Raw genomic sequence first — 57,671 nt, 5'->3', positions numbered from 1 at the left:
GGGATGAGCAGTCGATCGAGCAGAGCCTGTCTACCTTCTCTAGTCACATGACCAATATTGTCTCTATTTTGGAGCAGGTCGATGAGGAATCCTTGGTCTTGCTGGATGAGTTGGGAGCTGGAACGGATCCTCAGGAAGGGGCTTCACTGGCGATCGCCATCCTAGAAGATCTCCGCTTACGAGGGATCAAGACCATGGCAACCACCCACTATCCAGAACTTAAGGCCTATGGGATTGAGACCCTGGGTGTTCAAAATGCCAGCATGGAATTTGATACGGACAGCCTGCGTCCGACCTATCGGTTTATGCAGGGGGTACCAGGACGTTCTAATGCCTTTGAAATCGCGCGTCGTCTAGGCTTGTCAGAAGTGATTGTTCGTCAAGCGCAGGGGTTGACCAATCAGGATCGGGATGTCAACCGCATCATTGAAAAGTTGGAAGCTCAGACCCTAGAAAGTCGCAAACGCCTCGACTCCATCCGAGATGTCGAACAGGAAAATCTAAAATTCAACCGTGTCCTCAAGAAATTGTATAATGAGTTGACCAGGGAGCGGGAGACAGAGCTTAACAAGGCGCGTAAAGAAGCGCAAGAAATTGTAGATCTGGCTCTAGCAGAAAGCGACCAGATCTTACAAGGTCTCCATGCCAAATCACAACTCAAGCCCCATGAAATTATTGAGGCTAAGTCTCAGTTGAAGAAATTAGCTCCAGAAACGGTCGACCTATCAAAAAACAAGGTCTTGAAACAGGCCAAAAAAGCCCGAGCTCCAAAAGTAGGAGACGAGATCTTGGTCATCAGCTATGGGCAAAGAGGAAGTCTTACTAAGCAGCTCAAGGATGGTCGTTGGGAAGCCCAAGTGGGACTAATCAAGATGACCTTGGAAGAAAAAGAATTTAATCTTCTAAAAGCTGAAAAAGATGCTTCCCAACCGAAAAAGCGCCAGGTTCACGTGGTCAAACGCTCCAACGTCAACGGGCCTCGGGCTCGCTTGGACCTTCGTGGTAAACGGTATGAGGAAGCCATGGAAGAATTAGACAGCTTTATCGACCAAGCTCTTCTCAACAATATGGCCCAAGTCGATATCATCCACGGCATTGGAACAGGGGTCATCCGGGAAGGGGTCACCAAGTACCTTCGTCGCAATAAGCATGTCAAAAGCTTTGAATACGCTCCTCAAAATGCAGGAGGAAGCGGAGCAACAATTGTTACCTTTAAATAAGCAAAGAGTCAGTCGTGCCTTTTAATCAGGCACGCTTTTTGCTATAATACAGTCAGTTTAAACGGAAAGAAGGAAAGTTTATGACCCCTAATCGTTCGTCCGATTCTTGCACTACCATACTCGTCGGAAAAGGTGCTAGCTATGATGGTTCAACCATTGTAGCTCGCACGGAAGACTCTCAAAACGGAGTGTTTACCCCTAAGAAATTTATCGTTGTTCAGCCAGAGGATCAACCCCGTCATTATCGTTCAGTCCTATCTCCTTTTGAGATAGATCTGCCTGATAACCCTGTTCGTTACACAGCTGTTCCAGATGCTATTCCTAAGGATGGTATCTGGGGAGAAGCGGGTATCAATCACTATAATGTGGCTATGAGTGAAACAGAAACCATTACGACCAATAGCCGGGTCTTGGGTGCGGATCCTCTGGTGGAAAGTGGCATTGGGGAGGAAGACATGCTGACCTTGGTTCTTCCTTATGTCCAGACTGCCCGAGAAGGAGTGCTTCGCTTGGGGAAACTCCTAGAAGAATACGGAACCTATGAGTCTAATGGAGTGGCTATCAGCGATGTCAATGAGATCTGGTGGTTGGAAACCATCGGAGGTCATCACTGGATGGCCCGCCGTGTGCCAGACGATGCCTATGTGACCAATCCCAATCAATTGGGAAGTGATCGCTTTGAGTTTGATCGCCCAGAAGAATTCTTGTGTGACCCAGACTTGAAAGATTTTGTGGAACGCCATCACCTGGCCTTGGATTTTGACGGTTCGTCCTTTAACCCTCGTTATGCTTTTGGGAGCCAACGAGACAAGGATCGTCATTACAATACACCACGTGCTTGGGATATTCAACGATTCCTCACCCCAGAAGTGGAGCAAGATCCTCGTTCCTTCTTCCTTCCTTGGTGTCAAAAACCTTACCGCAAGATTACGATTGAAGATGTCAAATATGTCCTCAGCAGTCACTACCAGGATTCAGCCTATGATCCTTACGGTTTAGAAGGGGATAGTCATAGTCGTCGGACCTTCCGTACCATTGGCATTAACCGGACCAGCCAGACGGCCATTCTCCAATTGCGGCCAAATCGTCCTCAAGAGACAACCGGGATTCAATGGCTTTGCTATGGGTCTATGCCCTTCAATACGGCGGTTCCATTCTTTACCCAGGTCGATACGACACCGGATTATTTTGCCAACACGACAGAAAAAGTGACGACAGATTCCTTCTATTGGACCAATCGGATTATTGCTGGTCTGGCAGATGCCCACTATAGTCATCATGTTGGAGATTTAGAAGATTACCAAGAAAGCACTATGGCCCTTGGCCATGCCCGGATTGGACGAGTGGATCAAGCCTTGGCAGCAGGACAAACCGTTGATTTTGAAAGAGAAAATCAGGAAATGAGTGATCAGATTCAAGAAGCGACGGATCGCTTATTGGATAAGGTCTTGTTGGATGCTAGCAACCTGATGACCAACCATTTTTCTTTGAGTGATTAGTTGGGCTAAGTTGTGCTATTTCATGATGGTTTCTGAAAATATTGACCTGTTTTTCAAATTATGCTAAAATAGAACAAATTGAACATCATACCGGATGAAGTTTTTCAGAAGTAGGGCCTTCCTATGACTGTGAAATGGACGGAACTCTGGAGAGACCGTAAAGGCACCGAAGGGGCAAGGTAGAGCATTCTACTCAAACTCTCAGGTAAAAGGACAGAGCAAAAGATAGAAGCCTTTTTGGTTTTTATTTGGAGCACCAGAGTACATGTTTTGACATGTGCTCTTTCTTTTTCTCCTTGGATGATTGGATAGATGATGTGGAGGAAGTGGATGGCTATCCCTTTCTAAAGCTAGACAAATAATAAAAGGAGAAATAGATAAGGATGACAAATTGGTTGGCGTTTTTTAAACAAGTAGATAATGTGGTCTGGGGAGCTCCCCTTTTGATCCTCTTGGTGGGGACTGGGATTTATCTGAGCTTCCGCTTGGGCTTGTTGCAAGTTTTTCGTTTACCCCAAGCTTTTCGGCTCATTTTTACAGAAGATCAAGGAGAAGGGGATATCTCTAGCTTCGGAGCCTTGGCAACAGCCTTGGCAGCGACAGTTGGGACAGGAAATATTGTCGGAGTAGCGACAGCTATTCAGACAGGAGGTCCAGGTGCCCTCTTTTGGATGTGGATGGCAGCCTTCTTTGGGATGGCGACCAAGTATGCAGAAGGTTTGTTGGCCATTCGCTACCGAACCAAGGATGACAATGGTCATATTTCAGGAGGGCCCATGTACTATATTCTCCATGGGATGGGTGAAAAATGGCGTCCCCTTGCCATCTTCTTTGCCCTGGCAGGTGTCTTGGTGGCTCTCTTTGGGATTGGAACCATGACCCAGGTGAATGCCATTACGGGCGCTTTGAAGACTAGTTTTCAACTTTCCCCTCAAGTCGCTAGTCTGGTCATTGCAGGAATCGTTTCGGCTGTCATATTTGGGGGAATTCATTGGATTTCCAAGGTTTCCGAAAAGGTGGTTCCTTTTATGGCTGCAGCCTATATCTTCGCGACAGTTTATATTATTGTCTTGAATATGGACCAAGTGCCGACCGTTCTATCTCAAGTTTTCCAAGGTGCTTTTACAGGAACTGCGGCTATAGGTGGTTTTTCTGGAGCCTTGGTGAAAGAGGCGATTCAAAAAGGGGTGGCGCGTGGAGTGTTCTCTAATGAGTCAGGACTGGGATCGGCACCGATTGCAGCAGCTGCAGCGAAGACGGAAGAGCCAGTGGAACAAGGTTTGATTTCCATGACCGGGACCTTCATCGATACCATAATTATTTGTAGCCTAACTGGTCTAGCTATTTTAGTATCTGGCCAGTGGACAACAGTGGGGCAAGTTGGGAGTGATTTGACCCAACAGGTCTTTATCTCGACCTTTGGCCACATCGGTGGGATCATTCTGACTCTTTGTTTGGTCTTGTTTGCGACGACGACCATTTTGGGTTGGTCTTATTATGGTGAACGCTGTGTCGAATTTTTGGCGGGTGTCAAACTCATTCCCTATTACCGTCTTCTGTTTATCCTGATGGTGGGAGTAGGAGGCTTTCTTCAGTTAGAGTTGGTCTGGATCATTGCTGATATTGTGAATGGACTGATGGCCTTGCCGAATCTCATCGCCTTGTTAGCCTTATCGCCTATTGTTATAAAGGAAAGCAAACGATATTTTAAGAAAAAGAAATGAGGCTGGGACAAAAGTCCTAGCCTCACAATTGTTTTTGGATTGTCGAGCAAGACGCAGTGGTTGAGTGGGCTCTACTACGCTGATTTCATCAGCTTTTACAACCCTACTCAACTGTGCGGAGGTGGGACGACGAAATCGAATTCTAACGAATTACCGATTTCTGTCCCACTCTCTTCTGACTTAATAGCGTTTTTCTTTGGGCCAATCTTTCATTTCAGAAATAGCTGTAAAGAGGACATCTGTTGATGAATTGAGAGCTGTTTCACAAGAATCTTGGATGACACCAATAATGAAGCCCACGCTGACTACTTGCATAGCAATATCATTGTCGATACCAAAGAGGCTGCAGGCGACAGGAATCAAGAGGAGGGAACCACCAGCTACTCCAGAAGCCCCACAGGCTGAGACGGCTGCAACGATACTGAGGACCAGGGCAGTCCCAAAGTCGACCTGAATGCCTAAGGTATTGACAGCAGCTAGGGTCAAGGTGTTAATAGTGACGGTAGCTCCGGCCATATTAATAGTAGATCCCAGAGGGATAGAAACTGAGTAAGTATCGGGATTGAGACCTAGTTCCTTACAAAGTTTCATGTTGACAGGGATGTTAGCAGCGGAACTTCTAGTAAAGAAGGCAGTTAATCCACTCACTCGTAGACATTTAAAGACTAGTGGATAAGGATTTTTGCGAATCATGATGTAGACAAAAATCGGGTTGATGACGAGAGCAACGAAGGACATGGTGCCAACTAAGAGAAGTAAGAGGAGCCCATAGCTCTTGAGTCCATCAAAGCCTTGTCCAGCAATCGTTGTATAGACCAAGCCTAGAATTCCGAATGGAGCTAGGTTAATAATCCATTCGACGATCTTGGAAGTAATATCTGCTAGGGTTTGCAGGAGATCCTTGCTGTGCTCGCTAGCTTCTCTCATAGCAACACCAAAGACTACGGCCCAGGATAAAATCCCGATATAATTAGCCTGGATAAGGGCATTGAGGGGATTGTCCACAATTTTTAAGAGAAGGTTGCTGATGACTTCCCCTAGTCCATCGGGAGAAGTTCCATCAGCACTAGTTCCCGTTAAAGAAATGGTAATAGGAAAGACGTAGTTAACCAGGACCGCTACCAGGGCTGCCGCAAAAGTTCCCAAAAGATAGAGGCTGATGACCGATTTCATATTGGTTTGGGTTCCCTTTTGGTGCTGGGAGAGGGCGTTAGCGACAAGTGCGAAGACTAAAAGAGGAGCAATTGCCCGCAAGCCTCCTACAAAGATTTCCCCTAATAGACCAATTGCAGATGCTTGAGGAAGAAGCAGAGCTAAGAGAGCCCCAACGAAGATTCCAATTGCAATCCGCTTCATAAGGTTGGTTTTGTTCCAAGTTTGAATGAGCCGTTTAACCATAAGGACCTCCTTTTTCGAAAGTTTATCGTCCATTATACGATAGAAAGGGCGCAAAATCAATGGTTATTTAAATAAGGGTGCTGGTTCTATAGCCTAAAATCTGATATAATCAAACCATTAGAAAAAGAGAGAAGGAGAGTGATAGAAGGTATGAAGAATATTTTTTCTCGCTATGTCAGTCAGTTTGATTGGACCAAAATCATGGATGAATTGGTTTCGAAATTGATTTCCTTAGCTATTTTATTTATCTTATTTTTACTTGCAAAAAAACTACTTCGTAGCTTGGTGAAACGGATTTTAAAACCGTCATTGAATTATGTGGGCCAAGATGAAGCGCGTAAGAATACTATCTTGCGCTTGGTAGAGAGTCTGTTGAATTACTGCCTCTATTTTATTTTGATCTACTGGATTCTTTCCATCCTCGGCTTACCTGTTTCTAGTCTCTTAGCTGGAGCGGGAATTGCAGGAGTTGCCATTGGGATGGGAGCTCAAGGCTTCTTATCGGATTTGGTCAATGGTTTCTTTATTCTCCTTGAGCGCCAATTGGATGTTGGAGATACTGTTCGAGTGACTAATGGTCCGATTACCATCGCTGGGACAGTGTCGAGTGTCGGCATTCGGACAACCCAGGTGAGAGATGCAGATGGGACCTTGCATTTTATCCCCAATCGCAATATTATGGTTGTCAGCAATCTCTCTCGGGGCAACCAGCGCGTCTTAATTGATATGCCGATTTCTGCTCAAACGGATCTCGATAAGATTTATCAAATATTCCAGCAAGTCAACGATGAACAGGCACAGAAACATCCAGAAATCTTAGATGGTCCAACGATTTTAGGACCTCAAATCGAAAAGGGAACGGGTCGCTATTCCTTCCGCGTCGCTATGATGGTCCAGTCGGGGAGCCAAGTGGCCATTTACCATCTTTATTATAAACTCTATCATGATGCCCTCTTACAAAATGGGATTGAGATTCCAACAACTTTTTCTGTCACACCCTAATAAAAAAAGACCCATCGGTCTTTTTTTTTATTCTAAAATGAGCATACCCTCTTTAACAGCAAAAGGATCTTTTGGATTAATCCGATCGTAGAACATGACCCCATTGATGTGGTCAATCTCATGTTGAACGACGATGGAGTTGTAGCCTTTGAGTTTGATGCGGTGTTTTTCTCCTGTTTTGTCATAGTAGTCTACCGTTACACGCGCGTGGCGAACCACATAACCAGGAACGTTGCGGTCTACAGAGAGACACCCTTCGCCATCTCCTAGAGCCGCATCTTGGACTGAGTGGGAGACAATTTTAGGATTGTACATGACTTCTTGGATGGAGTAGGCTTCTTTTGGAGGATTTCCTTCTTCGTCCTCTGGATTTGGGACGAGAACGGCAATGATGCGCTTAGAAATGTCCAACTGAGGGGCAGCGAGTCCAACTCCACCTCGAAGGCCTAATTTTTCTGCCATGACAGGATCCTGCGAATGGTGCAAGAACTGCATCATTTTTTCCCCTAGGATGATCTCTTGATCTGACAGTGGGAAAGTGACCTCTTCTGCGATAGCTCTTAAAGTCGGATGGCCTTCGCGGATAATATCATTCATATCAATTAGATGGGCAGCTTTTGTAATGGTTTCAATTGCAGACATGTTCTCATTCACTCCTTTTTTCTAGAAACCATCATATCATAATTCCTTCTAGAATGAAAGTTTCCCAATTGATTGAGGGGTGCTGATGGACTAGACGGGCTGTAAACTAGGAAAGGAAAGAATCTTAGGCCAGTTCATGGTATAATGATAAGAAGAATGAAGGAGATAAGCATGCGTCTAGATAAATATTTAGTGGACTGTGGAGTGGGAAGCCGAACAGAAGTCAAGCAAGTCCTCAAGCAGAAAAAAATTCAAGTCAATGGGAAGGTGGAGACATCTGCCAAGGTTCACATTGATCCAGATAAAGACCAAGTGAGCTATCTGGGAGAAAGTTTATTCCATGAAGAGTTTGTTTACTATCTGCTCAATAAACCCAAGGGGGTCATTTCAGCAACGGAAGACGACCACCATCAAACAGTCTTAGATTTGCTAGATGATACAGCGAGACGCAAGGAAGTCTTTCCTGTCGGACGGCTGGATATCGATACTCATGGCTTACTCCTCTTGACCAATAATGGTAAGCTGGCTCATGCCATGCTATCGCCCAAGAAGCATGTGGACAAGGTCTACCGTGCTCAAGTGGCTGGAATCATGACCCAGGAAGATGTCGTCCGCTTCAAAGAAGGAATAGAATTGAAGGATTTCACTACCCTGCCAGCTGATTTGGAAATTCTGGAGGTTGATCGAGAAGCCGATAGTTGCTTGGTTCAGATCCGCATCGCTGAAGGAAAATTCCATCAGGTCAAGCGCATGGTCGCAGCTTGTGGCAAGGAAGTCACCGATCTCGAGCGGATTTCCATGGGTCCATTGAGTCTAGATCCCGCTCTCAAATTGGGGCAGTGGCGTAGGCTCCAGCCCTCTGAATTGGCTTTTTTAGAGGTCTTTGGAATCCCATTATAAACAAAGGGAAAGCTAGCAAACTGAGGATACAGGGAGCTAGTTTTTTGTTTGTGTCAAAAAAATGAACGTTACAGACAAAAAATATATAAAATTGCTTGTACTATCAAAGCAAATCAACTATAATGAGAAAAGATAGGTTTTGTGAAAATCTGTAATAGGGCATCATCTTCGTTACTGGCTGGACTTATCTACTAAACGTAAAAAGGAGAAAAATCGTTTATGAAAAAGTGGCTCTATGCTGTTGTGACAACAGTTGCCTTGTTTTTATTAGCAGCTTTAGGATTTGCTAAACCCAATGGGGTTACTAAAGCACATGCCGATACGATCAATGATGTTGTAAGCTCTGTGAACATCTCTAAAGCGACTGGCGGTGACTTAACAGAACCACTCGGTGTTTGGGAAAGTTTCAATGTTGAAGCAAACTTTGTTTTACCGAATGGTCGTGTAAAAGCAGGCGATCAAACAGTCATCCAACTTGGAGATGGTTTTAAGGTTTTTGAAACAGATACCATTGACCTATTGGATCCAACTGGCCAAAAAGTTGCAACTGCGACAGTAGATGATCAACGAAAAGTCATCACGGTGACCTATACAGACTATCCTGAAAAAATGGCCAATGTAACAGGGAAGTTGCGTTTCTTTGCTCGTGTAGACCACTCCGTGATTAAGGGAAATACAACACTTGATTTTACGCTTTCAGTTGATAAAACAGTCATTTCAGGTGGAAAGGTTGATTATAAAGGAGTCAATCCAGGTGAGTATCCTCCAACTCCAGAGGTCTTTAGCAAATGGGGCTGGACAAACTCAGGCGATAAATTGAAATTGACTTATACCTTGAACATCAATCAAGGTCACACTGCCCTCCATAATATTGATATTAAGGACCAATTAGCCTTTACAGATGGTAAAATCAAGGTAGATTCAGTTAATATCCATACAGGAACTTGGAAGATCAGTGACGAAGATGGTGCCTATCATTTGCGGGATACCACAAATGTAACCAGCCATTATTCTCCGGTTGTCAGTGAGGACGGTCGTTCTTTAACTGTTCATATCGGGGATCTAGCTCCTGAGCAAGGGATGACCATTCGCTATGATGTCTATTTGGACAAGGTCCCAGCCATCAATACAGAATATAAAAACAATGCGACGATGACTGCCACAGAAGTCAAAGAGCAACACAAAGAAGCAGATATTCTATACCAATTCTTTGAAGGAGCCTTCAATGGTGAGAAATATTCCTTCACAATCCATAAAAAAGGAGAAAATGGTCAAGCACTTGCAGGTGCTGTCTTTACTGTGACAGCAGATGACACTGGTGAGCAAGTCGGAACCATTACCACAGATGAGAAGGGTACAGGAACCGTTGCTGGCTTGATCAAGCAAGCTTATACTGTTCAAGAGATTCAAGCTCCGACAGGATACGTCCTCTCAGAAGAGCCAATTAAGATCAGCAAAGAAGATTTTGGAAATGACCTTGCGATTTCGCGTGAAGTCATCAACAAAAAAGAAAAAACTAGCATTTCTGGTCAGAAAACCTGGAATGACAATGACAATCATGATGGTAAACGCCCATCAGCCATCACCATCAATCTTTTAGCGAACGGTGTAAAAGTAGCTTCTAAAGAAGTGAAACCAGATGCGGAAGGCAATTGGCTCTATCAGTTCGACAATCTTGATCTTGTTGACGATGCTGGTAATCTCATTGCCTACACAGTTTCAGAAGAACCTGTTGCAGGGTATGAAACAAGTGTTGAAGGAACGAATATTACCAATAGCCGTACACCAGAAGTGACAGAAGTAGCTGTCAAGAAAGTCTGGGATGATAAGGAAAATAAAGATGGCCTTCGACCAGATAAGGTAACAGTTCGTCTGCTTGCGGATGGTCAAGAAGTGGCCGTAAAAGAAATCACCGCTACTGACAATTGGCAGGCAAGCTTTACGGATCTACCAGTATACAAGGAAGGCAAGAAGATTGTCTACACGATTACAGAGGATCCAGTAGCAGGGTATACAGCAACTATCGATGGTTTTACGGTAACCAACCGTCATACACCACCGACAACCCCGCCACCGTCTACGACTACACCTCCACCAGCATCTACGACTCCATCGACCACCACACCAAGCACATCGGAGAAACCAGGAACTCCAACTACACCAACAGAAGGAAAGAGAAAAATTCTTCCATCAACTGGTGAAGCCACTTCTTATGGCTTGTTCGGAGTAAGTGCTCTGTTAGCTCTTGTTGGTGCAGCGATGCTGTTAAGTGGTAAACGGAAAGCTGACTAACAACTACAATATAAATAAGACAATGATCTGAAAAGATAATTGTCTCAGATTGAAGATAAAGTCTTCTGAAAAATTTTCCTTAGGTGAGTACAGACGTCAGCGAACTTCATCAAAGTTCCATGACTAATTATTGAGCCTAAGGTCTCAATAATTCCGAATGCCTGAAACAATTATGTTTCAGGCATTTTTCTCACAGCGGAAAGTTTTGATCTTCTTAAATGGCTAAAAATAAAAGTCATTTTCGGGTAATTATCTAACTTTTTTATGTAAAAAAATTTGTCTCTATTCTAAGACAATGATCTGAAAAGATTCTTGTCTTTTTCTGTTAAAGGGCTTCTAGAATAAATGATTCAAAGAAGCGTATTTCTGTTTTTGAAGGGAGCATAAGTGTTTGACAGAAAGATGAAATCTTGATAGAATGGATAGGTCGAATAGACAACTAACTCTTTCTTGGTAGCAGGATATGCCAAACCTGCCACTCGGATAGAGCATAAAGAAAAGGAGCTTATCATGGCAATCTCAAAAGAGAAAAAAAATGAAATCATTGCACAATACGCACGTCACGAAGGTGACACTGGTTCAGTAGAAGTTCAAGTTGCTGTCCTTACTTGGGAAATCAACCACTTGAACGACCACATCAAACAACACAAAAAAGACCACGCAACTTACCGTGGTTTGATGAAGAAAATCGGTCGCCGTCGTAACTTGTTGGCTTACCTTCGTAAGAACGACGTTAACCGTTACCGTGAGTTGATCAACTCTCTTGGCCTTCGTCGTTAATTCAAGATACAAAGGCCGTCAAAAGCACAAAGCAAAAATAGGAAAATTGACGAAGAAACCTCAGTTTCTAGGAAATTTTATCTTTTTTGCCAAGTGCTTAGGCCGTGTTCGATTGAATACAAAAAAGTTAAGTTACTCTATTGTAGAGTAGCTTTTCTTTTTTTACTAGAATTTCAATATTATCTTCGGCTCGGTGCCTTGTCTAGAACCGTTTTATCCAGCAAGAATGGAGAGAGTTGGACAGAAATCGGTAATTCGTTAGAATTCGATTTCGTCGTCCCACCTCCGCACAGTTGAGTAGGGCTGTAAAAGCTGATGAAATCAGCGTAGTAGAGCCCACTCAACCACTGTGTCTTGCTCGACAATCCAAAGACAATTGAGAGGCTAGGACTTTTGGCCCAGCCTCTTTTTTATTGTCTTTTTTCGAATAAGATTCATCATTCTAAGTAAATCGTTTCATTTGACAGATGTAATAAACAGAGTTACAATGGGTGTATCTTAAGAAATAGAGGTTACTGATATGATTGAAATTACATATCTAGATGGTGCAAAACAAGAAAGAGTCATGCATTTTGATTCTTATGAAGAGTTTGAACGCTCTCAACAGACCTGCTTGATTGGTGTGGCGGATTACTATCCAGTTCAAAAATTGACTTATAATGGGCACGAACTCGATTACAACGGAACTTACGGAGATGTCTTCTTCTATTTGATGAAGCAAGACCTCGATCAATACAAAAACTAAAGGAGAAAGAAAATGGTAAAAGCAATTACAGACGCAACATTTGAAGCAGAAACAAAAGAAGGATTGGTCTTGGTAGACTTTTGGGCGACCTGGTGTGGTCCATGTCGCATGCAAGCCCCTATCCTAGAAAAATTATCCCAAGAACTTTCAGAAGATGAATTAAAAATCCTGAAAATGGATGTGGACGAAAATCCAAATACAGCTCGTGCTTTCGGCATTATGTCCATCCCAACCCTACTCTTTAAAAAAGATGGGCAAGTTGTCAAACAAGTAGCAGGTGTGCACACCGCAGACCAAATCAAGGCCATTGTGGCTGAGTTGAGTTAAGAAAAAAAGATTGGAGCTATGTTCCAATCTTTTTTTAATGATAAAGAGAAACCTGTATCTTTCAATCGTACATTGTAGACAAGGTATACGTCATTAGATTATAGGCAGCAGGTCAAGTCCTGTCACATCAAAACTCTAAATTTTGAAACTTTTTATAACCAATGATTAGGAGAATAAAGCCATAGACGAGGGTAATGCCCAGGGCTCCCAAAAATGCTTGTGGAGTGGACAAAATGTCGTCATTAAGCAATCTGTTATATCCATTCGGGAAAAGCATTGCAATGCCTCCGCCAATCATTGAAGTCATCATGCTTGCAATTGTTAAAATAATTGCAACCACTATGGTTGAGCCTATTTTTAAATAAAGGCATAACACAGAAGCGACAGTTACTGAAAAAATATCTTTTAAAAAGATTCCAAAAATATCCTCTAGGGTTGATAAAGTAATAGATAAATCATTATCAAAAAAGGTATTCGAGGCAAAAGTAAACTGAACGACCCTGGTAAAATAGACTGTAGTAGAAACACAAGTAAATAGAATATAAAAAAGTACCAAGATTGAGAGTAAACTAAGATATTTTGAAAAAAATATGTTCTTACGGCTTAAATCTCTATAAAGAAACATGGTATGATCATCTATCTCTCGTCTAAAGACAGAAATTGTCAAGAAATAGATTGCAAGAGTAGGTAAGATAAATGAATCTGCTGAACTGATCATCATATCTAGAAAGGCTATCCCACTTACTCTATTGTCTCCTATTACGGAAATTTGCATGAAATTAGATTTTCCAAAAAAGGAAGCTAGAAGAAAGATAACTGGAAATAAAACGAATAGCAGGTAAATCTTGCTTTCTTTACGCTTCCAGACAGATGTGAAAATGGCAGGTAAGATTTGTTTCATATTACTGTCCTTTCGTAAAGATCTCTTTTAGGTGGTTCTCTTTCACCTCTATCTTCTCAATCAAGGCATGATTTCCTAAAGTTTTAAAAATCTCATTAATCTCTTCAGAGGTTATCTTTGTGGAAATATCTAAAACATTGCCTTCTAGAATGACGTCATCACTTAATAAAGACTGAATCCCTTCAAGATTCTTAGTTTCCTTCAAGTACACAAGCAAACTAGGACAAGCTGCACCGTCAAAAGCGTCTGCTAACTGCCCTGCCTCAATATAGACATAACGTTCACACAAGGCTTCTAGCTCTCCTAATTGGTGGCTAGAAATAAGCATTGAAATTTGTCTCTCATTAGACCACTGTTTCAAAATATCAATTAATTTCTGAACACCAATCGGATCTAGTCCAACGAATGGTTCATCTAGAATAAGGAAGTCTGGTTCGGCAACCAAAGCAATTGCCAAGGCTGTCCTTTGCTTCATACCAAAAGAAAATCCTTTTGGTTTTCTATTTCTAGCTTCCCATAGTTCTACCAATTTTAGAGTTGGTTCAATATTTGAAAAAAGTTCCTCTTTCCCATGTAAACGTAGATAAAATTTTAAGTTATCAATAACGGACATTTCTGGGTAGAATACTGGATCAATCATAATACCAAAGTCTGTTAATACATTGTCTTTACTATGAATATCGATCCCATTATAGGTAATAAGTCCAGAAGTTGGTTTTAGTGATTTTGCCATCAACTTCATGAGTGTCGATTTACCTGCCCCATTTCTACCAATCAAACCGACAATCTCCCCCTTATTGATTTCCATATTGACGTCTTTGAGTGAATAAAAGTCATTCCCAACAAATTTTTTTGAAATACTTTCGATTTTTAGCATATCTAGTTTCCTTTCAATTTTTATAAATAATAAATGAGTCAGCTTGCTCTTTTTAAAACTCTATTCTTTCAAAATTCTTTCTAGCTGAGAAATAGCTAGGTAAGAAGTAAATGCAAGACAAGCCAATGATGATTAACAGCGTTAAACCAAACTTACCTGCTTGTAAAGCATTTGCATAAGTGGTTGGAATCACATACCTTACTCCAATCAGTAAGGGAGCTGTGAAGGCGAATAAAGTGAAGAAGATTCCTACTAAAACAGCCACTAAGGTCTTAGATTTAATGGAAACCATCGCAACCATGACGGTTGTTATAAGATTAAGTAAAACCACAGAAAGAATCGACAAGATAGATTTCTCAACTAAAATAGAGCTTGAAGGTAAGAAGTTAGAATTAACTCCAAATCTAGGCAACATAATGCCATAATAGGTAATGAAAGTTGCAAAAAAAGTTCCAAATAAATAGATTAGATAAATCAATACGAGTCCGATTATTTTAGCATTAAATATTTTAGAACGCTTAATATCTTTGTATAAAAACATGATCTTACTATCAATTTCATCTCTAAAAACGGAAGAAATCAGGATCGAAAAAATGAGTACTGGGATTGTTAAACGATACTGTGTTAAAAGAGTGATATCAAAGAAAGATAAAAAACTATTCGTATAGTCGGTTTTCATATCTTCCATATTTCCTGCCAAAAATGGAACAAGAATAGGTAATAGACAAAAGGATAAGAAGATCTTCGTATCTCTCCTTTTTAAAATAGATTGAAAGACAGCGGTTGTTAATCTATTAAACATGGGCTAGTTCTCCTAACTATAATCATAAACAGAATGTCGGTGAGTTCACTAAACAATTGTAACTCGGTTTTAGTTTTCTAAGTTCTTACATACAACAGTATATTTCAAATTCAATAAAAGAAATGATCAATCTAATAAATGGTCTGTTTTTTATAATGAATGGAATTATAAAAAACAGACCATTTATTCTAGTTTTAAAGTTATCCTTCGTGCATCTTTAATTCATGAGTGAATTCATGATCTATACTTTTTGTTTCTAAAGTGACTTTAGGATATTTGGAAAGGATTTGTTTGACATTGGAAAGACCGATACCTCGTCCTTCTCCTTTGGTTGAGACTCCATATTGGAAAATATTTTTAGTAGGGATCTTATAGTCAGCAGTGGTATTATAGATGACTAAAATTTTATTTTCATTCTCTTGAAAATAAGTAAAACTAATTCTTGGAGATTCTGCGTTAACTGCAGCTTCTATGGCATTATCTAAAAAGACAGATAGTATCGTAATAAAATCGACTAAATCTATTTGAGGAGTTCCGATAGGTTCAGCTATTTCTACAGATACATCAATTCCTCTATTTTGTGCTTCAATCAATTTTGCGGATACAACCGATTTCATTGCTAGGTTTTTTAAATGAACAAGTTTAGCAATATCGTATTGACTATTGTAAAAGGATTTATCAGACTCTTTCAGTACGGCATTATAGATCCTCTCTACCCCATCCATATCTCTTTTCTTTATCGATTCATTTAAGCTGACTAATATATTTGTATAATCATGACGAAAACTTCTAATTTCTTTATATAGCGATTCAATATGATGACTATATGAAGTAAGATTTTTTAATTGATTATCCTTACTTTCCTGAAGCTCTTTTTCTTTATTTTTCTTAGCTTGATCATTCATTTTGAAAATAATTCCAATTGTAAAAATAAGATACAAAATCAAAATATTTCTTCTTAAATATACAAAATCTATAGAACTAACAATATAACCATATTCGCTAAGATGTATTAGATTATCAAGTAAATATACTGACATTACGTAAAATATAAGAGAGTAGCAGAACAATGAGACCTGTTTCTTAAAATTCATTTGTCTATTCAATTCTTCACTTATTACTTTGAAATCTATCTGTAATAACTTAAAGAATCCAAAGCAAAATAAAAATCCAAGACAATAGTCAATCCAAGAAGACCAAAAAAAATTATACCATTGAGCTGCAGATAATCTAAATAAAAAACGATCGTATAAGTTAGCAAAATTTGAAAAAATTTCAAAAATGACAAATGGAAAAAAACTATAAAAGATATATTGAGACCAATTCCAATTATATTTGTTCTTAACAATAATTAATGACAGGGGCAATAAGAAAATCTCCCCCCAAAAAACAATGTCATAATTTATAATATAAATTCCTAGAAAAATAAACGGAAGTAAAAGATAATATAAATTTATTTTTTGATTAGTAACATAAGATAGAATCACTATTCTAAATATCCAAGAAACTAAAAATATTCCTTCAAACTCTAGAGTCATTTTTTATCTACCTTTTCAACTAGCCCTTTCAGTTTTAAACGTGATACAAAGCATGATTCATTGTTTTCAAAATAAACAATATGATTTGCTTTATCAATACGAACGACATTCTCTGGATTTACAACGTAAGCTCGATGACTTTGGTAAAGTCGCTTGTCGGTTTTAGCAATATCTGAGACTTTACCATAAAATTCCATGTGTCCTTTTTTAGTTGTTAAAACGACCTTATGAACGGTCGAAGATGTCTCAAAATATAGAATATCTGAGAAAGGGACTTGAATCTGGGAATGCTCTGATTTAAAGCTGAAGGAATCCTCCCCTATTGTCTTATTGACGTTCTCAGCAGCATGTATCAAAACAGATGAGATCGCTTCCTGATAATCCTGATCATTTAATCCTTTATCAATAAAATCCAAAGCGGAGACACGATAACGATAGGTAACGGGCATGAATTCTGAGTGAGTCGTTACGAATACGATTGAAGCGCTAGGATCTTTTTCACGAATCTCACGCGCAATTTCCATTCCTTTTTTTTCTTCCCCTTTAATTTCAATATCTAAAAAAAAGAATTGGTGATTTCCTGTCTCTTTGATGGCCTCTAACAATTGTGTTGGCTTCCCAAATACCTCTAAGTATTTATACTTTAGATGATGATCTGTCATACATTTCTTGATTGCTGTTTCAATACGAGTTTGTTGTAGAAAATCATCTTCTAATACAAAGATATTTAGCATATTTCTCCCTTCTGAACTTATTGATCCTTTCATCCTAGAAAAAATTCAGTCATATTTTCTCTTAAACTTGTCTTTGAAGACACTGTTTGTTTATCGAATATGGTTTCTCATTTTTCTGTAATGATAATTTTTACAGCTAGATGATTTGTTCATAATCCTTATTTTATCATAAACACACCTCAAGGAACATCTTTGGTTAAAGTAGATATGTTTATAAAAAATCGGGCACAGTAAACTAAGAATGAATCTCTAATTTTTAAATTGCCCTAATAGAGATATCCTACCATATATCGAAAACTTTTGGAAATGCTGATTTAATGCTATTCTTGAGTTTTTAAAATTTTCTCTAGTAAAAGAAAAAGATTGAAGAAAGAGTCCATTTTGGACTCTTTCTTCAATCTGAAGTCAGCAAAAATTGGTGACTTTTTATGTAAATGATTAACAAAATTAAGAAAACCACACTGGAGGAATTCTTACTGACCCAACTCTTCACTATATGCGATAATCTGATCAACTGTGTCTGACAAGAACTGAATCGTATCGCGAAGTGGTTTGTCCGTCGAAATATCTGCTCCGATAATCATCGCAGACTCAAGTGGGGTCTTGCTGCCACCAGATTTGAGAAGGTCCAGCCAATCTTTGGCTCCATTTTCGGAGTTCTTCAAATGCAGGTAACCTGCGGTTGAGATAACTAGGCCAGCTGAGTAGGTATAGCTGTAAAGCCCCATGTAGTAGTGGCTTTGGCGCATCCAGGTTAAAGCTGCATCATCATCGATTTCTACAGCGTCGCCCCAGAATTCGGTCAAGACTTCCTTCATGATGCTGTTGAGCTTGCTAGCGCCGAAGGTACCACCTTCTTCGATCAGGGTGTAGACCTTGCGTTGGAAGGCCGCTTCCAGCAAGTGGGTGATGAAGTTGTGGAAGTAGGTGTCTGTCAAACGGTGAGCCAGGGCAAAACGTTTTTGACGAGGATCGTCAAACTGCTGTTCCAAATAGTCGCTGAGGAGGAGCTCGTTAAAGGTAGATGGAGCTTCCACATAGTAGGTTGACATGTGGGCGTTGAAGTAGCTTTGGTTGTTGTCTGAGAAGATGAATTGACCAGAGTGTCCGATCTCGTGGATCAGGGTATAAACATCGCTCATGCGCCCTGTCCAACTCATCAGGACATAAGGATGGACGCGATAGGGGTCAGCCGCATAACCACCGGAATCCTTGCCTTCGTTGGCCGCAAAGTCGACCCAACGTTCGGTTTGGTAGCGGGCGATTTCGCGAGAATATTCTTCACCAAGTGGTGCCACAGATTTCATGACCAAGTCATAAGCGTCATCAATGGTGACATCTGGGTTGAGCGCGCTGTCCAAGTCCAACTTCCAATCAGCAAAGGTCATTTTTTCAAGGCCGTTGACCTTGGCCACGTGTTTGAGGAATTTTTGAGCGACCGGAGCGAAGTCCCTCATGATCAGGTCAATCTGACGGTCAAACATAGAACGATCCACTTCCTGCTCAGCCAAGAGATAGTCAAAGACAGAGTCGTAGCCTCGCATATCTGCGATCAGTTTTTCGGACTTAACTTGAGCTAGATAGGTAGCAGCAGCCGTGTTTTGGTGCTTGCGGAGACCTTCTGAGAAGGAACGAAAGGCTTTTTCACGGACTTCCGCATTCTCATGGTTTTGGTAGAAGTTTTCATAAGTAACAAAACTATTTTTGTAGACTTTTCCATCCACTTCGAAATCAGCCATTTCAAAGTCACCCGCCCGCATCTTGGTATAGATGTCTTGTGGTCCGTAGAAGACTTCACCCAGGTTGGTCAAGGTTTTTTCGACATCAGCTCCCAAGTAGTGGGCTTTTTTGATTTTAGCCTGACGAATGGCATAAGTGAGGTGAGGGAGTTGTCCGAGACGTTCAAGGACTTCTTCATCCGCTTCTACCAAAGCATCATCAAAGAAAGAGAGTTCGACGCTCGCCCAAGTTTCGAAATCCATCCCCGCTTGGGCAATTTCCGCAAAAGCTTCATCGCCAAAGTCAGTCGTTTGGGGCATAAAGCTGTAGTTACCAATGTGGCTGAGTTGAATCTGAATTTGTTCAAAGACCGCAAAGGCAGCTTCAAAGTCTTCAAAAGTGTGGAGCTTACCCTTGTAGTTGCGGACAAATTCATTGATTTCTTCACGCGTCTTTTCGATGGCACGCAAGAAGTCTTCCTGGTCTTGATAGAGGGCTGTGAGGTCCCAGAGTTCGTTCTCAGGAAATTCAGAACGTTTTTTTAATTCCATAGTGTTCTCCTTTTGATCAAATAACTATATTCAGTATAGCAGAAAATAGGGGAGAATGATAGGCGAAAGGGGAACTTATCAAAGCTTGCTGGATCCAATAAGAAGCCAAGGATTCTCTAGCTTTTTTACCTTCTTTTGGTATAATAAAGTGGAGAAAGTTTTAGGGAGTATACGATGAAGAAAATCTATAAAATTAGCTTGGCAGCGATGACCTTGCTAACCTTGGTGGCATGTGGACCTAAGCGACGTCCTCGGACGCAACCCTCTACAGCTCAAAGTGAAGTAACAGATGGAAAAAGTTCCAAGAAAGCATCTTCAGGGCATGAGTACTATCAAACGGTTCTTGAACGTTATCAGGCCTACTCTAGGGCTATCGAAGCAGGTGATAGTGCTGGTCTAGAGGCTAAACTAAAAGAAATAGATCCTCAATCTGATGAGTATGCCTATGCCGTGTATCTTCAAACTCTGGGTAGTAAACCAAATCTTTCCTATTTTTATACAGATTTGGATAAGGATGGGCGGGATGAACTCTTGATTGGGAATAACCAAACAGTCTCAGCAATCTACTATCTGAAAGGCCAGCAACCAGAATTACTGCATACAGTTTTTGTAGCTTCCTCTGGTGGCTCTCGTTCAGGTTTTCAAATTTTTGAGGATGGCTCGGTCATCTATGCTAGCTTTTCGTCTCTTCAACCAGAAGTAGATTTGATCCATTACAAGTTCCAAAAAGGGAAACTGGAAACTGTCAATAAGATCCAAATTAAAAATGGGGACGGTCAGAAGCCAGAAAAAGCCTTAGGGATTACAGCAAAAGAATTGGATCAAGCAAAATTTGGATGGAAAGAACTAGAGACCGGAAAGAAGGCGACCAGCCAAGCAAGTACCTCAGAGCAGCAAACAAGTAGTTTCCAAGTCCGTGTAGCAGTTTCAGATCTTCGAATTCGTAAAGAAGCATCGATCAAGGGGGAAGAAGTTGGAATGATCCCGCAAGGTGTTTACACGATAACTGAGACGGTGGCAGCTGACGGTTATACCTGGGGCAAGCTCCAATCTGGCCAAGGCTGGATCGCGCTTGAATTTACGACGAGAGTGGAAGGGGGAAATGCATCCACTGTTAAAGGATTGAGTGCGGAAGATCAAGAGGATATCCACTCGGTAGTAGAGAATGGCTATTCTTTAATGTATTCTAGATTGGTCAAACCAACCTTTATATTAGATTTATCAAATGATCATAGCGGTATCTATTCTTATACAGAAGGCATGTTTTTAGATTATTTCAATACTTATACTCCAGGTACCTATCAACTTGCAGATGTCATTAAAAAATTGGAAGCTCAAGAAACATCAGAATCCATTCAATCTATGACTACAGATCAATTAATTCAACTTGCGAAAGAAAGAAAACAAGGCTGGATATACTCTTCGAAAGATAAGAAGTTTTTTGAATTCGTTCCAGGTGGACGCGGAGGTGCTGGCCCAGAGGTTGTTATTCCTTCAGCAGATGAGTGGGTCGTTGAGAATGATACAGTTACAGTAACAACTAGAGTTAAGACCTCTTCTCAACCTTTTGAGCGCTATGTGTTGAAGCGGAGCAAGAAAGACTATTCAGGTGGAGAACACAAAACGCGATTCTATGTCGTTAGTAAAGAAAATGTGTGGAATGGAAAATAGATGGTAGCTATATCTAGCTCTAGAATTTTAAAATACGTGGAAATCAAATATTCCTCGAAAAAGGCTTTTAAAGCCTTTTTCTTTTGGGCTTGAATATGGTAAAATAAAGGTTATACGTGCTTGGATACAAAGATGAGGATATAACATACAGAAAGGCTGTTGAAATCCCGATCTCGTTGAGTTGGGTGGCCTTAGTATCTTGATAGTTAAACACGGGCTAAATCCCTAGTGAAAAAGATAGATTTCCTGGTGTGCGTGGCACACTGCGTCAATCTCCTATTTTCATACGGGATTCTTCACGCCCTTTGTATCCTGATTTTTGTAGGCAAGTCGTATAATTTTATCAATCCAAAGGGGATTAAAATGACAAAACAAGTGTTTCAAACGACTTTTGCGGGTCGTGAGTTGATCGTAGAGACTGGCCAGGTTGCCAAGCAAGCAAATGGTTCTGTTGTCGTACGTTACGGTGAGTCAACTGTCTTGACGGCAGCTGTCATGTCTAAGAAGATGGCAACTGGGGATTTCTTCCCACTCCAAGTCAATTACGAAGAAAAAATGTATGCAGCTGGGAAGTTCCCTGGTGGCTTTATGAAGCGGGAAGGACGTCCTTCAACAGATGCGACTTTGACAGCGCGTTTGATTGACCGTCCGATCCGTCCGATGTTTGCGGAAGGTTTCCGTAACGAAGTGCAAGTCATCAATACTGTCCTTTCTTACGATGAAAATGCCTCTGCACCAATGGCAGCCATGTTTGGTTCATCCTTGGCCTTGTCTATCTCAGATATTCCATTTGACGGCCCAATCGCTGGAGTACAAGTAGGTTATGTCGATGGGGAAATCATCATCAACCCAACCCAAGAACAAGCAGAGCGCTCGCTTCTTGAATTGACAGTAGCTGGTACCAAGCACGCTATCAACATGGTAGAGTCTGGTGCCAAAGAATTGTCAGAAGAAATCATGTTGGAAGCTCTTTTGAAAGGGCATGAAGCCGTTAAAGAATTGATTGCCTTCCAAGAAGAAATCGTTGCGGCAGTCGGCAAAGAAAAAGCAGAAGTTGAATTGCTTCATGTAGATGAGGAATTGCAAGCTGAAATCATCGCAGCCTACAACAGTGACCTTCAAAAAGCGGTCCAAGTAGAAGAAAAATTGGCTCGTGAAGCTGCAACTCAAGCAGTCAAAGACCAAGTCACAGCCGTTTACGAAGAAAAATATGCAGACCACGAAGAATTTGACCGTATCATGCGGGATGTGGCTGAAATCTTGGAACAAATGGAACACGCAGAAGTGCGCCGTTTGATTACAGAAGACAAGGTTCGTCCTGACGGTCGTAAGGTCGATGAAATCCGTCCTTTGGAAGCGGTTGTTGACTTCGTTCCCCGTGTGCACGGTTCAGGTCTCTTTACTCGTGGACAAACGCAGGCCCTTTCTACCTTGACGTTGGCGCCAATGGGTGAAACGCAAATCATCGATGGTTTGGATCCAGAGTACAAGAAACGCTTTATGCACCACTATAACTTCCCACAATACTCTGTTGGTGAAACGGGTCGTTACGGTGCGCCTGGTCGTCGTGAGATTGGTCACGGTGCTCTTGGTGAGCGTGCTCTTGAGCAAGTCTTGCCAAGCTTGGAAGAATTCCCATACGCGATCCGTCTGGTAGCAGAAGTCTTGGAATCAAACGGTTCTTCTTCTCAAGCCTCTATCTGTGCGGGAACGCTTGCCCTTATGGCTGGTGGTGTGCCAATCAAGGCGCCAGTAGCAGGGATTGCCATGGGACTGATTTCTGATGGAAGTAACTATACCGTATTGACAGATATCCAAGGTTTGGAAGACCACTTTGGAGATATGGACTTTAAGGTTGCAGGTACGCGTGACGGGATTACAGCCCTTCAAATGGATATCAAGATCCAAGGGATTACTGCAGAAATCTTGACGGAGGCTCTTGCTCAAGCCAAGAAAGCTCGTTTTGAAATTCTTGATGTGATTGAAGAAACGATTCCAGAAGTTCGTCCAGAATTGGCTCCAACTGCTCCGAAAATTGATACCATCAAGATTGATGTGGACAAGATCAAGATTGTCATCGGTAAAGGTGGAGAAACCATCGACAAGATCATCGCTGAAACAGGCGTTAAGATTGATATCGACGAAGAAGGTAACGTGTCTATCTACTCGAGTGATCAAGCTGCGATTAACCGTGCCAAAGAAATCATTGCTGGCTTGGTTCGTGAAGCGAAAGTGGATGAAGTTTACCATGCCAAAGTGGTTCGGATTGAGAAATTTGGTGCCTTTGTAAACCTCTTTGATAAGACAGATGCCCTCGTTCATATCTCTGAAATGGCTTGGACACGTACCAACCGTGTAGAAGACTTGGTAGAAATCGGTGATGAAGTGGATGTCAAGGTAATTAAGATCGATGAAAAAGGCCGTGTCGATGCTTCGATGAAGGCTCTTCTTCCTCGTCCACCAAAACCAGAACATGCAGAAGAAAAAGGGGATAAGGCTCATCGTCATGGTGATCGTCCTCGTCACCACAAACCAAAAAAAGACTTTGCTAAAGATGCAAGCCAAGAAACGAAAGAATAAGCAATCAAAAGAAAGGAGCACGGTATGGGATGGTGGCGTGAAACCATTGATATTGTAAAAGAAAATGACCCAGCAGCACGTACCTCGCTGGAAGTCCTCTTGACCTATCCTGGGGTAAAAGCTCTAGCTGCTCACCGTGTTTCTCACTTTTTGTGGAATCATGGTTTTAAGCTCTTGGCGCGGATGCATAGTCAGTTCTGGCGTTTTTGGACCCAGATTGAGATCCATCCAGGTGCGACCATTGCTTCAGGTGTCTTTATCGACCATGGAGCAGGCCTTGTCATCGGGGAAACGGCTATTGTTGAAAAAGGAGCCATGCTCTACCACGGGGTGACCCTTGGAGGAACTGGGAAGGATATCGGCAAACGCCATCCAACGGTCCGTGAAGGAGCCTTGGTCTCCGCTCATGCCCAGGTCATCGGCCCAATTGAGATTGGAGCCAAGGCCAAAGTAGGAGCAGGAGCGGTTGTGGTCTCCGATGTACCGAGTGATGTGACCGTTGTCGGAGTCCCTGCCAAGATTGTTCGGGTTCACGGCAAAAAGGATGAGCCAATCATTCACCAAGAAGAAGAAAAACGCGAATACTACGTGAATAAGATGGAGCACGCCAAGGAAGCTAGTCACCATTCTTCAAGTCTTTAGAAAAGGTTGGAAAAGTTATCGAAGTGAAATCTGACAGGAGGAACCGACCTGTCAGATTTACCAGATGCTATTTTGAACCAGGTAGTCCTTGAACTGAAAGAAGGCTTGGAGTCAATTTCGCAAGAGTAAAGTCTATCAGTTCTTCTACACAGCTGACTATGTAGATCATCATAACCGAACCTGGGGTGCCCGCCATGAAGAGCGGACAGCTGATGCCATGACTTTTTTCACTATCGCTTTGACAATAGCAAAGGAACTAGAAAGGTAACTACAAGAATGGCAGTTTATTTTTACGGCTGTATCACCATGGATGGCTACTTGGCAGACAGCCAGCACAGGATAGACTGGCTGCATCAGCTTGCTTCTATAGAGGATACAGGCTATGATGACTTTTACAGGCAAATGGATATCACCATCATGGGTAAGCGGACCTTTGAGGAAATCCAAGATTTGCAAGATGTAGAAAGTTTTTATCAAGCTACGGAAAACTATGTCTTTACGCATGATAGGCACCTGCCTGTCAGCAATTACCAGCCAGTAGCTGGGGATGTGGTGGACTTTGTTCGCCAGATTGACAAAGGCAAAAATGTCTTCGTGATTGGTGGTAATTCCTTGGTAGGACCGCTCTTGGATGCGGATCTTTTCGACCACCTCATTATTCAGATAGCGCCCCTTATCCTAGGAAGGGGGGTTCCCCTCTTTACCCAAGAGGAAGGGCAGCGCTTTTACCAACTGGATAGCCTCAGACAATTTGGCCCTTTTGCAGAGCTGGTTTTCAGCCGAAAAAGTCAGAAATAGAGAAGGGAGTGGACCGCATGATTAAAATTTATGACACCATGTCTCGTGATTTGCGAGAATTTGTCCCAATCGAAGAAGGAAAGGTTCGCATGTATGTCTGTGGACCAACTGTTTACAACTATATCCACGTGGGGAATGCCCGTTCAACGGTAGCCTTTGACACAATTCGTCGCTATTTTGAGTATCGTGGCTACGAGGTTAACTACATTTCCAACTTTACAGATGTGGATGATAAGATTATCAACCGCGCCAAAGAAGAAGGCATTAGTCCTCAGGAAGTGGCAGACAAGTACATTGCGGCCTTTCGTAAGGATGTAACGGCTCTCGGTGTGAAACCTGCAACCCGCCACCCTCGTGTGGTCGAGTTTATGGATGACATCATTCGTTTTGTCGCTGACTTGATCGAAAAAGGCTATGCCTACGAGAGCCAAGGCGATGTTTATTTCCGTGTGGAAAAATCCCACAACTATGCAAAATTAGCCAATAAAACCTTGGAAGACTTGGAGCTAGGCGCTTCAGGTCGGACAGATGAGGAAACTGCTCGCAAGGAAAATCCAGTCGACTTTGCCCTTTGGAAGGCTGCCAAACCAGGAGAGATTTCTTGGGATAGCCCTTGGGGACCTGGTCGTCCGGGTTGGCACATCGAGTGTTCGGTCATGTCAACGGGGATTTTAGGGGATACTATTGATATCCACGGTGGTGGAGCCGACCTTGAGTTTCCACATCATACCAACGAAATTGCTCAGTCTGAAGCTAAAACGGGCAAGACCTTTGCCAACTACTGGATGCATAATGGCTTTGTCAATATCGACAATGTCAAGATGTCCAAGTCCTTAGGCAACTTTATCACTGTGCATGATGCATTGAAGACCATCGATGGCCAAGTCCTTCGCTTCTTCTTTGCGACCCAGCACTACCGCAAGCCCATTAACTTCACAGAAAAAGCGGTGCGCGATGCGGAGACCAACCTCAAGTATTTGAAAAATACCTATGAGCAACCGTTCACAGGAGAAGTGGATCCAGCAGACTTGCAAGGCTTTGTGGACAAGTTTATTGTGGCGATGGATGAAGATATCAATGCAGCGAACGGTATCACTGTCGTCTTTGAATTGGCCAAATGGATCAATTCAGGTCACTATAATCAAGACGTCAAAGATGCCTTGACCAAGATGTTGGAAGTCTTTGGACTGGTCTTTGTCGAAGAAGTCTTGGATGCAGATATTGAAGCCTTGATCGCTGAACGTCAGGAAGCGCGGGCTAAGAAAAACTTTGCGAAAGCAGATGCGATTCGCGATGAATTGGCTGCACAAGGAATCAAGCTCTTGGATACAAAAGAAGGTGTAAGGTGGACACGTGATTGATGTCAATCTAATCAATGGGATTGCCCTGGCCTTTGAGGGAGATGCGGTTTATTCTATGTATATTCGCAAGCACCTAATTTTTCAAGGGATGACCAAGCCCAATAAACTTCATCAGGCAGCTACCCGCTACGTCTCTGCCAAAGCCCAGGCTAATCTGATTGCGATGATGTTAGAAGAAGAGCTTTTGACAGAGAAAGAAGTCGAGATCTATAAGCGCGGTCGCAATACCAATAGCCATACCAAGGCCAAAAATGCGGATGTCGTGACCTATCGCATGTCGACAGGTTTTGAAGCGGTCATGGGTTACCTGCATCTGACAGATGAAATCAGTCGCTTAGAGGAATTAGTAGCTTGGTGTATCCAAAAAGTGGAAGAAGGAACAAAATAGTGAAAAATATCAGAGAGTGGTTCCCTCAGGCAGAGGTGACGGATCACCCCAATCCACCAGCTGGTTATGTAGCCATTCCTCTGCAGGCCCAGCAATGGTTGCTACTGAAGGAAGAAGAGCTGACCGAGAGAGAAAAGCAATTGATTGCTTGGTTGGGCAGTGAGGAAGATTTTGACCCCAATCCTTGGTACCAATACTTGATTGATGGTAAGGGAGAAGCCCCTCAAGTCATCAAAAAAATGCAACTTGTCTATTGCCACCTCTCGCACTCGACAGCGGAAGGAACGGCTTCTTGGCTAGAGATGATGCAGACACTCTTACCCAATTTCCGAGCAACCTTGCAACTGAGTGGGCAGGACTATGTGCTCATTCTGGACCAAGACCAGTCTTTACCTGTGGCCGATATCTTAAAAGATACTGTCTCTGCCATGGAGTATGACTTCAATATTCGTTTATCTATCTTGGTCGGGCAAGTATGGACCGAGTCTAAAGACGGGAAAGTGTCTGCTGTCATCCGAGCAGAACAGGCGGTCTTTCGAGCTTGGATTCGAGAGGGCCATCAAGGTGTCTATCGCTTTTCTCAACTCTATCTGTGGGGAATCGAGCAGGCAGATCTGGATCTCACCCCGATCAAAGCAAGCTTGCATCAGTTGATTGAAAGTCAAGATCAATTGCAAGACATCATTGTTGCTCTTTGGGACAATGGGGCAGTCGTAACCAAGGCCGCCCAACAACTCTATCTCCACCGCAATTCGCTCCAATACAAGATTGACAAGTGGGAGGAGTTGACGGGTCTTCAGTTGAAAAATCTGACAGATCTAGCCCTGTGCTATCATTTGGTCTTACAAGATGTGATTTAAACGGAATCAATCCAGAGTTTTGTGCAAGTTGCACAAAACTCTTTTTCTTTTTTGTGAGACTTGCCATAGATTTGTAAAACGTTTTCATTTACAATAGAACTATAAAAATCAAAGGAGTACCATCATGGTAGAATTAAATCTTAAAAATATTTACAAAAAATATCCAAACAGCGAACACTACTCAGTTGAAGACTTCAACTTGGACATCAAAGACAAAGAGTTTATCGTTTTCGTAGGTCCTTCAGGATGTGGTAAATCAACAACTCTTCGTATGATCGCTGGTCTTGAAGATATCACAGAAGGTGAATGTTCGATCGATGGTGTCGTTGTAAACAACGTGGCACCTAAAGACCGTGACATCGCCATGGTATTCCAAAACTACGCTCTTTACCCACACATGACTGTGTACGATAACATGGCATTTGGTTTGAAATTGCGTAAATATAGCAAGGAAGATATCGACAAACGTGTACAAGAAGCAGCTGAAATCCTTGGCTTGAAAGAATTCTTGGATCGTAAACCAGCTGACCTTTCTGGTGGTCAACGTCAACGTGTGGCCATGGGTCGTGCCATTGTCCGTGATGCAAAAGTGTTCTTGATGGACGAACCTTTGTCAAACTTGGATGCTAAACTTCGTGTATCCATGCGTGCTGAAATTGCGAAAATCCACCGTCGTATCGGAGCTACAACAATCTACGTAACCCACGACCAAACAGAAGCGATGACACTTGCTGACCGTATCGTTATTATGTCTGCTACTAAAAACCCAGCTGGTACAGGTACTATCGGACGTGTAGAACAAATCGGTACTCCGCAAGAAGTGTATAAGAACCCTGTGAATAAATTCGTAGCTGGATTCATCGGAAGCCCTGCCATGAACTTCATTAACGTGAAATTGGAAGGTGGACACATCGTTGCCAATGGATTGAACTTGAAAGTTCCAGAAGGTGCTTTGAAAGTCTTGAAAGAAAAAGGCTATGATGGTAAAGAATTGATCTTTGGTATCCGTCCAGAAGACGTGAATACAGAAGCTGCTTTCCTTGAAACATTCCCAGAATCAGTCGTGAAAGCAACCATCTCTGTATCTGAGTTGCTTGGTTCAGAATCTCACTTGTACTGCCAAGTTGGTGACAACGAATTCATCGCTAAAGTAGATGCACGTGACTACCTTGGAACTGGTGAAACCATCGAACTTGGATTTGACTTGAACAAAGCTCACTTCTTCGACAAAGAAACTGAAAAAACAGTATACTAATACCTACTGACACTGTAGAGACTAAGACGATATGTCTCAGTCTCTTTCATTTTAAGGAGACAAAACATGGAAAAAGACTGGTGGAAGGGGAAGGTCGCTTATCAGATCTACCCAAAAAGCTTTAAAGATAGCAATGGTGATGGCGTTGGGGATTTGAAAGGAATCACGAAGAAACTCGATTACCTTCAAAACTTAGGAATTGACATTCTCTGGTTATCGCCTATTTACAAGAGTCCGTTTATTGACCAGGGCTATGATATTTCAGACTACTATGCCATTGATCCTATTTTTGGAACTATGGAAGATATGGAGGAGCTAATTGCTGAAGGTAAGAAGCGGGGCATTTCTATCATTATGGACTTGGTGGTTAACCACTGCTCCAGTCATCACGAGTGGTTCCAAAAAGCTCTATCAGATCCAGATGGCCCTTATGCAGATTACTTTTATTTCATCGAAAGTGACAAGGAACCCAACAACTGGGAAAGTTACTTTGGAGGCAGTGTCTGGGAACCAGTTCCTGGCACCAACAAATACTATCTCCATTCTTTTCACAAGGATCAGCCAGACCTTAATTGGCAAAATCCTGTCTTGCGCGAAGAAATTTACAAGATGATCAACTGGTGGTTGGACAAGGGAATTGCGGGCTTTAGGATCGATGCTATTATCAATATCAAAAAAGATCTAGAATGGCGTTCGCTTCCGTCTGATCGCGAAAATGGCTTGGTCCCAGTACCGGAGTCTCTAGTGAATGCCCAATCGATTGAACCTTTCTTGCATGAGTTAAATGAGCGAACCTTCGCCAAGTACAATGCCTTCACAGTAGGGGAAGTGTTAAATGAAACCGACGAAGAGTTGCATTTCTTCATTGGAAAAGATGGCGTCTTCTCTTCCATCTTTGATTTCAAACAAACCTGCTTAGGGCAGGAAGGAAAGGGCTGGTTTGACCATAGTCTTCCAACAGCAGATGAACTCAAGGAAAGTATTTTCCAAGCGCATGAGCGCGCGGATAGCATTGGGGTTCTCTCGACGATCATTGAAAACCACGATGAGCCTCGTGGGGTGTCCCATTATATTGCTGAAGGTCCAGTAAACGACACCAGTAAAAAAGCCCTGGGAACTATTCAGGTTTTGCGCAAGGGAATTCCGTTTATCTATCAAGGCCAAGAAATTGGAATGGAAAACCAAGTCTTTGAATCAGTAGAGGACTTTGATGATATCGCGACCATCAATGGCTATCATGTCGCTAAAGAAGCTGGTTTGAGTGAGGAAGAAGCCTTAGCAGTGATTGCCAACTACAGCCGGGACAATGCGCGAACACCCATGCAATGGTCAAGAGAGCCAGGTCTGGGCTTTAGCGATGGGTCAGCCTGGTTGATCAGTCCCAAACCAGATGTTGCCATCAATGTGGAAGACCAGGAAAAAGATCCAGATTCTATTTTGAATTACTATCGCCAGTTGACGGCCTTGTATCGCCATCCCCTTTATGGAAATACCATCCGATTCGGAGATATGATCCCAGCGTATCGGGACCGTGAAAACATCATCGCCTTTGAACGCCGTGGGGACAAGCGTCTCTTGGTTGTCAGCAATTTCCAAAATCGCCAGGCCACCTTGGAGTTGCCAGCTCCGATTAAAACAGTCGTTTTAAATAATACAGCTGGGTTGTTCCAAGAAGGAGACCAAGTGCTAGAATTGACTCCTTACCAAACGGTTGTGTTGGAATTGGTGGAATAGAAAAGAACCTTCGCGTCTGCGAAGGTTCTTTTGAAGATATATCTTTCGAAACTTTCCTTAGGTGAGTACGGACGTCAGCGAACTTCGAAGAAGTTCCATGACTTAGTTTTGAACCTAAGGTTTCAAAACTCCCGAGTGCTTGAAACTGTTATGTTTCAAGCACTTTTCTCACGGCGGAAAGTTTCAGTATAAGACTGAATACTGCTAAATACTAGAGCGAGTTTTATAACTTTTGTCTAATTTCTTAGATTATTTATATGAAAAATTGATTTTCTATGAAAAGATGAACTTGAGATTCATAGCTAGTCTAAAATCTTACTCAACTTCTTTCTTTTTCAAGAGGAGGAAGCCTCCGCTAACGGCTAACAAGAAGCCTGAAAGAATGAAGTGTGCGGTTGTGTCTTCTCCAGTTTGTGGCAATTGTGCCTTAGCTGGACTTTCTTGGAAGCTTTGTCCTACTTGGTAGCTAAGTGGATGAACGACACCAGATTCTTTTTCAACTTTAGGAGAAGCTGGTAAAGTAGTCTGAGACTGCTCTACTTTTTTCTGCTCTGCTTGATTGTAGATTGGGACTACCACCCGATCTGGTTCTTTGGCTGGTACGTAATCCATCAAGCTTGCCAACTTGCTGCCGAAGATCGCGTTGGTTACCCAGCGGAAGAAGTGGACTGGGTGTTGGCGATTGGTTGGATTTCCGGCATAGACAAAGAGTGGTTGGCCAAGAAGTTCTCCAGAGATGGCCATGACCTTATTGGCTAGGACTTCATTTTTTGGCCACCAGCCTGCAATGTAGTAGTCACTTGAAGCGATACTCATCAAAGTCTTAAAGTTGCTTGGAACCTTTTCAATCCAGTTTCCTGAGTTGGAGTAGAAGAGAGCGTTCTTCTTGTAGCCACTGGTCAGTGGGTCTTGGTCATCGATGATGGCTTTCATCAAGCCCTCGTAGTCACTGCCACCTTTAAGTTTTTCAGCGTCAAAACCTGAAAGAACTCCCAATTTTTCCAGTTTCTGCATGGCTTCCCCGCCGATGACGAGAGTTGGTTTCTTGCCGAAGATGGAGGCATCAAAGCGATTATTTTCAAGCACAATGACATCTGCTTCGTCAGGAGTATCGACGATTTGGAAACCTAATTTTTCAAGGACCAAACTAGTATGAGCAGGCGCATCTACGCCGGTCCAATCGTAGTGATAGTTTGGAGAATAGATCTTCAATGGTTTCAAGGTTGGACCGTTTGGAACCTTGTAGAGGGCTTCGCCGTAGATGGCATAGTTTGGTAGGAGCGATGCAAAAGTATCGCGGTCAACGATGTAGCCATCATCTGTTAGGTAGACAGATTTACCTTGGGAAATCGCCTTGTTTACTGCTTGAACGGCACTGGCTGAGGTATTGGCAATGACGTAGTAAGGCGCTTTAGGATCGATCTCAGAGGTTCTAGTCGCGCGAGTGGTGGTGACTTCTCCAAGTTTTCCAGCAAAGAGACCGTCTTTGAACACAGGTTCTGCCTTGAAGCCTTTCATATCAGGGAAGTTAACGAGAAGTTCCGCATACATGGCTGCCCAGGCGGATTCGTTAGACCCTTTATAGAGGATATGGTTGGCATAGCCCCGTTTAGCTTGAGCCATGTCAATGACCAGGTCTCCTTTTTTGTAGGTACCTGTATCTTCTTTGAGTTCTTTGACGAGGACACCATTGCGTTTGAAGTAGTCAATCATATTGAAGGCTTCTTGGGCGTCATTGTCCTTGTCGAGGCCCATTGGGATAACATAGTAGTCAGGGAAGAATTTCGGACGACCATTCTTCACACGACCGACAACTTCACCAGTTGGTCCAACTAGTTCGTTCTCTGCTTTTGGATCTTCAATCTTGTTGAGACCACGTAGGTAGAAGTTGAGGCGCATCTCAAGAAGCTTGTCGGGATCTTGGCTGAGGAAGTCAATTCCTCCGAGGACAGCATTACGACCAGCATAATAGGATTCTTGGTTGGATTCTGGAATTTCGATGGTATGGCCCAAGATGCCGTGGTAAACGGCATAGACACCTGTATAACCAGAGAAGGAATCATCCCAGCCATCTCCCCAATCCAGTTTTGGAATGATGTAGCTGTCGTATTTGAAATTGGCAACCCCTGCGCGCCCCATATGACGGGCATTTTCCAGCATGAGATTGGACATGAGGTCGTATTCAAAGTTCGGATCATGTGGAGGTGTTGCAGGCTCGATCAAGAATTCTTTGACAAATCCATGGATATCATAGAGAGCGATCGGATTCCATTTGTTGATCATTTGGATGACGGTGCGCACTTCTGGGTTGGTTTGGTAACTAGCATCCCGGTTTGGATCTAGTCCGTTGGCCAAGGCACGCAGGTTGAGAGCGTCCCCGTCAGGGTTTTCCGTGAAGTCAAACAAGAAGATAAATTTGTTTAAAAGAGTTGGGATGTCCAGAGTCACATTCTTGACGTTACCAGCTTCGTCTGTCGTTTTAAAAGTGACTTGATTTTCTGTAGCGAAGGTACGGAAGAGACCGGTGATGATGTCAATCCCAGGTTGTTCATCCGCATGCGTATTATGAACCAGGACAGGTAGTTTGTAATCCAAGGTCTTGTCCTTCAGAGCTGCCAACATCTCGCTTGGTTTGGTGAGGGCTTTTGGATTGGTAGATGAGAGGTAGTGGTCAATACTTGCTTGGTCCTTACTTATAATTCCCATCTTCATATCCCGTCCCTGGGCGCTCTTACCAAGAGTTTCAAGCTGAACTAGACGGTCCGTTTTGGCTTCTGCCTTTGTCTGCTCAATGGAAGCTAGCATTTCCTCGTGGGTATGGAAATCTTTATATGGACGGAAGGTTAGATTCTTGCGAATAGTCAGCCCAAGATCTGAACTAGTTCCGACTAAAGTATGCTCGCCAATATAGTTCCGATAGGTCCGACGGATATTATTAGGGCTCCGAAGGCTTAAATCTTCGCCAAAGAGTTCCTTGACCGTAAAGGTCAGATCCAAATCGTTTCCGTTTTTGTTCTCTTCAACTGTGATGAAGGGATCTTTGGACAGAGTTCCTGTCTCCATGTCCCAAGTTTTCCACTCTTCCAGTGGTTTGTCGTCCAAAGTCCAGCTAATCTTGCCAGCAGCCTGAGCTTGATCCTTAACGGTATCCGTCAGCGTTCCTTTTTCAGACATGTAAACAGGACTGTCACTAAGGCTGATAGCTGGCTCTGCGTTTGCTGCTCGCTCTGTTCCTGTGTTTTCTGGCTTAGCACTAGGGCTAGTAGTGTCTGAAGCGGTAGGAGAGGCTTCAACTGGGCTAGAAGGATTAGTTGGAGCAGTCTCTGCAGGACTTGCAGTCGCTTCTGTTGCAGGAGCCGGACTGTTAGCCTCTGTGCTTGTTGCCGGGCTAGCGTTTGTTCCCTGTGGCTTGAGGACGTTTTCGACAGGTGCGGCAGGACTAGCTGTCTCAACAGTGTCCGCAGCAACTTGGCCTTGTGCGAGGAAGGCTAAAAGGACAGCGGTAGAGAGACTGAGTGCGTTTGTGTACAAACGCTTCTTATAAGAAGAATGCATAAAGAGACCTCCTTTGTTCTTTGCATGTATGCACCTCTATCATAACACTTTATGACAGCGCTTTCAATATATATGGAAGTTTTTCTCTTGAAATTCGTTACAGATTGATGGCAAAGAAAAAGAGCTGGGAAAATCTTCCCAGTCTCTAAAGAAGGGTTTATGCTTGAAGTTCCTTCTGGTAGGTTTGATAGAATTCCACCTTAATGGAGATGAAGGTTTCAAGATCCCGGAGGAGCTGCAGAAGGGTCGCTCGGGTTTCAAATTCTTGACGTGATCGAGGAAGAGGTCGCTCACGAAAGACTGCTAGATAGCGGTTGATTTCGTCAAGTAGGAATTGAGCTGGATTTTCCTGACTGAGCTGGCTGGCTGTTTTAGCAAAGAGTTGGGCCAAAATAAGACTCTCGCTCGCGGCTAATTGGCAGTTGTTAACGTTGTTGGCCATGTCCCACAGGATATTATTTTGGCGCTTGCGCATCTCAAAATAATGGATATGGTAGTTGGTCTGATGGAAGAGGTGGTTGGAATGGTCTAAATAGACTAGATCGAGAGCTTCTTTTAAGATGGTATCTAGCTCACGAATCAAGCTAGCATCGTTGCTCCCGTCTCCTTTTCCTAGAAACTCTGCAAAGCGATAGAGAATCTTCTTGAGTTGCTCCTCGACAATTTCATGATAGCGATCAATTTCTTCCTGTCGAGAAGGCATATAGAGATTGGCTAGGAGGGCAAAGCTGGTTCCGATTAGGAAAATAGCCACTTCATTTCCCAATAAAGAAAGGGAAGTGGATTTTTCTAGCAGGAGATGGGTAACCAGGACAGAGCTGGGCGTGATACCAATTTCCCAGCCTTGTAGGAAAGCAAGGGGAACATAGGTGGCCAGATAAAAACCAAGAGCCCATAGGTTAAAACCAAAGAGTTGAAAGGCTAAGCTTCCAAGGAGGAGAGCAAGAAGCATGGACATAAAGCGGTTATAGGCTAGTTTGGCGGTACTTCGACGGGTATCGCTAATGCTGAGGATGGCAATGATCCCCGCAGAGGTGGCATAGCTCAAGCCAAGAAACTCTGCAAGCAAGATGGCCAAACAGGTGGCGAGAACCATCTTGATGGTTCGGTGAATAAGTGGCATAATGCTGATTCTTTCCTTTTTCTAAACTAGTTTCATTATACCACAAGCAAAGTGGCCTACTTCAAATGTTTCACCAGATATGGCAATTGTGTTATACTAGTTTCATGGAAAAAAACGATATTGTTTATGGCGTTCATGCCGTTACAGAAGCACTAGTCGCAAATACAGGAAATAAATTGTATATCCAGGATGATTTGCGTGGAAAAAATGTAGAAAAAATCAAAGATCTAGCAGCGGAAAAAAAGGTCTCCATTTCTTGGACCCCTAAGAAGACCTTGCAAGAAATGACAGAAGGAGCTGTCCACCAAGGTTTTGTCTTACGGGTTTCAGAATTTGCCTATACGGACTTGACTGAGATCTTGACCCAGGTAGCTAATCAAGACAATCCCTTGCTCTTGATTTTGGATGGCTTGACTGATCCGCATAACTTGGGATCCATTCTGCGAACAGCCGATGCGACCCAAGTGGCTGGAGTCATCATTCCCAAACACCGTGCTGTTGGAGTGACCCCTGTTGTCGCCAAGACCTCAACTGGGGCAGTGGAGCATGTCCCTATTGCTCGAGTGACCAACCTTAGCCAAACCTTGGACAAGCTCAAAGAAGCAGGTTTTTGGATCTTTGGAACCGATATGAATGGAACGCCTTCTCACAAATGGAATACCAGTGGGAAGCTAGCCCTCATTATTGGCAACGAAGGCAAGGGCATTTCAGCCAATATAAAAAAGCAAGTGGATGAAATGATTACTATTCCTATGCAGGGGCATGTCCAAAGTCTGAATGCCAGTGTCGCAGCAGCGATCCTAATGTATGAGGTCTTTCGCAATAAATTATAATAGAAAAAATCAGAGGAAGGGGGCAATCCATGAAGGAAAAGATTTTGCTAGTGGATGGCTACAACATGATTGCCTTCTGGCAGGAGACCCGCCAGCTCTTTAAGAAGAGTGAGCTGGATGCTGCACGAACGATCCTCCTAGAGAAGCTAAGTCACTATGCTAGCTTTGAAGGCATTCGCGTGATTTGTGTCTTTGATGCCCAATACATGCCAGGGATTCGCCAGACCTATGAAGAATTTCAGGTCCAAGTGGTCTTCACAGCGGAGGAGGAGACCGCCGATGACTACATCGAACGCTTGGCAGCAGAGCTCAATACCCCCCTCCACCAAGTATCAGTCGCGACGAGTGACTTGAATGAGCAATGGACGGTCTTTGCTCAAGGAGCACTTCGTGTTTCAGCGCGGGAGTTAGAGAAGAGAGTTGCCGTTGTCAAAGCCGACTTGAACCAAGCGCGAGGAGTCGTTAACGATCAAAAACCACCGATACGGCCTTTTGACCAAGAGGGCCTACGTCAACTACAAAAAGAGATGGGAGCAAGTAAATGACCTTTAAAATTTTAACAGATTCAACTGCAGATTTAGATGAAACATGGGCAAAGGAGCATGATGTAGAGATCGTCGGTTTGTCAATCCAAATCGATGGAACCCATTATGAGACAGTAGGTCCAGACCAACTCACCAGCCCCCAATTATTAGCAGAGATGCAAAAGGGTGCTAAACCAACGACCAGTCAGGTCAATGTTGGACAGTTCCAAGAGATTTTCAAAGGCTACGCTCAAGGCAAGGAAGATCTCCTCTATATCTCCTTTTCTTCAGTCTTGTCAGGGACCTACCAGAGTGCGATCATGGCAAGAGACTTGGTCCTTGAAGACTACCCAGAAGCTGTGATCGAAATCATCGATCCAAAAGCTGCAGGGATTGGAGAGGGCTACTTGTCTATGCTAGCAGTTGAGGCGCGTGATGCAGGAAAGAGTTTGGATCAAGTTAAGGAAGAACTAATGGAAGTGGCTCCTAAGTTGCGGACCTATTTCTTAGTGGATGATCTCTACCATCTGATGCGCGGAGGACGTCTCTCTAAGAGTTCAGCTATCGTGGGAAGTTTGGTCAACATCAAACCCCTTCTTTGGATTGATGTAGAAGGCAAATTAGCCCCTATAGCCAAAGTTCGGGGACGTAAAAAAGCCATGCGGGAAATGCTTTCACTCATCCAGGAAGATATCGGCCATAGTACAGCTTTGGTTTCCTATACAGATGATCTTGATGGAGCAGAAGAGCTCAAGGCTCAATTGTTGGAGAATCCAGCCATTTCTCAAGTTTTGATTATGCCTTTAGGTCCAGTCATTGCAGCCCACGTCGGTCCTAATTCTCTCATCGGCTTTGTTATAGGAAAAGAAAATCGCAAATAATTTTTCAAATCGGTTGACTTTTATTTGAAAAATTTGATACAATAGTAGGCGGTATTGTTTACCCCATTTGTAAGGCCCCGGAACCTTTCAAATAACTCGCGGACCGGAACATCCGCCATGTAAACAAAAACGATATTCATAATAGGAGAAATCATGAACAAAACTACATTCATGGCTAAACCAGGCCAAGTAGAACGCAAATGGTACGTTGTTGACGCAACTGATGTACCTCTTGGACGCCTTTCAGCAGTTGTTGCTAGCGTGCTTCGCGGAAAAAACAAACCAACATTCACACCACACACTGATACAGGTGACTTCGTAATCGTTATCAATGCTGAAAAAGTTAAATTGACTGGTAAAAAAGCAACTGATAAGATCTACTACACTCACTCAAACCACCCAGGTGGATTGAAATCAATCTCTGCTGGTGAACTTCGTTCTAAAAATGCAGTTCGTTTGATTGAGAAATCAGTTAAAGGTATGCTTCCACACAATACTCTTGGCCGCGCTCAAGGTATGAAATTGAAAGTATTCGTTGGAGCTGAGCACACTCACGCTGCACAACAACCAGAAGTTCTTGATATTTCAGGACTTATCTAAGGAAAGGAACAATAAAGTATGTCACAAGCACAATATGCAGGTACTGGACGTCGTAAAAACGCTGTTGCACGCGTTCGCCTTGTTCCAGGAACTGGTAAAATCACTGTTAACAAAAAAGATGTTGAAGAGTATATCCCACACGCTGACCTTCGTCTTGTAATCAACCAACCATTCGCAGTTACTTCAACTGTAGGTTCATACGACGTTTTCGTTAACGTTGTAGGTGGTGGATACGCTGGTCAAGCAGGAGCTATCCGTCACGGTATCGCTCGTGCCCTTCTTCAAGTAGACCCAGACTTCCGCGATTCATTGAAACGCGCAGGACTTCTTACACGTGACTCACGTAAAGTTGAGCGTAAGAAACCAGGTCTTAAGAAAGCTCGTAAAGCATCACAATTCTCAAAACGTTAATCAACACGATTATATCAACGTTTACAGACATTCAAGAATTATTTCTTGGATGTCTTTTTTTGTTCAAAAAACTAAAGTTCACCCCAAAATTCACCCCATATTCACCCCATCAATTTTTTAAACTACGAAAAGCAATATCACCTACAGTCCGATTGACTTTATCTTTGATATTAACGTAAGTTTTTGTAATCTCTTTATCACTATGAGTAAGAGCTTCTGAGATGGCTTCAAGAGAAACACCTGCTTGTTTAGCAAGAGTAGCACCAGTATGTCTTAGTTTGTGTGGTGATGCTGGTGCTAATTCGGGATGTCTTCGTCTGACTGATTTCATCTTGATAAAACTTAAAATTTTTCTAATTATAACGAAGCATAGTCAAAAAGCTATGACCTCTATATTCACAAAAAAATCCAGACCAATACTAGTCCAGATTTCTTGTCTATTAAACATTCTTTTCAAAGAATGGAAGAACGGCTGTAACGGCTTTGTCAACGCAATTATTTAACTGTGAGAATCCGACGCACATAAATTTTAAATGGCGTCTCAGTCACATTTAAATTTATGAGACGCTTAGACGTTAGGCTTTCAATTTATCAAATTTTGATTTGATGTTTGCCTTGAACTCTTCAATTTTGGCCTTGCGCTCTGCTTTACGTTCAGCCTTCATTTGCGCACGCGCTTGGTTGTAGAGGTCTTCTTGGACTTGCAGAGCTGCTTCGATTTCGGCTACGACGGTTGCTACATCCCAACGCACGATTTGGGTGTCGTACTTGGTGAAGTAAGCATCGATGACTGCTTCGTTGTTTTCTTGCACCAAGGCGACAACGGCTGTTTCGCCGTCGATCAATTTTTGAGACACAACGTCAATCAAGCCAGCTTCTGCCGTATCAACGGTATCACCAGCAGCCAAACCATAGAGGCTGCCAATACCATAACCAAACAAGACGCCGATAGGACCACCCAAAAGCCCGATAACTGCACCGAGCAAGCCACCTTCTAGGGTTGCATCCGTCGTTGAATCTTCAAAGTCATAGCGTTCTTTTTCAACGATGTGACCGTTTTCATTTTTGACCAAGGCGATTTGAGCAACCTTGGTCGTCTGAGTTTGGCGGAAAGCCTTCAAATCCGCAAAGGACTGATAAGCTTCGCTTTCAGTGTTAAAGACTGAAACTACTAGGTTTTCCATAGTTAGTACCTCTTTTCTAAAAATTACATGTGCATTATAACACAGTTTCAATCACTTTTCAATCATTTTAGTGCGACATTTTAATTGCTATGTCGCGTTTATCAGCGTCAAAGAACAGTTTCAGCAGCGGTATATCTTTGCCATATCCCAGCCCAGACACTCTGGAGACTCTGAGTGACTATCAAGAAAGATGTCCATCAGATTCTTAAAGCCTCCCGTGCAAAAAGTAAATAAATAGTGTTTTTCCTGTATGCCTGTCACACGGCTAAAAGACCGCTTGACCAAATCTTCCAGAAAATTATAGCAGATATTATGTACCAGCTCTGTGTAGCGAGTCTGATGAGCGTGCCGAATCACAACGACACTTTTATAGAATCTGCCAACTGTTTCCTTATGGTCGATTCCTTGAAAGAAGTCGCTTTATTCGTCGGTCAAGACAATTAATTTGGCTGGTGCAACTGATTCGCCAAGCTATGAACAAGCAATTATTACCTTTTGAAAGCGAAAATGGCAATTATGAAGGTGAAGCTACTCAGGTCTTAGTTCTTCTATCCAATTACTATGCAGACAAATAACTATTTGATGAAAATACAGATGAATATGGAAATATCTTGATTTTAAAGGATTCATCCATCATTTCTAAATTATCGGCTATCCCAGATTTATTAAAAAGGGGATCTAGTAGGTAACAATAATATCGAATATATCAAAGTACGCAATATTAGGATTTCTTCAGAGGTTGAGTTAGAGTCAGATGTTGATGGGGATAAGTCGGATAATTTGCCAGTAGATATAAAAATACTAGAAAACAGGCTTGAAAAAGGCTCGTAAAGCTAGCCAGTTCTCTAAACGTTAATTCGTTGCTGGACAGCAGAATACAAACGAAAACACTTTGCATCTTGCAAGGTGTTTTTTTCTATGAGAACTGGCGGTGCGCAATTAGGATAGCTCTAGCGACTTTAGTCGCATAGAGATATGCTATGCACAGTTGCCTCAAGAAAACAATGCTTCTTGGTCCACCCTGTTAGACAAGCTTCAAAACCAAGGAATCCAACAGATTTCTCTTGTAGTTACAGATGGCTTTAAGGGGCTTGAGCAGATTATCAGTCAGGCTCACCCATTAGCTAAACAACAATGTTGCTTAATTCATATTAGTCGAAATCTAGCTAGTAAAGTGAAACGAGCAGATAGAGCGGTTATTCTGGGGCAATTTATAATGATTTATCGTGCTGAAAATTTAGAAATGGCAGGACAAGCTTTAGAGGACTTTCTCGCCGAATGGAAACCAAAGTATAGGAAAGTCATGGAAAGTCTGGAGAAGACGGATAATCTTTTAACTTTTTATCAGTTTCCCTACCAGATTTGGCACAGCATGTATTCGACAAACCTCATTGAGTCTCTTAACAAAGAAATCAAACATCAAACGAAAAAGAAGGTTCTTTTTCCTAATGAGGAGGCTCTGGAACGTTACTTAGTTACGTTGTTTGAAGATTATAATTTCAAGCAAAGTCAACGAATCCATAAAGGGTTTGGTCAATGTTCTGATACACTTGAAAGCTTATTTAATTAACACTCCGTAACTCTACTTAAGTGTTTACACATAATTATTTACAGTATCAAAAAATAAAGTATATTGTTTTCATCATAATATAATTAAATATCAGTATAGAGAATTTTATCTATATATCAGATATCAGCAATTGCTTTTGCTGTCATTTTTCGCTACAATAGTTACAAGGAGGAAATAAACATGTTAAAAGAAGTATTAAACGTCGCAAAAGTTGCGAAAAAATCATCTCTCTTCTTAGGAGGGGTAGCATTTGGGACGCTTGGCTTGAAAGTCTTAGCAAGTAAAGAAGCTAAGAAAGGCTATTCTAAGGCCTTGGCTAAAGCTTACAAATTGAAAGATGGACTGGATGCATCTGTTTCTGTTGTAAAACAACACGGTGATGATGTTTTACAAGACGCTAAATATTTATACGAACAGGAAAAGAAAGAAGAACAATTAGATAGCCTGACAGGTGAATAATATGTCTTTTAAAGTGCTACACAGAGGATATCAACATATCCGATTATCGTCCTCGTTTTCACTGACCTTGGATATTCAAGATTATCTTCGTTCCTTGGCTAAAGATGAAAAAGGGATCGACTCTATTCAGTTTTATATGGATCAGCAGCACTTTACTCTACGTATGAAAGAAGGCTTCTCTGTATTAGAAAATGCAGAGGCCTTTTTAAAAAAAATTGACAAGGGGAAAGTTTCGGACTTGATGACTCTTCCCATTCGTAGAGAAGAGAGTGCTTATTCAATTGTATCGGGTGCAGCGATTAAGCGTTTGCTGTTTCGAAGTTTTGTACCCTACCCTATTCGTTATATTTGGACTTGTTATCAGGCTTTGGGTTATGTCAAAGAAGCCTATCAAACTTTAGCGCGCAAGGAACTAACCATGGAGGTCTTGGACTGTTCGGCCATTTTGTTGTCCTTGTTTATGAACCAATCCAAGACAGCTAGCAACATCATGTTTATGCTTGATTTGGGTAATCATCTGGATCAGTGGTCTTTAAAAAAAACAGCAACAGATTTGGAACAAAGCCTTCTTGCTAAAGAAAGTGATGTTTTCTTAGTGCGGGGAGACATGGTCATCAGCATCAAGAGTTCTGATGTTCAAGTAGGTGATGTATTAGTTGTCTCCCAAGGTAATGAAATCTTGTTTGACGGCCAAGTGGTTTCAGGATTAGGCATGGTCAATGAGAGTTCCTTGACTGGAGAGAGCTTCCCTGTTGAAAAGAAAGAGGGAGATTCTGTATGTGCGAATACTGTTTTGGAAACAGGAGAGTTAAGAATTCGTGTGACTGATAATCAGATAAACAGTCGTATTTTGCAACTCATCAATCTGATGAAAAAATCTGAAGAGAGTAAGAAGACAAAACAACGTCATTTTATTAGGATGGCAGACAAGGTTGTAAAATATAACTTCTTAGGTGCTGGTTTGACTTATCTGTTAACAGGTTCGTTTTCAAAAGCCATTTCCTTTTTATTGGTGGATTTTTCATGTGCTCTAAAAATATCCACACCTGTAGCCTACCTTACGGCCATAAAGGAAGGTCTAAATCGAGAAATGGTTATTAAAGATGGTGATGTATTAGAAAAATATCTGGAAGTGGATACTTTCTTGTTTGATAAAACGGGTACCATCACGACGAGTTATCCTTTGGTTGAAAAGGTTCTTCCTTTCGGAGATTATACTGAGAAAGATATTTTAAGAATAAGTGCATGTTTGGAGGAACATATCTATCATCCTATTGCCAATGCAATTGTTAAACAAGCTGAAATTGAAGGCATTGAACACGAAGAAATGCATGGCAAGCTTCAGTATGTTGCAAGCAAAGGGATTAAATCGCAAATTGATGGTCAATCGGTTGTCATTGGAAATTATGTACTAATGCAAGACGAACAGGTAAGAATTAGTTCTGAGCAGCTGGCCTTGATTGAGCAATATAAGACTCATTACAATTTATTGTTTTTGGCTTATAAGAAAGAATTAATTGGGATGTTTTGTATCCACACTCCCTTGAGAAGCGAGGCGAAAGTTGCATTGAAAAAGCTAAAGCGCCAAGGGAAAAAACTGATTCTGGCAACTGGTGATACGTTGGCTAGAACAGAAGAGTTGGTTAAAGATCTGCCATTTGACAACGTTTATACTGATTTAAAACCAGATGGTAAGTTTCAGTTGGTTCAGGAATTACAGAAAGCTGGCCGAACTATTTTGATGGTTGGAGACGGGTTAAACGACTCTGCTGCCTTGACGCTTGCAGATATTGGGGTTGTGATGAATGAAAGTGCTGATATTTCTAAGCAGATGAGTGATATTTTATTATTAGATAATCGTTTAGATTTCTTCGAGGAATTGAATTCTTTATCTGAATCGTTGCAGAAATTAATTCAAAGAAATATTCAAGAAACAGTTGTAATAAATGGAAGTTTAATTGGATTTGGGTTGTTAAATTGGTTAAGCCCATCTAATCTTTCGATATTGCACAATCTGACTACTTTAAGAATCGTCCTTCGTAGTCTTTCTATTAAAAGTAGGTAAGAGACCGAGAAGCTGAGGTTATAAAAACTAAAAGGAGTTGTCTCATTTGAGAATAACGGTTCTTTGTCAACTGTAGTGGGTTGGTGGAAAATTATACCCTGGAGAGGACCAAATTGGTTCTCTCCTTTTAAATATTGAAAAAACCATTGGCAGTGGACATACTTTAAGACTATATATTTCTGAAACTAGTTTCACAATACAAATATTGACATGCAATTATTAATTGGTGGATTTTAAGTTGACATCTACAAAGGTTAATGTTAGAATACATTCAAAAATATATTTGAATGAGGTGTTTTATGATTCAAAATATTGTTACTTCAATAATCCTGTATTCTGGGACAGCCGTAGACTTACTTATTATCCTAATGTTATTTTTTGCCAAAAGAAAAAGTAGAAAGGACATCATTAATATCTATTTAGGGCAATTTCTAGGCTCTGTTAGTCTAATATTCCTAAGTTTGCTTTTTGCATTTGTCTTAAATTATATTCCTAGTAAAGAGATTTTAGGTTTACTCGGTTTGATTCCAATTTTCCTAGGCCTCAAAGTTTTGCTTTTAGGAGATTCTGATGGAGAAGCTATTGCAAAAGATGGTTTGCGAAAAGACAATAAAAACCTGATTTTTCTAGTCGCTATGATTACTTTTGCAAGTTGTGGCGCTGACAATATTGGTGTCTTTGTCCCATATTTTACCACCTTAAATTTAGCGAATATGATAGTGACTTTACTTACTTTTCTAGTCATGATTTATCTCTTGGTTTTTTCAGCCCAAAAATTAGCACAAGTCCCTTCTGTTGGAGAAACTTTGGAAAAATATAGCAGATGGTTTATTGCCGTTGTCTATTTAGGATTGGGGATGTATATCCTGATTGAAAACAACAGCTTTGACATGCTATGGGCTGTGTTAGGCTAGGAGAAAAAATTATGAAAAAAGATAGTATCTGTCAAGTGGATGTTATAAATCAACAAAATGTTACAACCGCAACGAACTACCTTGAAAAGGAAAAAGTCCAAAAATCACTTCGCATTTTATCAAAATTTACCGATAATAAACAGATAAATATCATCTTTTATCTCCTTGCCGTCGAAGAACTCTGTGTCTGCGATATAGCCTGTTTATTAAATCTCAGTATGGCATCTGCCTCCCACCATCTTCGTAAACTAGCCAATCAAAACATCTTGGACACTAGAAGAGAGGGGAAATTTATATATTATTTTATAAAGGATGAGGAAATCAGAGATTTTTTTAATCAACTAGGATAACAACTATTTTTACTACTTTTCCATGATTATAGGGAGATTATAATCGTTGTTGTTTCAACGGTAGCAAACTGGTTTTTACATAAAGTAATTGATAAACCCAATATAGATCAGAAAGAATTACTTGAAGCTACCGCACAATATAGAAAGTTATTGATACCTGACCTAATAATTAAAGGAGTGGGATTGATTCTATCCTTAATTGTCTATCCTCCGATTATGATGTATAGTGTTTTAATTGCGGCATTTTATATCATAACTTTAAAAACACTATCTGAAAAAAGAGTGAATAACTAAAAAATGGTGATCAAAGTTAGGTGTATTATTTTAATGCTTACAGACCTAAACTATTCCCCTATTTATAATCTATTGATTCATATTTTATGAAATTAATCAGTAGATATCGTTCTGAAAAGCCTTGATAATACGCTGTTTTTAGTCCAACTGAAACCCATACTTTCCAAACCAGGTCTTAAGAAAGCTCGTAAAGCTAGCCAGTTCTCTAAACGTTAATTCGTTACTGGAATACAGAATACAAACGAAAACACTTTGCATCTTGCAAGGTGTTTTTTGTATCAGAACTGGCGGTGCGCAATTAGGATAGCTCTAGCGACTTTAGTCGCGTAGAGATATGCTATGCACAGTTGCCCCAAGAAAACAAGCGTAGCGATGTTTGATTGGATGGCAACCACTGCACTCTAAACGTTCATTCAAAAGAATTACAATACATACAAAGAGCACCTTTCGGGGTGTTCTTTTTCTTATGCCCAAACTAAATCAAAGATAAACAAAAACCACCCCATCTCCCTCAGTCAAATAGGACTGCAGAAAATAGGGTGGTTTTAGCACGTTAACGATTAGTTTTCGTCTTTGTGAAGGATGTTTTTCACACCGTTGATAGCTCCTTCAACAGCTTCTTTTGCGTCTTCAGCAACTTCTTTTGCTTTTGAAGCAACTTTTTCAGCAACGCCTTCAGCTTCTGTTTTTGTGTCGCCGGTTATTTTACCGAGACCTTCCTTAACAGAACCTTTAACTTGGTTTAATTTATCTTCTAATGACATAGCGCCACCTCCGTTAAGTAAATAGTTTTTTAATCTGAGTTCAAGACAGTTCATTTAAAAAATTAAAACTATTTAGTTCAGATTAATATAAGTATATACCCTCTGAAATGGAAAGTCAAATATTCGCTACGGTATTCTGAAAGTTGGAGTGAGTCCTTATGATATCGTGAAAAAGAGGGATGAATAGGTCCTTGCCTTGTTCTTTAATTGAAGAAACAAAGGTTTTCAGCTATTTCAAAACAAAATCGTCCAGATGATTAAGGAATAATATAGTGTAGAATCGTCAGGCTAGAAAATCTAAACGGCTGTTTTTTCTTAGCAAAGAGGAGTAAAAAACAAAAGAAGATGACACTTTCTGTTCAAAAAGGGACAATTGAGGGCTGCCTTGCCTACAAGTTTTTCCATGTGTTATGCTTGTACATAATTGAATGGAAGAATGATATTGGAGATAAGTTGATATGAAATATGCCAAACATGGAGTCGCTTTACTGTTCCTGTTATATCTATTTGTTTTTGGGATTGATGGCCTTGGTATCTACCTAACTGGAGTTTTCAATGGTGATGTAAGTTTTCTTTATTTCATCTATTTGATTCTCTACTCTTTGCTTCTCATTGGCATTTTATTGTGGTTCAAAAGACAGAAGATAGTCATTCGTTCCAATATACAGAAATGGAAGTGGCACTATCTGGGGTATTTTGCTCTGGTGCTCTTGTGGTTCTTTGTTGAAAGATGGGTGCTACAAACTTTTCAAGATTTGCTTGTTCCTGTCGTTCATCAAACCAAATTGCCATCCTCCATTTATCTAAATGGCCCTGGTATTTCGGGTACTCTGTTTTTTGTCCTAGCCACTATTACATCTCCTATGATCGAAGAATTTATTTTTAGAGGCTATCTGATGAATGTCTTCTTTAAAGAAAGTAAGTTTCATTTAGATGTTTTGCTTTCGGGCTTACTCTTTGCGGCCTTTCATCTGATCCATCAATATCGGGATCCTGTGACTTTTACTTTATATTTCTGTTCGGGGCTCTTCTTCGCAGCTGTCTATAAGAAATATAAAGATATCCGGTTGCCGATTTTCTTACATGCCTTTAGCAACTTTCTCACTTTTTGGAAACCAATCTGGATTTTCATCTTCAATTATATCTACTGGCATTTTCTTGTTAAATAACCTTGTTTCTGTAGCTGGGCGTGAAATGGGAGTTAGAGGTTGGAGTTGTTTAATGAAACTAGGATCACTTTTTAAAAGTGATCTTATTTTCGTTTAGGGGTGGTATAATGAAAGTATACTCAAGGTGAGACAATTGATTTATTTATAGAAAAGAAGTTTTAAAATGAAAACGATGATAAAAACCTACCCTGTTATCAGTACGATAGCTCTAATCTGTTTGTTGCTAGGTCTATTGACTTCCTTTTACGGGGATGTTATGTATGACCTATTGGCTTTTCATTCAAAACCGGTGTATGGTTGGCAATATGTCAGTGGGACCCTGATGCATGGCAGTAAAGGAGCCCCTGTCTGGTTTTTATGGGTCCATTTGATTTTAAACGGACTCATGATCCTTCCCTTCGGTGGACTGCTAGAAAGAAAAAGAGGCTCCATACAAGTCCTGATCGTTTTTGTGACGGCTACAGTCCTCTCTTCCATCGTTTTTCACTTCTTAACACGCGGGCAGGACATTCAGGCAACAGGGATCTCTGCCGTCGGCTATGCCTTTGTGACCGGAGGGATTATGCTCCTGCCAAACGTGTGGAAAGAATTTTCGCGCACCGTAAAATGGCTTTATCTATTCTTGATTTTTCTATCTAGCCTCATGCTCTTACCAGTAATCACCGGATGGATCTCAACGCTATTGCATCTTTCAGGGATTGCGAGTTATCTATTGGTCTTTATCGGAAGTAAAAGCTTGAAGGGGAGAGGTAGCAATTAAGCCGACTATTGAGCTAGGTTTTCATCCTGTTTCCTTGACTCTTCCTCTACCAGGCCATATAATACTCTATATCAATGAAAAAATCACCTTTTGTCATTGTGCAAAGGGTGTTTTTATAACGGTAAATGGGAGACACAATGGGATACATTTCTACAATCAAAACAGCTGTTCAGCTCTTTCCTTTCCTGGCCTTTTTGCTGACCTTGCCCTACATGATTTTGAATTATCGAAAATATGGCTCGGTCAATAAATTGCGGGTGCTGATTTTCTATTCTTTTATGCTTTACTTGATGACGGTCTATCTCTTGGTAGTCTTGCCTCTGCCAGATCCGAGTAAGATCCATACTAGCTACTCGGAAATGGTCAATCTCCATCCCTTTGCTTTTGTGGTGGATTTTTTCAAGGAGAGCCCCTTTGATCTAGCGCAGACTGGTACTTGGCTTCAGGCTATCAAGCATCCAACTTTTTATGTACCAGCTTTTAATGTCCTAATGTTGATTCCTTTTGGGATGTATCTACGTTATTATTTCAAGTGTGGTTTTAAGAAAACGATTCTCCTAACAGCCCTCTTTAGTCTCTTTTTGGAGCTGACCCAGTTATCAGGTCTCTACTTTCTGTATCCGGGCCCTTACCGCCTAGCAGATGTCGATGATATTATTCAAAATACCACTGGTGGTGGAGTGGGCTACTTGCTTGGTTGGTTCCTGGTTTGGTTATTGCCAACACGAGATGAGATTGACGAGCATTCTTTCCGAGTAGGGACGAAAGTATCTGGTTTCCGGATGGGTCTTGCTTTCTTGATTGACTTTGTGATGCTATCCTTGCTTTATGCGGTAATCGAGCGTTTAGAGATGATTCCCTATGTAGCGGTTTTGGTGCTTTACTTTAGTTTGCTTCCCTTGTGGCGGGGCAAAACATTGGGAATGGCTTTGGTAAAATTCCGCTTGCGTTTTGACAAGCAAAAATGGCTTCGTACCATCTGGCGAGGAATCCTAGTGGTAGGCTATTTCTACTGGATTCCCCAAGGGTTGTTCTATTTGATCTCGCTTTTGAATCAGGATTTGACGGACAATTCCCTTTTGACTCTATCTGTGATTTTATTGCTTTTCTTTGTGCTCTTATTGTACCTGATCCTCAGCCTTGCCATCATCTTGCTCAGTCGTCGCTTTCCCTTTGACCGTCTAGCTGGAGCCGAGTATGAGAGTACAGTGCGCGTGAAGGAAGGTATCCTAAAAGATGAAACCGAATCGTCAAAATAGAGAGAGTGGGACAGAAATCGGTAATTCGTTAGAATTCGATTTCGTCGTCTCACCTCCGCACAGTTGAGTAGGGCTGTAAAAGCTGATGAAATTAGCGTAGTAGAGCCCACTCAACCACTGCGTCTTGCTCGACAATCCAAAAACAATAAAGAGGCTAGGACTTTTGTCCCAGCCTCTCTATTTTTTATACACGTAAAAATATCCTAACGTTCCCAGTTGAGAAGGGCGATTTTAAGGGGAATGTGCTACAATGGAAGCAAATAGATAGAATGGAGCAGTGAAATGAAAGCAATTATTACAGTCGTTGGAAAAGATCAAAAAGGAATCGTAGCGGGTGTCGCAACGAAAATAGCAGAATTGGGACTTAATATTGATGATATCTCTCAAACAGTATTGGATGAGTACTTCACCATGATGGCAGTCGTATCATCGGATGAGAAAAAAGATTTCACACAGCTTCGTTCAGAGTTGGAAGAATTCGGTCAGTCTCTGCATGTGAAAATCAATATTCAAAGCGCAGCGATTTTTGATGCCATGCACAATTTGTAAGATAGGGGTTGAGAATGATGGACATTAGACAGGTAACAGAAACCATTGCCATGATTGAGGAGCAGAACTTCGATGTTCGGACTATCACCATGGGGATCTCCCTTCTAGATTGTATCGATCCAGATATCGAAAAGGCAGCGGAAAAAGTCTACAATAAGATTGTGACAAAGGCCAAGGACTTGGTGGCTGTTGGGGATGAGATCGCGACGGAACTCGGTATTCCAATTGTGAACAAGCGGGTTTCGGTCACTCCAATTTCCATTATCGGAGCAGCAACCAATGCGACAGACTATGTACCCTTTGCCAAGGCGCTGGATCGTGCGGCGAAGGAAGTTGGGGTTAACTTTATCGGTGGCTTCTCAGCTCTTGTTCAAAAGGGTTACCAAAAAGGGGATGAAATCCTCATTAATTCCATTCCTCGTGCTCTTGCGGAGACAGATTTTGTCTGCTCTTCAGTCAATATTGGATCGACTAAGACAGGGATCAATATGACCGCTGTCCGAGACATGGGGCGCATCATTAAAGAAGCTTCCCAAGCAGATCCAATGGGGCCAGGTAAGCTCGTAGTCTTTGCCAATGCAGTAGAAGATAATCCTTTTATGGCGGGTGCCTTCCATGGTGTCGGTGAAGCGGATGTTGTCATTAACGTTGGGGTTTCAGGTCCTGGTGTCGTCCAACGGGCGATTGAAAAAGTTCCAGGTGCAAGCTTTGATGTATTGGCGGAAACAGTTAAGAAGACAGCCTTCAAGATTACCCGTGTCGGTCAATTAGTCGGTCAAATGGCTAGTGAACGTCTCGGTGTTGAGTTTGGGATTGTGGACTTGTCTCTCGCACCAACGCCAGCTGTTGGGGATTCGGTTGCCCGTGTCCTTGAGGCTATGGGGCTTGAAGTAGTAGGAACCCATGGAACTACTGCAGCGCTCGCTCTGCTCAATGACCAAGTGAAAAAAGGTGGCATCATGGCTTGTAATCAAGTCGGTGGTTTGTCAGGTGCCTTCATTCCGGTCTCAGAAGATGAGGGGATGATTGCGGCGGTTCAATCCGGTCATATCAACTTGGAAAAATTGGAAGCCATGACAGCTATCTGCTCAGTCGGTCTAGATATGATTGCCATCCCAGCTGATACTCCAGATACAACCATTGCGGCCATGATCGCCGATGAAGCAGCTATCGGGGTCATCAACCAAAAGACAACAGCCGTTCGGATCATTCCTTATGGCAAGGAAGGCGATATGTTAGAGCTTGGTGGACTTCTTGGGTCTGCTCCGGTAATGAAGGTCAACAAGGCTTCGTCAGCTGATTTCATTGCCCGTGGTGGTCAAATTCCAGCTCCGGTTCATAGCTTTAAAAACTAAGAGAAATCTAGTATAATAGTAGAAAATAGAAAAGTCTGTGATGATAAAACTCCAGACTTATTTCTTGCAAAAGGAGACAAGATGGCTAAAACAAGATTATTTGTGATTCGTCATGGGAGAACCATGTTTAATACCATTGACCGTGCTCAAGGTTGGTCCGATACACCCTTGACAGCAGAAGGAGAACGAGGGATTCAGGCTCTGGGAATCGGCTTGCGTGAGTCTGGTTTGGAGTTTACTCGAGCTTATTCCAGTGATTCAGGCCGTGCCATTCAGACCATGGGGATCATTCTCGATGAATTGGGCTTGAAAGACCAGATTCCTTATCGCTTTGACAAACGGATCCGCGAGTGGTGTTTTGGTAGCTTTGATGGGGCATACGTTGGGGAGCTCTTTCACGGTGTCGTGCCGCGCGTGCTAGATGTAGAGGATTATAAGACCTTGACCTTGGAAGACTTGGCCAATGGCATTTGCCAAGTGGACACAGCGAATTGGGCTGAACCTTGGGAAGTTTTGAAAAGCCGAATCCTAGAAGGTTTTGAAGCCATCGCCAAAGAAGTAGAAGAAAATGGTGGAGGCAATGCCTTGGTGGTCAGCCATAGTTGGACCATTCAGACCTTGGTCTGCTTGATCGAAGGAAAACCAAATCTCAATCTGCCTCTTTCAAACGGTAGTGTTACCCTTGTAGAATATGAAGATGGAAAATTGACGGTTAAGGGGGTTGGAGATAGCAGTTACCGTGAGGTAGGTGAAAGCTTGCAAGAATCCTAGTCCATCCTGAAAGGCTGACCCTTTGGTCATGGCCTTTTCTTTCTCTCAAAACTTGTAAGAGCTTTCCTACTTTCTTTTTGCAAAAAATGATATAATGAAAGAGATACATACGGAGGTAATAGAATGACAAAAACCAGATTATATATTGCTCGTCATGGAAAAACCATGTTTAATACCATTGGGCGAGCACAGGGCTGGTCAGACACTCCGCTGACAGAAGCAGGAGAGCGTGGGATTAGAGAATTAGGGCTTGGCCTTAAGGAAGCAGGTCTTTCTTTTAAAGAGGCTGTTTCGAGTGATTCTGGTCGAACTATTCAAACCATGGGAATTGTTCTTCAAGAGCTTGGTTTGACAGGTCAGATTCCTTATCGCTATGATAAACGCATTCGTGAGTGGTGTTTTGGTAGCTTTGACGGTGCTTATGATGGCGATCTCTTCATGGGGGTCTTACCCCGTGTCTTTAAGGTCGATGATTTCCATCAGTTGAGTCTGATGGAGTTAGCAGAAGGAATCGTCGAGGTGGATACCACTGGTTGGGCTGAATCCTGGGGAACCTTGAGTAGTCGGATCAAAGAAGGATTTGAAGCCGTCGCAAAAGAGATCGAAGCAGCTGGTGGTGGCAATGCTATTGTAGTCAGCCATGGCATGACCATTACGACCTTGATTTATCTCATCGATCCTAAGGCTGTCGACGAATTGGTTTTGGACAACGGAAGCGTAACGGTTTTGTCTTATGAAGATGGCGCCTTTCATATTGAAAAGATTGGGGATCTATCTTATCGTAAGGTTGGAGCAAAACTCCTAGAGGATGGTCATGACGAATAAGTATAGACGCGCAAGAAAAAAACGTAAGAAATGGTGGCCTTACCTATTGAGTTTCTTTCTTCTTGTGGTCCTTGGATCAGGGATTGGTGTTTACTTAGCGAAACCAAGCTTGTTTTCAGGGCTTCAGTTTTGGAAGGCTAAAAAAACAGCTGTAACGACTCCCTCTTCTTCTAAGAAAAAGAAAGAAAAATCAGATTTACCAGCTGTTTCGACAAAAGACTGGCAGTTGATCTTGGTCAATCGTGACAATGTGAAGCCAGAGTTGAATCCACAATTGACAGATGTGGATGCTATCAAAGTGGATAGTCGGATTGTAGAGCCAACTCGTCAATTTCTAGAGGCGGCTCGAAAAATTGCTCCAGAAGAAACCTTGATATCGGGTTATCGAAGCGTGGCGGAACAAACAGAGCTCTATAATGAGCGTGTTGCGCAATTAGAGGCCAGTGGTCTTTCACACGAAGAAGCTGAAAAGCAGGTGCAGACCCAGGTACAGGTCCCTGGTGCTAGTGAACACCAGACGGGGCTTGCGATCGATATGAGTGTCGAAGCTGGTCAAAGTGATGAGTTGGGTTTGCAGCTGGCTGCCATCGCACCACAATATGGCTTTGTCCTTCGTTACCCAGATGGGAAGAGCAACATCACAGGTGTGAATTTTGAGAATTGGCATTTCCGTTATGTTGGCGTAGAAAATGCCCAGTATATGGCCAACCATCAGCTAGTATTGGAAGAATATATTCAACTATTGAAAAAGGCTGGAAAATAGGAGGAGATTCTCTTTTTCTAGGTCTTCAGAATGATTTTTAGCACTCTTGGGAAAAGAGTGCTAATTTTTTGGATTTTTTTCTTGACTTTCTTTTGAGAGGGTGTATAATAGAATCATGGTTTAGCACTTGAGTGTTTAGAGTGCTAAATACGAAAGAGAGGTGAGGTCATGGTTACAGAACGTCAAAATGAGATTCTAAATCTTGTCGTCGATATCTTTACCAAGACCCGCGAACCAGTCGGTTCAAAAGCACTGCAAGATGTCATTCAATCTAGTAGTGCTACTATCCGAAATGATATGGCTGCCCTCGAAAAGCAAGGTTTACTAGAAAAAGCCCACACTTCGAGTGGTCGAATGCCCAGCCGAGCTGGTTTTCAATATTTTGTTCAGAACTCGCTGGATCTAGAGTTGATTGATGAGCAAGATGTCTACCAGGTGGTAAAAGCCTTCGATTTCGAAGCCTTTAAGTTAGACGATATCTTGGATGCTACGGCTAAGTTACTAGCCCAGATGACGGGCTACACCGCAGTCATTCAGGATGTTGAGCCGACGCGGCAGCGCTTGACTGGTTTTGAGATTGTTCCCTTATCCAATCACGATGCTTTAGCGGTTCTGACCTTGGATGAATCAAAGCCTGTCACTGTACAATTCGCCATTCCAAAGAATTTCTTAACCAGTGATTTGGAAATTTTCCATCAGCTGGTTCAAGAACGTTTCATTGGAAATACGGTCTTGGATATCCACTACCGCTTGCGGACGGAGATTCCACAGATTGTACAGCGCTATTTCAAGACGACAGACAATGTCTTGGATCTGTTTGATTACGTCTTCTCGCAACTGTTTCAAGAATTGGTTTTTGTTGAAGGAAAGGTTTCATCCTTAACCTACGCTGACCTTCAAACCTATCAGTTCTTAGATAATCCCCAACACGTAGCTCTCGAGTTGCGAGGGGGAATGCCAGAGGACCAAATGACCCAGATCCTGGTTGCTGAATCCCAAGAGAAGGCCTTGAAAAATGTGACGGTGATTAGTCACAAGTTCTTAGTTCCTTATCGTGGGATGGCCCTCATGCATGTGATTGGTCCCGTAGAGATGGATTACAGGCGTGTGATTAGCTTGGTCAATGTCATCGGCCGAGTGCTGGTCATGAAGTTAACGGATTACTACCGTTACCTCAATAGCAACCATTATGAAGTAAATTAAGACCAAATGAAAGGGGTGTATGCCTTGACAGAAGATATCAAAAAAGAAGACGTGAAAGAAGAGGAAGTTGCCCAAACAACTGAAGAAGTTGTAGAGGAAAGCAACCAACCTTCTGAATTAGAAGAAGTACAAGCGCGTGCCGAAGAATTTGAAAACAAATACCTTCGTGCTCATGCAGAAATGCAAAACATTCAGCGCCGTGCCAATGAAGAACGTCAACAATTACAAAAATACCGTAGCCAAGATTTGGCAAAAGCGATCTTACCATCACTGGACAACCTCGAACGTGCCCTTGCCGTTGAAGGGTTGACAGATGATGTCAAAAAAGGACTAGAAATGGTCCAAGAAAGTTTGGTACATGCCTTAAAAGAAGAAGGTATCGAAGAAATTCCAGCAGATGGAGCCTTTGACCATAACTACCACATGGCCATCCAAACCTTGCCTGCAGATGACGAACATCCAGCAGACACCATCGCACAAGTCTTCCAAAAAGGCTACAAACTCCATGACCGCATCTTAAGACCGGCTATGGTAGTAGTATATAACTAGGCTACCTTGTCCGAAACGACACTAAACTATGAAAGAAAGATAAAAAATTATTCAGCTTTGCACTAGTGAGCGAAGCGAACCATTGGCGATACTCTTCGCCGTGGCGCTATTTGCGCAAACTTTGAGACCTTAGGCTCAAAGTTTAGTCAAAGAGATTGACGAAGGTCAAGCTCTGACGGCGCCGCCACCTAAGAAGAGTATCAAAAAGAAAAATAGAATATAAAATTTAAGGAGAAAAACACATGTCTAAAATTATCGGTATTGACTTAGGTACAACAAACTCAGCAGTAGCAGTTCTTGAAGGAACTGAATCAAAAATCATCGCAAACCCAGAAGGAAACCGCACAACTCCATCTGTAGTGTCATTCAAAAACGGTGAAATCATTGTTGGTGACGCTGCAAAACGTCAAGCAGTCACAAACCCAGATACAGTGATTTCTATCAAATCTAAGATGGGGACTTCTGAAAAAGTTTCTGCCAACGGTAAGGAATACACACCACAAGAAATCTCAGCTATGATTCTTCAATACTTGAAAGGTTATGCTGAAGAATACCTTGGTGAAAAAGTAACGAAGGCTGTTATCACAGTTCCAGCTTACTTTAACGATGCTCAACGTCAAGCAACAAAAGACGCTGGTAAAATCGCTGGTCTTGAAGTAGAACGTATCGTCAACGAACCAACTGCAGCAGCCCTTGCTTACGGTTTGGACAAGACTGACAAAGAAGAAAAAATCTTGGTATTCGACCTTGGTGGTGGTACATTCGACGTATCTATCCTTGAATTGGGTGACGGTGTCTTCGATGTATTGGCAACTGCAGGGGATAACAAACTCGGTGGTGACGACTTTGACCAAAAAATCATCGACCACTTGGTAGCAGAATTCAAGAAAGAAAACGGCATTGACTTGTCAACAGACAAGATGGCCCTTCAACGTTTGAAAGATGCAGCTGAAAAAGCGAAGAAAGACCTTTCTGGTGTAACTTCAACACAAATCAGCTTGCCATTCATCACTGCTGGTGAAGCTGGACCTCTTCACTTGGAAATGACTTTGACTCGTGCCAAATTTGACGATTTGACTCGTGACCTTGTAGAACGTACTAAAGTTCCAGTTCGTCAAGCTCTTTCTGATGCATGCTTGAGCTTGTCAGAAATCGACGAAGTCATCCTTGTTGGTGGTTCAACTCGTATCCCAGCCGTTGTAGAAGCTGTTAAGGCTGAAACTGGTAAAGAACCAAACAAATCAGTGAACCCTGACGAAGTAGTTGCCATGGGTGCTGCGATCCAAGGTGGTGTGATCACTGGTGACGTCAAAGACGTTGTCCTTCTTGACGTAACTCCATTGTCACTTGGTATCGAAACAATGGGTGGAGTCTTCACAAAATTGATCGACCGCAACACTACTATTCCAACATCTAAGTCACAAGTCTTCTCAACTGCAGCAGACAACCAACCAGCCGTTGATATCCACGTTCTTCAAGGTGAACGCCCAATGGCAGCAGATAACAAGACTCTTGGACGCTTCCAATTGACAGATATCCCAGCTGCACCTCGTGGTATCCCACAAATCGAAGTAACATTCGACATTGATAAAAACGGTATCGTATCTGTTAAAGCGAAAGATCTTGGAACTCAAAAAGAACAAACAATTGTTATCCAATCAAACTCAGGTTTGACAGATGAAGAAATCGACCGCATGATGAAAGATGCAGAAGCAAACGCTGAAGCAGATAAGAAACGTAAAGAAGAAGTAGACCTTCGTAACGAAGTAGACCAAGCTATCTTTGCGACTGAAAAGACAATCAAAGAAACTGAAGGTAAAGGCTTCGATGCAGAACGCGATGCCGCACAAGCTGCCCTTGATGAGCTTAAGAAAGCCCAAGAAGACAATAACTTGGACGAAATGAAAGCAAAACTTGAAGCCTTGAACGAAAAAGCTCAAGGACTTGCGGTTAAACTCTACGAACAAGCCGCAGCAGCGCAACAAGCTCAAGCAGGAGCAG

Annotated in this window: 52 protein-coding genes, 5 pseudogenes and 1 riboswitch (2 of these 58 running past the window's edge); of the genes and pseudogenes, 44 read left to right on the top strand and 13 right to left on the bottom strand. The window is 42.1% G+C overall.

Features of this window, described 5'->3' with window-relative positions; all coding sequences use genetic code 11:
• From EAI95_RS06060 to EAI95_RS06050, 3 genes are all read left to right on the top strand, one after another.
• Nucleotides 1-1,220, top strand: the 3' portion of a protein-coding gene (locus EAI95_RS06060) for an endonuclease MutS2 (protein ID WP_129822492.1). 1,117 nt of this gene lie to the left of the window's left edge; only the last 1,220 of its 2,337 coding nucleotides appear in the window; its start codon lies beyond the left edge, outside the window; it ends in the stop codon at nucleotides 1,218-1,220.
• An 80-nt stretch (nucleotides 1,221-1,300) separates the two neighbouring features.
• Nucleotides 1,301-2,719, top strand: a complete 1,419-nt coding sequence (locus EAI95_RS06055) for a C69 family dipeptidase (protein WP_129822491.1) — start codon at nucleotides 1,301-1,303, stop codon at nucleotides 2,717-2,719.
• A gap of 136 nt (nucleotides 2,720-2,855) precedes the next feature.
• A riboswitch (glycine riboswitch) is annotated at nucleotides 2,856-2,946 on the top strand.
• Nucleotides 2,947-3,102: 156 nt separating this feature from the next.
• Nucleotides 3,103-4,443 (top strand): sodium:alanine symporter family protein, encoded by a 1,341-nt coding sequence (locus tag EAI95_RS06050; RefSeq protein ID WP_061564401.1) that lies wholly within the window; start codon nucleotides 3,103-3,105, stop codon nucleotides 4,441-4,443.
• A gap of 180 nt (nucleotides 4,444-4,623) precedes the next feature.
• Here the strand turns inward: EAI95_RS06050 and sstT are convergent, their stop codons facing one another.
• Entirely contained in the window at nucleotides 4,624-5,841 is a 1,218-nt protein-coding gene (sstT, locus tag EAI95_RS06040) for a serine/threonine transporter SstT (protein ID WP_123160620.1), read from the bottom strand.
• Nucleotides 5,842-5,991: 150 nt separating this feature from the next.
• Between sstT and EAI95_RS06035 the strand changes: the two genes are divergently transcribed.
• A complete protein-coding gene (locus EAI95_RS06035; protein WP_023024424.1) occupies nucleotides 5,992-6,843 on the top strand; it encodes a mechanosensitive ion channel family protein in 852 nt (283 codons plus the stop codon).
• Nucleotides 6,844-6,870: 27 nt separating this feature from the next.
• On the opposite strand, the gene def is transcribed toward EAI95_RS06035, so the two are convergent.
• Nucleotides 6,871-7,485, bottom strand: coding sequence for a peptide deformylase (def, locus tag EAI95_RS06030; RefSeq protein ID WP_125374553.1), 615 nt, complete (start codon nucleotides 7,483-7,485; stop codon nucleotides 6,871-6,873).
• A gap of 171 nt (nucleotides 7,486-7,656) precedes the next feature.
• Here def and EAI95_RS06025 point away from each other — a divergent pair, with 171 nt between their 5' ends.
• The 5 genes from EAI95_RS06025 (at nucleotide 7,657) to trxA (ending at nucleotide 12,529) form a co-directional block, all read left to right on the top strand.
• Nucleotides 7,657-8,385, top strand: a complete 729-nt coding sequence (locus tag EAI95_RS06025; protein ID WP_120701607.1) for a pseudouridine synthase — start codon at nucleotides 7,657-7,659, stop codon at nucleotides 8,383-8,385.
• Between the two features lie 219 nt (nucleotides 8,386-8,604).
• On the top strand, nucleotides 8,605-10,677 hold the full coding sequence (locus EAI95_RS06020) for a Cna B-type domain-containing protein (protein ID WP_129822490.1): 2,073 nt from the start codon (nucleotides 8,605-8,607) through the stop codon (nucleotides 10,675-10,677).
• A 510-nt stretch (nucleotides 10,678-11,187) separates the two neighbouring features.
• Complete coding sequence (gene rpsO / locus EAI95_RS06015) at nucleotides 11,188-11,457, top strand: 30S ribosomal protein S15 (protein WP_004193424.1); 270 nt, start codon at nucleotides 11,188-11,190, stop codon at nucleotides 11,455-11,457.
• 520 nt (nucleotides 11,458-11,977) lie between these two features.
• On the top strand, nucleotides 11,978-12,202 hold the full coding sequence (locus EAI95_RS06010) for a DUF4649 family protein (RefSeq protein ID WP_023024418.1): 225 nt from the start codon (nucleotides 11,978-11,980) through the stop codon (nucleotides 12,200-12,202).
• Between the two features lie 12 nt (nucleotides 12,203-12,214).
• Nucleotides 12,215-12,529 (top strand): thioredoxin, encoded by a 315-nt coding sequence (trxA, locus tag EAI95_RS06005; protein WP_023024416.1) that lies wholly within the window; start codon nucleotides 12,215-12,217, stop codon nucleotides 12,527-12,529.
• A 127-nt stretch (nucleotides 12,530-12,656) separates the two neighbouring features.
• Here trxA and EAI95_RS06000 read toward each other — a convergent pair whose 3' ends face one another.
• From EAI95_RS06000 to pepF, 6 genes are all read right to left on the bottom strand, one after another.
• Nucleotides 12,657-13,430: a hypothetical protein gene (locus tag EAI95_RS06000; RefSeq protein WP_129822489.1), complete on the bottom strand. Its 774-nt coding sequence runs from the start codon at nucleotides 13,428-13,430 to the stop codon at nucleotides 12,657-12,659.
• Nucleotide 13,431: 1 nt separating this feature from the next.
• Entirely contained in the window at nucleotides 13,432-14,307 is an 876-nt protein-coding gene (locus EAI95_RS05995; RefSeq protein ID WP_120701610.1) for an ABC transporter ATP-binding protein, read from the bottom strand.
• A gap of 52 nt (nucleotides 14,308-14,359) precedes the next feature.
• Complete coding sequence (locus tag EAI95_RS05990) at nucleotides 14,360-15,109, bottom strand: amino acid transporter (protein WP_120701611.1); 750 nt, start codon at nucleotides 15,107-15,109, stop codon at nucleotides 14,360-14,362.
• 200 nt (nucleotides 15,110-15,309) lie between these two features.
• Entirely contained in the window at nucleotides 15,310-16,647 is a 1,338-nt protein-coding gene (locus tag EAI95_RS05985; protein WP_120701612.1) for a GHKL domain-containing protein, read from the bottom strand.
• On the bottom strand, nucleotides 16,644-17,381 hold the full coding sequence (locus EAI95_RS05980; protein WP_120701613.1) for a response regulator transcription factor: 738 nt from the start codon (nucleotides 17,379-17,381) through the stop codon (nucleotides 16,644-16,646). The genes EAI95_RS05985 and EAI95_RS05980 overlap by 4 nt, the downstream gene beginning before the upstream one ends.
• A 473-nt stretch (nucleotides 17,382-17,854) precedes the next feature.
• Nucleotides 17,855-19,651: an oligoendopeptidase F gene (pepF, locus tag EAI95_RS05975; protein ID WP_129822488.1), complete on the bottom strand. Its 1,797-nt coding sequence runs from the start codon at nucleotides 19,649-19,651 to the stop codon at nucleotides 17,855-17,857.
• Nucleotides 19,652-19,825: 174 nt separating this feature from the next.
• Between pepF and EAI95_RS05970 the strand changes: the two genes are divergently transcribed.
• From EAI95_RS05970 to EAI95_RS05920, 11 genes and pseudogenes are all read left to right on the top strand, one after another.
• Nucleotides 19,826-21,322, top strand: a complete 1,497-nt coding sequence (locus tag EAI95_RS05970) for a hypothetical protein (RefSeq protein WP_238662892.1) — start codon at nucleotides 19,826-19,828, stop codon at nucleotides 21,320-21,322.
• Nucleotides 21,323-21,685: 363 nt separating this feature from the next.
• Nucleotides 21,686-23,902 carry a polyribonucleotide nucleotidyltransferase gene (gene pnp / locus EAI95_RS05965; protein ID WP_342770028.1) on the top strand — a complete coding sequence of 739 codons (2,217 nt, stop codon included), beginning with the start codon at nucleotides 21,686-21,688 and terminating at the stop codon, nucleotides 23,900-23,902.
• Nucleotides 23,903-23,926: 24 nt separating this feature from the next.
• A complete protein-coding gene (gene cysE, locus EAI95_RS05960; RefSeq protein ID WP_129822486.1) occupies nucleotides 23,927-24,544 on the top strand; it encodes a serine O-acetyltransferase in 618 nt (205 codons plus the stop codon).
• A gap of 30 nt (nucleotides 24,545-24,574) precedes the next feature.
• Nucleotides 24,575-24,670 (top strand): annotated as a pseudogene (locus EAI95_RS10115) (bacteriocin); the annotation flags it as partial.
• Nucleotides 24,648-24,812 (top strand): annotated as a pseudogene (locus tag EAI95_RS05950) (phosphorylase); the annotation flags it as partial. The pseudogenes EAI95_RS10115 and EAI95_RS05950, both read left to right, overlap by 23 nt.
• Nucleotides 24,813-24,820: 8 nt before the next feature.
• Nucleotides 24,821-25,342, top strand: a complete 522-nt coding sequence (locus tag EAI95_RS05945; protein ID WP_129822485.1) for a dihydrofolate reductase family protein — start codon at nucleotides 24,821-24,823, stop codon at nucleotides 25,340-25,342.
• A 17-nt stretch (nucleotides 25,343-25,359) separates the two neighbouring features.
• Nucleotides 25,360-26,703, top strand: coding sequence for a cysteine--tRNA ligase (gene cysS, locus EAI95_RS05940; protein ID WP_129822484.1), 1,344 nt, complete (start codon nucleotides 25,360-25,362; stop codon nucleotides 26,701-26,703).
• The gene (locus EAI95_RS05935) at nucleotides 26,696-27,091 is read left to right on the top strand and encodes a Mini-ribonuclease 3 (RefSeq protein ID WP_129822483.1); all 396 of its coding nucleotides are present in this window, start codon (nucleotides 26,696-26,698) and stop codon (nucleotides 27,089-27,091) included. The genes cysS and EAI95_RS05935 overlap by 8 nt, the downstream gene beginning before the upstream one ends.
• A complete protein-coding gene (locus tag EAI95_RS05930; RefSeq protein WP_129822482.1) occupies nucleotides 27,091-27,951 on the top strand; it encodes a helix-turn-helix domain-containing protein in 861 nt (286 codons plus the stop codon). Before EAI95_RS05935 ends, EAI95_RS05930 begins: the two co-directional genes overlap by 1 nt.
• Before the next feature lie 124 nt (nucleotides 27,952-28,075).
• Complete coding sequence (ugpC, locus tag EAI95_RS05925) at nucleotides 28,076-29,206, top strand: sn-glycerol-3-phosphate ABC transporter ATP-binding protein UgpC (protein WP_118228587.1); 1,131 nt, start codon at nucleotides 28,076-28,078, stop codon at nucleotides 29,204-29,206.
• Nucleotides 29,207-29,272: 66 nt separating this feature from the next.
• Nucleotides 29,273-30,940: an alpha-glucosidase gene (locus EAI95_RS05920; RefSeq protein WP_129822481.1), complete on the top strand. Its 1,668-nt coding sequence runs from the start codon at nucleotides 29,273-29,275 to the stop codon at nucleotides 30,938-30,940.
• Nucleotides 30,941-31,255: 315 nt separating this feature from the next.
• Here the strand turns inward: EAI95_RS05920 and EAI95_RS05915 are convergent, their stop codons facing one another.
• Together EAI95_RS05915 and EAI95_RS05910 are read right to left on the bottom strand one after the other, a co-directional pair.
• Nucleotides 31,256-34,495, bottom strand: a complete 3,240-nt coding sequence (locus tag EAI95_RS05915) for an LPXTG-anchored zinc carboxypeptidase (RefSeq protein ID WP_129822480.1) — start codon at nucleotides 34,493-34,495, stop codon at nucleotides 31,256-31,258.
• A gap of 157 nt (nucleotides 34,496-34,652) precedes the next feature.
• Nucleotides 34,653-35,618, bottom strand: coding sequence for an aromatic acid exporter family protein (locus EAI95_RS05910; protein ID WP_129822479.1), 966 nt, complete (start codon nucleotides 35,616-35,618; stop codon nucleotides 34,653-34,655).
• A 104-nt stretch (nucleotides 35,619-35,722) separates the two neighbouring features.
• Between EAI95_RS05910 and rlmB the strand changes: the two genes are divergently transcribed.
• From rlmB to rpsI, 5 genes are all read left to right on the top strand, one after another.
• A complete protein-coding gene (gene rlmB, locus EAI95_RS05905; RefSeq protein WP_048688495.1) occupies nucleotides 35,723-36,451 on the top strand; it encodes a 23S rRNA (guanosine(2251)-2'-O)-methyltransferase RlmB in 729 nt (242 codons plus the stop codon).
• A 29-nt stretch (nucleotides 36,452-36,480) separates the two neighbouring features.
• Complete coding sequence (locus EAI95_RS05900; protein WP_129822478.1) at nucleotides 36,481-36,996, top strand: NYN domain-containing protein; 516 nt, start codon at nucleotides 36,481-36,483, stop codon at nucleotides 36,994-36,996.
• Nucleotides 36,993-37,856 (top strand): DegV family protein, encoded by an 864-nt coding sequence (locus tag EAI95_RS05895; protein ID WP_129822477.1) that lies wholly within the window; start codon nucleotides 36,993-36,995, stop codon nucleotides 37,854-37,856. Before EAI95_RS05900 ends, EAI95_RS05895 begins: the two co-directional genes overlap by 4 nt.
• 153 nt (nucleotides 37,857-38,009) lie before the next feature.
• Entirely contained in the window at nucleotides 38,010-38,456 is a 447-nt protein-coding gene (gene rplM / locus EAI95_RS05890) for a 50S ribosomal protein L13 (RefSeq protein ID WP_002876943.1), read from the top strand.
• An 18-nt stretch (nucleotides 38,457-38,474) separates the two neighbouring features.
• Complete coding sequence (gene rpsI / locus EAI95_RS05885) at nucleotides 38,475-38,867, top strand: 30S ribosomal protein S9 (protein ID WP_000075969.1); 393 nt, start codon at nucleotides 38,475-38,477, stop codon at nucleotides 38,865-38,867.
• 109 nt (nucleotides 38,868-38,976) lie between these two features.
• On the opposite strand, the gene EAI95_RS05875 is transcribed toward rpsI, so the two are convergent.
• On the bottom strand, nucleotides 38,977-39,198 hold the full coding sequence (locus EAI95_RS05875) for a tyrosine-type recombinase/integrase (protein ID WP_037611047.1): 222 nt from the start codon (nucleotides 39,196-39,198) through the stop codon (nucleotides 38,977-38,979).
• 244 nt (nucleotides 39,199-39,442) lie between these two features.
• Nucleotides 39,443-40,051: a DUF1269 domain-containing protein gene (locus EAI95_RS05870; RefSeq protein ID WP_037611045.1), complete on the bottom strand. Its 609-nt coding sequence runs from the start codon at nucleotides 40,049-40,051 to the stop codon at nucleotides 39,443-39,445.
• 353 nt (nucleotides 40,052-40,404) lie between these two features.
• On the opposite strand from EAI95_RS05870, the pseudogene EAI95_RS09970 reads away from it, so the two are divergent.
• The 8 genes and pseudogenes from EAI95_RS09970 to EAI95_RS10110 all read left to right on the top strand — a co-directional run.
• Nucleotides 40,405-40,530: pseudogene (locus EAI95_RS09970) on the top strand (IS982 family transposase); the annotation flags it as partial.
• An 18-nt stretch (nucleotides 40,531-40,548) separates the two neighbouring features.
• A pseudogene (locus EAI95_RS10045) lies at nucleotides 40,549-40,882 on the top strand (diacylglycerol kinase family lipid kinase); the annotation flags it as partial.
• Between the two features lie 136 nt (nucleotides 40,883-41,018).
• A complete protein-coding gene (locus EAI95_RS05860; RefSeq protein WP_255260894.1) occupies nucleotides 41,019-41,621 on the top strand; it encodes a transposase in 603 nt (200 codons plus the stop codon).
• Between the two features lie 180 nt (nucleotides 41,622-41,801).
• Entirely contained in the window at nucleotides 41,802-42,080 is a 279-nt protein-coding gene (locus tag EAI95_RS05855) for a DUF6110 family protein (protein ID WP_002893755.1), read from the top strand.
• 1 nt (nucleotide 42,081) lies between these two features.
• Nucleotides 42,082-44,145, top strand: coding sequence for a heavy metal translocating P-type ATPase (locus tag EAI95_RS05850; protein WP_002893754.1), 2,064 nt, complete (start codon nucleotides 42,082-42,084; stop codon nucleotides 44,143-44,145).
• A gap of 299 nt (nucleotides 44,146-44,444) precedes the next feature.
• Nucleotides 44,445-45,059: a CadD family cadmium resistance transporter gene (locus EAI95_RS05845; protein ID WP_002902308.1), complete on the top strand. Its 615-nt coding sequence runs from the start codon at nucleotides 44,445-44,447 to the stop codon at nucleotides 45,057-45,059.
• An 11-nt stretch (nucleotides 45,060-45,070) separates the two neighbouring features.
• Nucleotides 45,071-45,409, top strand: coding sequence for a Cd(II)/Zn(II)-sensing metalloregulatory transcriptional regulator CadX (gene cadX / locus EAI95_RS05840; RefSeq protein WP_129822475.1), 339 nt, complete (start codon nucleotides 45,071-45,073; stop codon nucleotides 45,407-45,409).
• A 42-nt stretch (nucleotides 45,410-45,451) separates the two neighbouring features.
• Nucleotides 45,452-45,703, top strand: a pseudogene (locus tag EAI95_RS10110) (hypothetical protein); the annotation flags it as partial.
• A 560-nt stretch (nucleotides 45,704-46,263) separates the two neighbouring features.
• Here EAI95_RS10110 and EAI95_RS05825 read toward each other — a convergent pair.
• A complete protein-coding gene (locus EAI95_RS05825) occupies nucleotides 46,264-46,467 on the bottom strand; it encodes a CsbD family protein (protein ID WP_129822474.1) in 204 nt (67 codons plus the stop codon).
• Between the two features lie 458 nt (nucleotides 46,468-46,925).
• On the opposite strand from EAI95_RS05825, the gene EAI95_RS05820 reads away from it, so the two are divergent.
• The 11 genes from EAI95_RS05820 to dnaK all read left to right on the top strand — a co-directional run.
• Nucleotides 46,926-47,636, top strand: a complete 711-nt coding sequence (locus EAI95_RS05820; RefSeq protein ID WP_129822473.1) for a type II CAAX endopeptidase family protein — start codon at nucleotides 46,926-46,928, stop codon at nucleotides 47,634-47,636.
• A gap of 163 nt (nucleotides 47,637-47,799) precedes the next feature.
• Nucleotides 47,800-48,396 (top strand): rhomboid family intramembrane serine protease, encoded by a 597-nt coding sequence (locus tag EAI95_RS05815; RefSeq protein ID WP_129822472.1) that lies wholly within the window; start codon nucleotides 47,800-47,802, stop codon nucleotides 48,394-48,396.
• 137 nt (nucleotides 48,397-48,533) lie between these two features.
• Nucleotides 48,534-49,655 (top strand): VanZ family protein, encoded by a 1,122-nt coding sequence (locus EAI95_RS05810; protein WP_129822471.1) that lies wholly within the window; start codon nucleotides 48,534-48,536, stop codon nucleotides 49,653-49,655.
• Between the two features lie 282 nt (nucleotides 49,656-49,937).
• Entirely contained in the window at nucleotides 49,938-50,204 is a 267-nt protein-coding gene (locus EAI95_RS05800) for an ACT domain-containing protein (protein WP_129822470.1), read from the top strand.
• A gap of 17 nt (nucleotides 50,205-50,221) precedes the next feature.
• Nucleotides 50,222-51,559 (top strand): PFL family protein, encoded by a 1,338-nt coding sequence (locus EAI95_RS05795; protein ID WP_129822623.1) that lies wholly within the window; start codon nucleotides 50,222-50,224, stop codon nucleotides 51,557-51,559.
• Between the two features lie 81 nt (nucleotides 51,560-51,640).
• Nucleotides 51,641-52,330, top strand: coding sequence for a histidine phosphatase family protein (locus EAI95_RS05790; RefSeq protein WP_101770816.1), 690 nt, complete (start codon nucleotides 51,641-51,643; stop codon nucleotides 52,328-52,330).
• Nucleotides 52,331-52,453: 123 nt separating this feature from the next.
• Nucleotides 52,454-53,155, top strand: coding sequence for a histidine phosphatase family protein (locus EAI95_RS05785; RefSeq protein ID WP_129822469.1), 702 nt, complete (start codon nucleotides 52,454-52,456; stop codon nucleotides 53,153-53,155).
• Nucleotides 53,139-53,918 (top strand): M15 family metallopeptidase, encoded by a 780-nt coding sequence (locus tag EAI95_RS05780; RefSeq protein ID WP_324250408.1) that lies wholly within the window; start codon nucleotides 53,139-53,141, stop codon nucleotides 53,916-53,918. The genes EAI95_RS05785 and EAI95_RS05780 overlap by 17 nt, the downstream gene beginning before the upstream one ends.
• Nucleotides 53,919-54,086: 168 nt before the next feature.
• Nucleotides 54,087-55,121, top strand: a complete 1,035-nt coding sequence (gene hrcA / locus EAI95_RS05775; RefSeq protein WP_003013962.1) for a heat-inducible transcriptional repressor HrcA — start codon at nucleotides 54,087-54,089, stop codon at nucleotides 55,119-55,121.
• A 24-nt stretch (nucleotides 55,122-55,145) separates the two neighbouring features.
• Nucleotides 55,146-55,670 (top strand): nucleotide exchange factor GrpE, encoded by a 525-nt coding sequence (gene grpE, locus EAI95_RS05770; RefSeq protein WP_342770029.1) that lies wholly within the window; start codon nucleotides 55,146-55,148, stop codon nucleotides 55,668-55,670.
• 242 nt (nucleotides 55,671-55,912) lie between these two features.
• Nucleotides 55,913-57,671: the 5' portion of a molecular chaperone DnaK gene (dnaK, locus tag EAI95_RS05765; RefSeq protein ID WP_129822467.1), read on the top strand. Its footprint extends 65 nt past the window's final position; only the first 1,759 of its 1,824 coding nucleotides appear in the window; the start codon lies at nucleotides 55,913-55,915; its stop codon lies off the right edge, out of view.

The sequence above is a fragment of the Streptococcus sp. bf_0095 genome (assembly GCF_004166885.1).
Taxonomy (GTDB): domain Bacteria; phylum Bacillota; class Bacilli; order Lactobacillales; family Streptococcaceae; genus Streptococcus.
Note: the sequence above shows the minus strand (reverse complement) of the source record. Positions and strands in the feature narration are given on the sequence as shown.

Coding starts and splice junctions, on each gene's coding strand:
- EAI95_RS05920 (WP_129822481.1), top strand. CDS start 29,273: ATGGAAAAAGACTGGTGGAAGGGGAAGGTCGCTTATCAGATCTACCCA.
- def (WP_125374553.1), bottom strand. CDS start 7,485: ATGTCTGCAATTGAAACCATTACAAAAGCTGCCCATCTAATTGATATG.
- EAI95_RS05780 (WP_324250408.1), top strand. CDS start 53,139: ATGGTCATGACGAATAAGTATAGACGCGCAAGAAAAAAACGTAAGAAA.
- hrcA (WP_003013962.1), top strand. CDS start 54,087: ATGGTTACAGAACGTCAAAATGAGATTCTAAATCTTGTCGTCGATATC.
- EAI95_RS06025 (WP_120701607.1), top strand. CDS start 7,657: ATGCGTCTAGATAAATATTTAGTGGACTGTGGAGTGGGAAGCCGAACA.
- EAI95_RS05945 (WP_129822485.1), top strand. CDS start 24,821: ATGGCAGTTTATTTTTACGGCTGTATCACCATGGATGGCTACTTGGCA.
- EAI95_RS06050 (WP_061564401.1), top strand. CDS start 3,103: ATGACAAATTGGTTGGCGTTTTTTAAACAAGTAGATAATGTGGTCTGG.
- EAI95_RS05825 (WP_129822474.1), bottom strand. CDS start 46,467: ATGTCATTAGAAGATAAATTAAACCAAGTTAAAGGTTCTGTTAAGGAA.
- EAI95_RS06010 (WP_023024418.1), top strand. CDS start 11,978: ATGATTGAAATTACATATCTAGATGGTGCAAAACAAGAAAGAGTCATG.
- EAI95_RS05790 (WP_101770816.1), top strand. CDS start 51,641: ATGGCTAAAACAAGATTATTTGTGATTCGTCATGGGAGAACCATGTTT.
- EAI95_RS05795 (WP_129822623.1), top strand. CDS start 50,222: ATGGACATTAGACAGGTAACAGAAACCATTGCCATGATTGAGGAGCAG.
- rpsI (WP_000075969.1), top strand. CDS start 38,475: ATGTCACAAGCACAATATGCAGGTACTGGACGTCGTAAAAACGCTGTT.
- EAI95_RS05915 (WP_129822480.1), bottom strand. CDS start 34,495: ATGCATTCTTCTTATAAGAAGCGTTTGTACACAAACGCACTCAGTCTC.
- EAI95_RS05910 (WP_129822479.1), bottom strand. CDS start 35,618: ATGCCACTTATTCACCGAACCATCAAGATGGTTCTCGCCACCTGTTTG.
- EAI95_RS05850 (WP_002893754.1), top strand. CDS start 42,082: ATGTCTTTTAAAGTGCTACACAGAGGATATCAACATATCCGATTATCG.
- EAI95_RS06000 (WP_129822489.1), bottom strand. CDS start 13,430: ATGAAACAAATCTTACCTGCCATTTTCACATCTGTCTGGAAGCGTAAA.
- EAI95_RS05995 (WP_120701610.1), bottom strand. CDS start 14,307: ATGCTAAAAATCGAAAGTATTTCAAAAAAATTTGTTGGGAATGACTTT.
- rplM (WP_002876943.1), top strand. CDS start 38,010: ATGAACAAAACTACATTCATGGCTAAACCAGGCCAAGTAGAACGCAAA.
- cadX (WP_129822475.1), top strand. CDS start 45,071: ATGAAAAAAGATAGTATCTGTCAAGTGGATGTTATAAATCAACAAAAT.
- EAI95_RS05785 (WP_129822469.1), top strand. CDS start 52,454: ATGACAAAAACCAGATTATATATTGCTCGTCATGGAAAAACCATGTTT.
- EAI95_RS05815 (WP_129822472.1), top strand. CDS start 47,800: ATGAAAACGATGATAAAAACCTACCCTGTTATCAGTACGATAGCTCTA.
- EAI95_RS06035 (WP_023024424.1), top strand. CDS start 5,992: ATGAAGAATATTTTTTCTCGCTATGTCAGTCAGTTTGATTGGACCAAA.
- rpsO (WP_004193424.1), top strand. CDS start 11,188: ATGGCAATCTCAAAAGAGAAAAAAAATGAAATCATTGCACAATACGCA.
- EAI95_RS06055 (WP_129822491.1), top strand. CDS start 1,301: ATGACCCCTAATCGTTCGTCCGATTCTTGCACTACCATACTCGTCGGA.
- EAI95_RS05845 (WP_002902308.1), top strand. CDS start 44,445: ATGATTCAAAATATTGTTACTTCAATAATCCTGTATTCTGGGACAGCC.
- EAI95_RS05810 (WP_129822471.1), top strand. CDS start 48,534: ATGGGATACATTTCTACAATCAAAACAGCTGTTCAGCTCTTTCCTTTC.
- EAI95_RS05990 (WP_120701611.1), bottom strand. CDS start 15,109: ATGTTTAATAGATTAACAACCGCTGTCTTTCAATCTATTTTAAAAAGG.
- EAI95_RS05980 (WP_120701613.1), bottom strand. CDS start 17,381: ATGCTAAATATCTTTGTATTAGAAGATGATTTTCTACAACAAACTCGT.
- EAI95_RS05985 (WP_120701612.1), bottom strand. CDS start 16,647: ATGACTCTAGAGTTTGAAGGAATATTTTTAGTTTCTTGGATATTTAGA.
- EAI95_RS05900 (WP_129822478.1), top strand. CDS start 36,481: ATGAAGGAAAAGATTTTGCTAGTGGATGGCTACAACATGATTGCCTTC.
- sstT (WP_123160620.1), bottom strand. CDS start 5,841: ATGGTTAAACGGCTCATTCAAACTTGGAACAAAACCAACCTTATGAAG.
- EAI95_RS05895 (WP_129822477.1), top strand. CDS start 36,993: ATGACCTTTAAAATTTTAACAGATTCAACTGCAGATTTAGATGAAACA.
- EAI95_RS05820 (WP_129822473.1), top strand. CDS start 46,926: ATGAAATATGCCAAACATGGAGTCGCTTTACTGTTCCTGTTATATCTA.
- EAI95_RS05970 (WP_238662892.1), top strand. CDS start 19,826: ATGAAGAAAATCTATAAAATTAGCTTGGCAGCGATGACCTTGCTAACC.
- ugpC (WP_118228587.1), top strand. CDS start 28,076: ATGGTAGAATTAAATCTTAAAAATATTTACAAAAAATATCCAAACAGC.
- EAI95_RS05800 (WP_129822470.1), top strand. CDS start 49,938: ATGAAAGCAATTATTACAGTCGTTGGAAAAGATCAAAAAGGAATCGTA.
- EAI95_RS06020 (WP_129822490.1), top strand. CDS start 8,605: ATGAAAAAGTGGCTCTATGCTGTTGTGACAACAGTTGCCTTGTTTTTA.
- EAI95_RS05870 (WP_037611045.1), bottom strand. CDS start 40,051: ATGGAAAACCTAGTAGTTTCAGTCTTTAACACTGAAAGCGAAGCTTAT.
- cysS (WP_129822484.1), top strand. CDS start 25,360: ATGATTAAAATTTATGACACCATGTCTCGTGATTTGCGAGAATTTGTC.
- trxA (WP_023024416.1), top strand. CDS start 12,215: ATGGTAAAAGCAATTACAGACGCAACATTTGAAGCAGAAACAAAAGAA.
- pnp (WP_342770028.1), top strand. CDS start 21,686: ATGACAAAACAAGTGTTTCAAACGACTTTTGCGGGTCGTGAGTTGATC.
- pepF (WP_129822488.1), bottom strand. CDS start 19,651: ATGGAATTAAAAAAACGTTCTGAATTTCCTGAGAACGAACTCTGGGAC.
- EAI95_RS05875 (WP_037611047.1), bottom strand. CDS start 39,198: ATGAAATCAGTCAGACGAAGACATCCCGAATTAGCACCAGCATCACCA.
- rlmB (WP_048688495.1), top strand. CDS start 35,723: ATGGAAAAAAACGATATTGTTTATGGCGTTCATGCCGTTACAGAAGCA.
- cysE (WP_129822486.1), top strand. CDS start 23,927: ATGGGATGGTGGCGTGAAACCATTGATATTGTAAAAGAAAATGACCCA.
- EAI95_RS05855 (WP_002893755.1), top strand. CDS start 41,802: ATGTTAAAAGAAGTATTAAACGTCGCAAAAGTTGCGAAAAAATCATCT.